This window comes from Mycobacterium sp. 4858, assembly GCF_900240975.1.
Lineage (GTDB): Bacteria > Actinomycetota > Actinomycetes > Mycobacteriales > Mycobacteriaceae > Mycobacterium.
Genome location: NZ_LT968775.1, coordinates 1783192 through 1834602, shown reverse-complemented (window position 1 = coordinate 1834602; position 51411 = coordinate 1783192). Strand labels below are relative to the sequence as shown.

The window sequence follows — 51411 nt, the reverse complement described above, 5'->3', positions numbered from 1 at the left end:
CTTTCACGCGTTCCTGGACGATCCGGACTTCCAGCGCGCCTACCGGCGCGGCGCCCGATCGCTGGGCAAAGAGGATTGGTACCAGTGGCAGTGGCGCGTGCACGTCGGGCTGTGGGCGGCGGCCAGCGCCAGCAAGCTCGACGGCGACTTCGTCGAATGCGGCGTGAGCTACGGGTTCTTGAGCAGCGCCATCATGGAATACCTGGACTGGGACCGGCTGGGCAAGACGTTCTACCTGCTCGACACGTTCGCCGGACTCGACCCGCGCTTCGTCACCGAGAACGAACGCCGGTCCGGGGCACTGGAGATCAGCGAAGATCACCTGCGCAACGGGATGTATGCCAGCGGGGTCCAAAGTGTCCGCGCCAATTTTGCCGAATGGCAGAACCACCGCATCATCGTCGGCGCGGTGCCGGAGACGCTCGACGAGGTCGACGCGACCGCCATCGCGTATCTGCACATCGACATGAACTGCGCCCCACCGGAAGTCGCCGCGCTGCGCCATTTCTGGCCGCGGCTCACACCGGGAGCGTTCGTGCTTCTCGATGACTACGCCAACCGGGGGCGTGACGAGCAGCGCGCCGCCATGGATGCGGTGGCGAACGAACTGGGCGTGAAGATCTGCGCGTTGCCGACGGGTCAGGGCCTGCTGATCAAGCCGGCCCGTTAAGCATCGCTTCAGCTAGAGGCTTTCTCCCGGGCGGCCTTCTCCAAGAGATCGGCGGCCTTGGCGATGCTCTCGGCGGGGGTGGTCATCCGGGCGGCGAGTTCGCGGGCCCGGGCAGCATACTCCGGGGCGAGGATCTCGCGGAGGTCCGCGACAAGCGAGCCTTCGGTGGTCTCCGAGAAGCGTCGGGCGGTTCCCACCTTGAGGCGCTTGACCTGATTCCCCCAGTAGGGCTGGTCGGCCGAGCTCCACAGGATCAGCGTGGGGACGCCGGCACGCAGGCTCGCGGCGGTGGTGCCCGAACCTCCGTGATGAACGACCGCCCGGCACGCCGGGAACACCGATGCGTAATTCACCACGCCCACGAGCTTGACGTGGCCGGAATGCGGCACTCCGCTGAAGTCGGTTCCGCCGAAACACAGCAGCGCCCGCTCGCCCAGGGTCGCGGATGCCGAGCTGATCATCTCGACTGTGGCGGAAGGAGACTCGAGGGGAATGCTGCCCGAACCGAAGCAGATCGGCGGTGAGCCACCGGCGATCCACGACGCCACGTCCTCGTCGGCGTCCGTGGTCAACTCCATGGTCAGCGCGCCGACAAAGGGCCGTCGGTCGCCCCATTTCTTCGCCCATTCGGCGGCCAGGCCGGGAAAGCAGACGTCGTCATAGGCCTGGATCTCGAGCGAGCCGCGTTCGGCGATCCTCCGCGGGGAGGGTTTCGTGGCGGCGGGCAACCCGAGTTCGCGGCGCTGTTCGTTCTCGACCCGCTTGGTCGAGCGCCAAAACAACCACTCGACCGTCTTCATGCTGGAGCGGAACAGCGGCGCCGGCACGCGCGGAACGAGCTGGCCGTTGGCCCGCATCGGGAAGTGATGCAGTGTCGCCAGCGGAATGCCGTAGAACTCGGCGACGTTGGCGGCGGCCTGCTCGAAATTCAGGCCGGTGCAGAGCAGGTCGGCGCCGGCCGCAAGCGACGTGAGCGTGGTGCTCACCTCGCCCCAATGCCGGATGAGGGGCTCCCACACCTTGCGCATCAGTCGGATCGGGCTGCGGACCGTCCAGATGTTCCGGAAGAACTCCGCCCACATGTTGCGGAGGAACTCCTCGTCCAGGAAATCATGCAGTTCCGGGCCGTACGGGACCGCCGCGAGCCCGGCGGACTCGGCGAAGCCCACCAATTCCGGCGGGACGGCCATGGCGACGTCGTGCCCTCGGCGCACCAGCTCGCGGCCGACAGCCGCCAAAGGCTCGATGTCGCCGCGCGTTCCATACCCGGCGAGAACGAATTTCGTCACGGGTCCTAGCCTTGCAGTTGCCGTGCACCGGCGACGTCGGGGGTATGGCTCCTCACCCAATCCGTCCCACGCGCGCGAAGTTTTCCAGAAGGTCGGCGGTCTTGGTGATGCTGTCCGCGGGCTTGGTCATCCGGGCGGCCAGCTCGCGGGCGCGGGAGACGTAGTCGGGGGAGAGGATCTGGCGCAGGTCGGCCACCAGCGACGCGCGCGTGGTTTGGGAAAACGGCCGGGCGACACCGACTTTCAACCGATCCACCTGGCCTGCCCAGATCTTCTGATCGCTCATGCTCCAAAGGCTCAAGGTAGGCACGCCGGCGCGCAGGCCAGCGGCTGTGGTCCCCGCGCCGCTGTGGTGCACCACCGCCCGGCAAGCGGGAAAGACCGTTGCGTAGTTGACCACGCCCACGACCTTGACGTGGTCGGGATGGGCGACGCCACTGAAATCGGTTTTGCCCGAGCACACCAACGCCCGCTCGCCCAACTCCGCGCAGGCCTCGGCGATCATGGTGATGGTGTCGGCCGGCGAATCGACCGTTGTGCTGCCGAAGCCGAAGCAGATCGGCGGCGTTCCCGCCGCGATCCACGATGCGACCTCGTCGTCGACGTCCGTCGTCAGCTCCATGGTCAGCGTCCCGACAAAGGGGCGCTGGCCGGCCCACTTCGCCCATTCGTCGGCCAGGCCGGGAAAGCACACTTCGTCATAGGCCTGAATCTCCAACGCACCGCGCGCGGCCATCCGTTGCGGCGCGGGACCCTTCACCTTCGGCAGGCCGAATGCCCGGCGCTGCGCGTCCTCGGCCTTCTTGGTCACCCGCCACTGGACCCAGTCCAGCGCGGCCATCCCCGAGCGGACCAGCGGCGCCGGCAGGTTCGGGGCGAGCCGGCCGTTGGGCCGCATCGGGAAGTAATGCATGGTGGCCAACGGAAGGCCGAGGTGCTCGGCCACGTCCGCCGCGATCCCCGGGAAGCCCGGGCCGGTGAACACCAGATCGGCACCCTCGGACAGCGATGTCAGCGTCGCGCTCATCTCCGCCCAGGACCGGACAAGCATGTCCTGGGCTTCCCGCCATCGCCGTCTAACTTCGGGAAAGTTCCAGAACTTGGCCAGGAAGTCCGTGTCCCAGAAGCCTTCCTGCTGGTCCGGTCCATAGGCGGCGGCCGTCAATCCGGCCGACTCGACGAGGGCGACCAGGTTGGGCGGGACGGCCATGCCGACTTCGTGCCCGCGGCGACGCAGTTCCCGGGCGACCGCGGTGCAGGGCTCGACGTCGCCGCGGGTGCCGTAGCTGGCCAGGGCGAACTTCACGACTAGGTCTGCCTTTCGTTTGTCGTGCTGTAGGCGATGCCAAATGCCATTATCTATCTTCTGCTGCACGATGGGCATCGCCATTGGTTCAGCCTGGCGCTGGCCAACGAGCCGACGCGCATGCTTTCGCTGCACTGCCCGTTGGGTGGGTTGCGGCTCCTAGTTACGGAAGTTCAAACAGAAACCGCTGTCAGATGATTTCGCGGTAGATTCGCGCCGTCTCCGCAGCACACTTGTCCCAGGAGAATGCGGCGAGGCGCGCGTATCCGTGTGCCCGTAGATCATCCCGCATTCCTTGCGTCGTCACGACGCGTTCCAGAGCCGTGCGTAGCTCCTCGGGGCTGTTGGGATCGAAATAAGAGCCCGCGTCCCCGACAACTTCTGGAATCGATCCAGCATTGCTACAAACGACCGGGCAGCCGTGGTTCATGGCTTCGAGGGGTGGAAGCCCGAAGCCCTCGTACTTCGACGGGAAGACGAACGCGGTGGCTGCGCGGTAGCGTGCGGCTAGCTCCTGGTCAGAGCCGGACTCGTGGCGCACCCGGTCGGTGATGCCCAACCGACTGATCTCTTTGTGCTCGTCGGGCAGCAGTGGGGGGCCGCCGAAGGCTATCAGCTCGAATTCCTGCAGAACCGGAGAGCTGCCGTAGGCCTGCAGCAGGGTACTGAAGTTCTTGTAGCCCCGGCGATTTCCTACGTAGAGGAGTGATAATCCGCGCTCGCCATTATCCTGTTCTAGGGTGTCGGTCTCTGTGGTCATCGAATAGCCGAGATGCACAACACTAGTTCGTGCTGGGTCGATGTCGAAAAGACGCACAAGGTCCCGCCGCGTATTTTCGGAAATACAGATCACATGGTCGGCGCGATTGACCGCGGCGCGTTTGGCGCCTGTCACCCGCGTTGCGTCGGGGAACTCGTTAGGGAACAGCTCATAGATCATGTCGTACATCGTCACCACGCGTCGCCGACCCTTCCCGAAAGCCTTTTCTGCGAAGTAGGTTTCGTGAATGATGTCCGCATTCACTCCCCGCCATGCCAGCGGTGCGGCAAACCGGTTCACAATAGGGACAACGGGAATGCCTCCGAATGTGTAGGGTACATACTTGCCACGCGTTAGACGGCGCGCAGCATCTCCTTTCAGGTAGTTGTTAACGTGCAACGGAGCAACGACCGGTGCCTCGATGCCATAAGTAGGCAAGCGGCTTGCCAGCTCGAAGAAATAGCGCGAAACGCCGCCGTACCGCTGGAAAGAGAAGATCTGGTGGTCGAATGCGACTTTCACCGGCGCTCGACCTCAGCCATCTCGGCCTCAACCATTGCCTTGACGACATCGCGCATGCGGTAAGTCGCCGACCAACCGAGAACTTCCCGCGCTCTGGAAGCGTCGCCACGGCCTTCGGCGAGATCAGAAGGCCGCATTAGTGCCTCCGAAAGATCAGTGTGCTCGCGCCAGTCAAGCCCAACCTGCCCGAACGCAGTCTCGGCAAACTCCTCGAGAGTGTGGCTTTTCCCCGTGGCGATCACGAAGTCCGAGCCGGCGGGCTGCTGCAGCATGCGCCACATTGCGTCGACATATTCGGGGGCCCAGCCCCAGTCTCGTTTGATATTAATGTTCCCCAGCATAAGACGTGTCCGGTCGCCTGCGGCGATGCGGACCGCCGCCGTCACGATCTTCTTTGTCACGAAACGCTCAGGGCGCAAGGGTGATTCATGGTTGAACAATATTCCGGTGCTGGCGTGCAGCCTGTATGCGGTCCGGTAGTTCGCGACGAGCCAGTGCGCCGTACTCTTGGCGACGGCGTATGGGCTGCGGGGGCGAAAGGGCGTCTGCTCGTTTGCCGCGTGGCCTTCGGTATCCCCAAAGCACTCGCCGGAGCCGGCGCTGTAGAAACGAATCGGCTTGTCGAGAAAACGTATCGCCTCAAGCAAATTGATCGTGCCGACTGCGATGCTCTCAAGGGTTTCCACCGGTTGCTCAAACGACAGACCGACCGAGCTTTGTCCGGAGAGGTTATAGATTTCCTGGGGGTCGGTCCTGCGTAGCACATTCAGGACGCTGCGAAAGTCGTTGGCCGCCATGGACTCCAGATGCACGCGGTCGCGGATTCCGAGTCGCACCAGATTGGCGAAGCCACCGACCTGCGCATCGCGTGACGTACCGACCACCTCGTAACCCTTGTCGAGTAACAAGTGCGCCAGATAAGCCCCATCCTGGCCTGAAATGCCGCAGACGAGCGCTCTCAATCAAACCCTCCTGGGGTCTCCCGCGATATCAGCGTGTAGGAAGGAGGACCATCAGAACCTACGGCAGGTTCAGCTCGATGAGCAAGCACCCTACCGAAGTGCGGCGTTGCCCCACGCTTGCAGCCGCCCAAGCGATCGGGCCATGGGCCAGCTAGCGGACTTTACGGCCCCTGCTCCTGACACCCAGAGAAGGACTTAGCGCATTCGCGCAACTTTGCCGCCCCATTAAGCCCCATAACCGTCAGCTTGCGTTGTGGGCCACAATCACAATGCGGTCGGACACGCCACTCGACGTCGCATAGTGACGAACGGCCCCTTGACCAAAGACTTCGCAGGCCATCTCAAGGTAGCGCTCCGAAGGGCGGATGAAATCTCCTTCATCGAGCCGGACGACGAGGCGCCCGATCCAGTTCCATCGGTGCCGCGTCGGAACGGGCTCGGACATCAGCAAGACGCCCCTTCCGGGCACGAGAACGCGGCGGGCCTCTTGTAGAAAGCCATGCACGGTAGCGTCGTCGAGGTGGTGGATCACGCCGCTGATCAGCACTGCATCAAAAGAGCCGTCCGCGAACGGCAAGGATCGTCCGTCTGCAACCTCGAAACGGTAGCGGCTCTTGGTGGCGCGGGCGCGCGAGATGTAACGGGGATTCAGATCCACCCCGACGTAGCTCTCGGGGCGGAAAGAGCTCGCCATCACGCCTGTACCGCAGCCCAGGTCTAAGACCGACGCCGCCTCGGTGATTCCCTCCCTGCGCAGGACTCGTTTCTCGCCCCGGTACCCCGCTTCGAGTATCCAGCGGAGGAGATCGAACGTGCGCGGCTCAACTGCAAGAGCGTGGACCCCGCGGCGAGCCACGCGAAGGATGGTCACGCCATGAGACTTTAGCATCAGGGGCAATTGGAGGAATGGTTTCGACTCGGCCTGGGTGTGGGACGAGGCTCGGCTGACTGGGCGTAATCGAGCCGCATTTTTGTCGATCGGCCCAAGTACCTCGGCGTCCGCGCACTCCCGCCGGGAGTCGAGCGTCCTCTCGTGGCAGCCCTAGCAGCTCGACGACGGGGTGCCGATGATCCGCAGTGCGACAGCGGTCGAGAAGTTGTTCGCATCAACAGGATTCATGGTGTTATCCGGAGCCGATTGCCGCGCAAGCGGGAGGTACTCCTAGGCAAGATGCGCGACCGGCGCCACCAACACCTCGCTAGCTCGGCGCAGTTTCTCAATTCTGCGCACGCAGTCGGTGATTCTGCTTGATTACCTGCGTCGCCGCCCGCTCGTCACGCTCGCCTTGTGCGGCATGATCCGGACGCTCCCGTTCCGCGGGGCTTCACGTGCGCGTTCAGCTCCCGCGCCAGCCGCCCAACCACGATTCGGACCGGACTTCCGTTGCGGTCGCATCGCGTTCACTGAGCTCAACCATCTTTGAAAGAGCATGGCAAACACAAGGGTCGCCGAGAAGTAGCTGCAGGCGACTGGGGAACTGCACGGCCCATTCGCCGTATTAGCCCGCGCATCCTGTCATACTCCACCCGTGAGCCTCACGAACCGATTGCTGGTCACCCCGTCCTGGAAATTCCTTGCGAAGTACTTCTATCCCCTCGCCACCCGCTATTTCAGCGGTGACGATTTGGTGTTCCTCAACTGGGGCTACGAGGAGGATCCGCCGATGGCCCTGCCGCTGGAGACGTCCGACGAGCCCAACCGGTACTTCATCCAGCTTTACCACCGTACAGCGGCCCAAGTCGACCTCAACGGCAAACGCGTGCTGGAAGCTAGTTGCGGGCACGGCGGTGGCGCGTCCTATCTCATGCGCACCCTCGGTCCGGCCGCATACACAGGGCTGGACCTGGACCCCGCTGGCGTCGATTTCTGCCGAAAAAGGCACAATCTGCCCGGCCTGGATTTTGTGCAGGGCAATGCCGAAAGCCTTCCCTTCCCTGATCAGTCGTTTGATGCAGTGATCAGTGTCGAAGCCTCGCATTGCTACCCTTCGTTTCCCGGGTTCCTCGCCGAAGTGGCGCGCGTGCTGCGCCCGGGAGGCCACTTCCTGTACGCCGATTGGCGCCGACGCGACCGGATCACCGAATGGGAGGAGGAGCTAAGCGCCACTCCTATGCGGCTGATATCGGAAAGGGACATCAGTGAGGAGGTTGCGCGCGCATTGGAGAAGAATCTGCCGCGGTGGCAGGAGGTGTCTCGGTATTTCTCGGGCACGATTCGGCGGTATGTACACCCGAAGTTCAGCCGTGGACTGCGAAGCGGAGAGACGTCTTACCGCATGTACTGCTTCTCCAACGAGTGAGGCGGTGACCAACGACGCCTCATCGCGGTCTTGATCAGCATCACGTCTCGGACCACATGAGCAGACTCAAATGCGACGCCTTTGCGGGTCCGCCCTCCGCCAACCGATGTCTCCTCGGAACTCAATGCGAATCAGCAACGGAGGTGCCGACACTTGGAAAGCGCACGCGCCACAGTACGTCGTCGTAGACACGCTTGACTGTCACGGGGAAGGGTGTGATCGCCACGCCCTTAAATTCGTGCGAGAAATGTGTGCAAAGTCGCAGGTCCCGGACATGATATCTCGAGGACGGGCTGGTTCCGAGTGCAATCCGGACCGTGCGGTGTGCGACCTGCTGCACCGTTCGTAGGACGGTGCAGACGGACACGGGCCGTTGAGACGAGATATTGCGCAGTACCGGCGTCGACGGTTGATCCTGCACCGCATTCCTGACCAGCGTGCGCACCATCGCGGCGGCGTCGTCGACGTACAAGTAGTCGCGAAGGGTCTCCATCGGCACGAAAACGTTCAAAGACTGCCGCGTAACTGCGGCTCGGCAGAGCTGACTCACGAGACCCTGCTGTTTCACGAGGTTCTGACCAGGTCCGGCAAGGTTCGAGAATCGTCCGATGACGAGTGGGACGCGCCCTCCAAGCGCTGTCCACAGCATTTCCTCCTGAGCGAGTTTCATCTCGCCGTACGGGCTGAGCGGTCGTGGCGTCGTCAACTCGCTGAACGGTGGGTGAATCGACCCCGCGTATACGCCCCCCGCGGAGGACGAGAAGAAGATGGCACCTTGACCGACCGGCCGGGAGTCTTGCAGCTTCGTGAGGAAGTGAGACAAGATGCGCGTCTCCGCCCTGAGTTGCTCGGCCGTGGTCCCGACGACGCCACTTCCGGCGGCCCAAACAATCGACCAATCTTGGTTTTGGGCTGCTTGGATAAATCGACTGAGGTCGGAGTCAAGCACCTCAATCGCCGCATCGTGATTCTCCCATGGCACAGGGCGTTCTACGAACTTCGCGCCCATCGCGCGCGACACGGCGCTGCCGAGGAGTCCGCCGCGGCCCACGATCCACGTAAGCACCCGTCAATCCGCCGGGCTGTCGAATACGTCGCCGGGATCGCGCACGATGACATACACAGGCTTGCCCATCGCCATATTGGCTGAAGCGGCGATGTACTCGGCAATAATCCCCAGCGCGAGCAAGACGGCTCCGCCGACGACAAGCGTCGCGACGAACACCGATGTCCACCCTTGCACGCCAACGTCTCCGACCATTTTCTGGATCACGCTGTAGATCGCGACGCCGAAGCCGAGAAGAGCGAACAAAATGCCCATCATGGAGACGAAACGCAGCGGCCGGGTACCCGAAGAGATGACTAGCCGCCAGAAATGCGAGACCAGGCGGCGGAGGGTGTAGGCGCTCGCTGGCCGTCCTTCTTGGCGCATTAACACCGGACAAGTTGAAGCGTTGGTCACAACCCAAGAAAGAGCGACGTCGAGAAAGACCCCAGCGCCGGCGTAGGCCGCGACGCTTCGTCCAGCCTCGCCAAGGATCAGTCGATAGCTATTGAAGGCTCTGAGCCCGTCGGACGACACGAGGATGTGTAGGAATAACCACTTCGTTAGCCACGACGCCGTGTTGCGCAAGAGACCGTGTGGTGGTCGGTTCATCGGCGAGGCGTACACCAGTTGTGTGCGATCCTGGTACGCCCTGTCGAGTAGGTCACCGATATACGCGGGATCGTGCTGCCCGTCCTCGTCCATCGTGATGATCCAGTCCCCACCCGAGGAAGTCATGCCCGCAAGTGTCGCAGGATGTTGTCCAAAGTTGCGCGACAGCCAAATCGGTCGGACCCATTCGTTGTGCGCAGCCAGCTCACGCACGACTTCTTCGCTACCACGAATGCCCCGGTCCCACACCAAGAGCACCTCGTCGACGCGGAACTCACGACCGTTAGGCGTTTTCTGGGTTGAACGGAGTTGGTTAAGCTCCTTCACCACGCCGGGCAGGGTCACGGCCCCGCTATAAACCGGGATCACAACGCTGACTGAGTCCACGCGTGTCGGGTGACGGTCGCCAGTCACGCGTTCCCCTCCTGAACATTCGGGTCCAGCCAAGTAACTGTACCGATGCATGACCGAGTAAGTGACATCAATTCTAATTTCGTTAACGACAGCTGAGTGCCACCATTACCGGGCACTTAGCTGCCTTGCGTTAAAGGGGGTAAGCGGACCCGCGGCGTCGGCGTGCTTCGAGTAGCGCCTCCAGTTCGGCTCGGCCCTCTGGGGAGCCGATCTCATAGAATCGATTGGGAACCTCGAACCCGGCCAACTGCCCCTCGGACGCGAGTGCGGACAGTACCGGCGCAAGGTCGAACACCGCCGCGGGCGGCACGCGTTCGGCCAGTACACTTCGGCGCAGCGCGGTCAGGCCGTAGTCGATCCAGCTCATTTCCGGCGGCCTCTCGTGGATCCCCTTGGCGTAGCGCACGACTCGGCGACCATCGAAGATCACATTGCTGGTGTCCCACCGGCCCTCATTGCGGTGAACGGTCATGAGCGCGGGCTCGGAACGCGTGCGCAAGCTCTCAAGTATGGTCGCTGGATCGACCTGCAGCCAGGAATCGCCATACAGCACAAGGAAGTCATCCTCGAGCACGCCGGAGTCTAGGGCGAGACGCAGCGCGCCGGCCGTTCCACGCAGGTGTTCGCCCTCGTCGACGTAAACAACGGACACCCCCCATCTGGACCCGTCGCCCACGTATCCTCGGACGGCGTCGCCTAGGAAACCGATGCTATAGACGACCGAATGGATGCCCGACTGCGCCAGCCACGACAGCTGCCAGTCGGCAAAAGGTGTGTCCAGCACCGGCAGCAGTGTTTTGGGCACCGTCCTCGTCTCCGGCCACATGCGGCTGCCGATTCCGCCAGCGAGGATGACGCACTGCACGCCCGACGCTCAGGATCGGACCAGGACGACGCTGCCGTCGTTGTCGAAGTTGAACCGCACTTCGGGCAGCCCTTCGGCTGCCATCGCGTTGCGCAGGCGGCGCGGTTCTCGGGTGTAGAAGAGCAGGAACCCACCGGCTCCCGCGCCCACGAGCTTGCCGCCAACCGCGCCGTTCTCGCGGCCGAGCGCATACCACCGGTCGATTTTCGGGTTGGACATCATGCCCGAGCGCTTCTTCTTGTGTTCCCAGTGTTCGTGCATCAGTTCGGCGTAGCCCTCACAGTCGCCGCTCTCTAACGCAGCCTGACTGCGCAAACCGAGCTCCTTGACGTAGTGGAGGTTGTCGATCATCGCCGAGTCGCCGGCGGTCGATTTGGCCCGCTGCTCCGCGAGCACCTTGTCGGCAGCCCGCGAGTAACCGGTGAAGAACATCAGCAAGTGATCCTGTAGGTCGTGGAATGTGGCCTCGGAAATTTGTAGAGGCACAACCTTCACGCCACCATCCGGCTTGAAGTGGTAGGTCTTGAGGCCGCCGAACGCGGCCACGTACTGGTCCTGCTTCCCGACTGGCCGGCCAAGACGCTCGATCTCGATTCGGCAGGCCTCCTCGGCGACCTCCGCTGCGCCGACGTGGTCGCGTTTCATCGCGTAAATCGCTTGCAGCAGGCCGACAGTGAACGCTCCCGAGGAACCCAGACCGGTCCCGGACGGAATGTCGGCCATGCTGACGATCTCGACCGACGGCTCGATACCGTGCGCGAGAAGCGCTTCGCGCACGATCGGATGCTCGATGTCGGCCGCTTGCTCGACGCGCTCCAGCGCTGAGTACTTCAGGAAGTAGTCGGGCGTGAAAGTGGCGTTGCTCGAGATGTAGATGTGCTTGTCGATTGCTGCCGAGATGACCACACCGCCGAAACGTTCGTAATACGACGGCAAATCGGTGCCTCCACCGCCGAGCGTGATTCGCATCGGCGTCCGAGTGATGATCATGAACGATCCTTCGTCGGGACGGTCGCCACCGCTGCCATCTGCCAGCCGAACGGTGTGTTGTCCAGGCTGTGCCGCAGCCCAAAACGAAAGAACCCATACACCGCCGACTGTGCCGGCATGGCTTTACCGTCCGGGTGCTGCTCCACGTCGCTGATGAGCTTCTTCCCGCCGGCGAGCACGGCAAGCTTGTACAGGTTGAAGAACGGAAAACCGGCCCGGACCACCCTCCGCACCTCATAGCCGGCATCCGTGAGTACCTGGTTGAGCTTGTGTGCAGTGAAGTGCTGAACATGACCCCAGTGGTGGTCGAAGGCCGTACGCGGGCCGCCCGGCACGGTCACCACCAGGTGGCAGCCCGGAGCCAACAGGGCACGGGCATTGCGGATCAGCGTCACGGGGTCGTCGACGTGTTCGAGCACCTCCGTGCACACCGCGTAAGTGGCGGGCGGTTGCCCATCGGCGAGCGTGGCCGGCATCAACAGGTTCGACTGACGGAACTCGGCAGGGATGCCTCGCCTGGCAGCGAACTCGCGGCCGCGCGCCACCCCCTCCGCGCTGTTGTCGACACCCCACACCGAGAGGTTGGGAAACATCTCCTGCAGTGCAAGCGCGAACTGCCCCTGACCGCAACCAATGTCGAGCACCGTCGACCCGGCCGGGGGCCGACCCAGCAACCTGAGAATCAGCGCCTGACGATAGCCGTTGGCGGGGTTGCCCATGACGGCCTCGCCGTAGGCGTCCCAGTGCTGGTCCCAGTCGTTTGGATCTGCAGCTTTTCCGACGCGAGCATCGGGGTTCACAGCGTGAAACCCGCAGCGCGCGCGTCGTTGTCGAACATCTTCACCGTGTCTAGCGAGAAGTCGTCGAGATCCTTGCCGAATAGCGACAGCTTGGCCAGCATGTCGTGCGTCACCGTGATGATGTCCACGCCGATGTCGTCGGCCTGCTTAACGTTGAGGATCTCCCGAGGGCTGGCCCACAGGAGGCTGATGTTGCGCTGAGCCGACGTGATGGCTAGAGCGGAGGTCATGATCGGAATCGGGTCGCGGCCTGTGTCGGCGATCCGACCGGCGAAGACCGATACGACCGCCCCCCGGGTGCCTGCGAGCGCGGCGGTGACCGTCTCGACCTGGGGCACCGTCATCAATGCGGTCACATTGAGTTGCACACCGTCAGCGGTCAATTCGGCCACCACGTCGGCCATCGAATTGCGGTTAGTGTCGGTCACGGGAATTTTGACGTAGACATTCGGGCCCCAGGAGGAGATCAGCCGGGCCTGACGCAGCATGCCGGCGGCATCGTCGGCGAACACCTCAAACGAAATCGGTCGGTCCGTAATAGTCTCGAGCACCTTGTGGGCGAAGTCCTGATAATCGCTGATCCCGGCTTTGCGCATGAGGGTTGGGTTCGTGGTAAATCCAGCAATGTCAGTCCGGCTGGCGAGCGCGACCATTGACTCCAGGTCGGCACCGTCGGCATAGATCTTGACGTGGTGCAGAACAACTTTCTCACTCATACGGTGGTTCCCCTGTAATACGTTGGGACTCAATGAATTCGACGGCATCGAGGAGGCTCGCCACGACAGCGTCAGCATCCGTGGGACGGCGCTCGCCGTACCCCCGGTCGACAAAGATGGCTGTCACGCCGGCGCGATTCGCCGCCTCCACGTCGCGCCACCGATCGCCGACACAGACGCTGGCTGCGAGGTCTATGTCCAGCCGCGCGGCAGCGTCCAGAATCATTCCCGGCCGCGGTTTGCGGCACCGGCAATCATCGGCATCGTCGTGTGGGCAGATGACGATTTCATCTAGTGGTAACCGACCGCGCAGTATGTCATGCATCCGGTCAACCTCGTCGCGGGTCTGCTTGCCCCGAGCGATGTCTGGTTGGTTCGTTACAACGACCAGCACGAAGCCCTGGTCTCGCAGGCGATGGCAGGCCTCGACGACCCCGGGCAGTAGGCGAAGTTGCTCGACTCTGGCCGGAGGGTGGGGAGTCCCGTCACGGAGTTCGACGTCGTTGAGCACCCCATCGCGGTCGAGGAAAACCGCGGCGCGGGTGCTGATCCCGGTGGGCGCATCGATCATGCGTCGAACCTCCCGGCCCTCGCGTCGACAAGCATCGCCATCATCGAATCACTTAAGGCCTCTTGGCAGGATCGCTCGTTCTTCCAGCCGAGCGACCGGATCCGCTGGGAGTTGAGGCGCACGATCGGAACATCGCCCTTCCAGCCACGCGCTCCGCCGGTATACTCAAGAATCGTGCGCCCGGGCGGCAGGCCGACCACCTCGACTGCCAACTCGGCAATCTCGGTGACTGTTATGTAGTCCTCGGTGGCGACATTGAAAACGGCGTAGGGCGCCTCTACCGCTCTCGCACCAGTCATGACTGCAGCGATGACGTCGTCGACGTGTACATACGACTTGCTCTGCCGCCCGTCGCCGAGGATCTGCAGGTGGCTCGGGTCGGCAAGCAGGCGGCGGATGAAGTCATAGCCAACGCCGTGGGTTTGGCGCGGTCCGACGACATTGCCGAAGCGGTAGCACCGGGCCGAGACATCGAACATAGCCGCGTACGAGCAGAGCAGTGCTTCTCCCGCCAGCTTGCTCGCACCGTAGGTGGAGGTGGGAAGCATTGGACCGTGGTCCTCGGGTGCCTCGACCTCGCCGAGGTCACCGTAGACCCCGCTTCCCGAGGCGTAGAGGACAAGCTCGACGCCACACCGTCGAGCTGCCTCGGCCACGTGGTGCGTGAGCAGTGTGCCTTGCTCAAAGTCGATGGCGGGGTTGGTCGCGGCGGCAGCGATATCCGGGTTGGAGGCCAGGTGGATCACGGTGTCGTGTCCTGCCACGGTCTGAACAAGGTGCTCCAAGTCGCCAACTTCGCCGACCTCGATCCGTAGTCGCGGGTCGTCGATGACATCGGCGAGGTGCCATCGGCGTCCCGAGGAGAAGTTGTCGTAGACCGTCACTTGGTCGGCCCCCATGCGTAGCAGGTGCTCCACGAAGTGACCGCCGATAAAGCCGGCGCCGCCGACGACGGCGAAGCGGCGCAGCGCCGCGGTCACTTCAGCGACTCCCAGCGGGTCGCCACCTTGGCCAGTGCCGGGTGGGTAACCAGGAGATGCCAGACGACCGCGCACAGTCCCTCGGTGTGCGGGGTGACGTGGTCGGCGAAGAGCGGGGGAATGATGACGGCGGCGGTGGCGAGCTTCGCGGTGGTGCCGCCGTCACGGCCGACGATGCCGAAAATCGGCGTGTCCCGCTCGGTGGCCAACCGCAGCGCAGCCACGATGTTCGCGGAAACGCCTTTGGTCTCGTCGCCGCCACCGACCGAGAAGACCAGCAGCGCGTCCTTTGCGGAAAGACGCGATCCGCGCAGCCATTCAGCGAAGGTGGTATCCCAGCCCTCGTCGTTGACGCGCGCGGTCAACTCGGAGACGTTGTCGGTAGGCGTATAGGCCTCGAGGTTGCAGATCTTGCGGAAATCGTTGACCGCGTGGGACGCATGCCCAGCGGATCCGCCCACGCCGATGATGAACAGTCTGCCTCCGCGTTCCCGCAGGGCGGCGAGCCCGTGCGCTACATGCTCGATGCGATCGGTATCAATGGCGTCGATCACTGATACCGATTCACTGAGAAATTCTTTGCTGAAAGTCACGGTTTAGGACTCCTCCTCAGCACGACAGACCGCGAATGTGGCGAAGCGGAACTTGTGCTTGAACACGCGGATGTGGCTGGGCCGGAAGCCGGCACGGACCAATAGCGGCCAGAGGTCCCGCGGGTTGTAGTACATCTTGTGGTCGTCCATCTCGTCGGCAGGGGACCAGCCGAGCTTGAAGGCCAATACCTCCAGAACTGGTTTGCCGGCCCAGGACGGAACGTTGATGGCGCAAACGCCGCCGGGACGCAGCAGTCGGCGGAACTCCAACAGCGTCAAGTCCGGTTCCCAGAGATGCTCGAGCACCGCCATACACAGGATCACATCAAGCGAGCGGGTGGGCAGCCCGGTCAGCACACCGGGGAGCTCACCTTCGATCGCGGTGACCTGCGGGTGGACCTTCAGATCGTCGGCGAGGCTGAGGTCGACCAGCAACGCGCTGTCCACAGTGTCGAGGTAACGACGCATGGTTGTGGCCTGGTACCCGCAGCCAATATCAGCAACGTCCTTGTCGGTAAGACTGCCCACCGTGCGATGGATCTGGTGCTGCGACAGCCACACCCCAGCGCGGTCCATCAGCGTCGGTTTTCTGGCCTCCCCGAACGACGTGGCGCGGGTATCACGATTTGTCATCGCGCGCTCCATAGCGCACCCGAGTGGCATGCAGCAGGAGTGTGAAACAGAAGGTCGAGAATCCCAACGCCATGAACAGTAGACCGGTGATCGCAAGGTGGTTGATTGTCGCCTGTGGATTGGGAAGGCGGAAAGAGTTATTTACATAGTGCACGACGAGCCCAACATCCAGCGCAAACCCGACCATGAATAGCACGGCGCTCACGAGAACCACTTTCGTGTAGTCGAATAGGCGTCGCAATCGTTCCCGGTTCCGATCGGTGTAGTCGAGGAAGACGTGGGCAAGGCAACCGAAATAGATACTTTGCAGCCCGATCACTGACAGCGCCGTTCCGACGAACATGGCGTATAGACTGAGCGTGACTGGGCCAATCGTGATCGGTCCGAAGCTCAACGGCAGGGTCAATAACAAGCCCAGCACGAGCATTACGAAGCCGGGCTTGAAGAGAAAGAACTCGGCGCCGTGGACAAACATGGCGCGCAGATTGATCCAGGCGGCGTGGAACGGGGAAAACCATCCGGAGCGCTTGTGGTGGGACAGTCGCCCGTCACGGTCCTTGAGGAAGTTGACCGGCACCTCGACGGTCTTCAACCCCATCCGAACCGACTTCAGCACCATTTCCGAGGCGTACTCCCACGACTGTGACTCCAACCCCATGCGCAGCAGCGCGTCACGGGTGATGCCGCGCATGCCGCAGTGGATATCACTGAATCGGCTGCCGAAAAGGACGTTCAGAGCCCAGGTTGTGATCGGGGTACCGAAGTACTGGTGGAGCCTCGGCATTGCCCCAGGCTCGATTGATCCCCGCCATCGGGAGCCCATCGCGAACTCGTTACCGTCCCGCATCGCCTCGACAAACAGGCCGACCTTGCGGAAGTCATACGTGCAGTCGGCGTCGCCCATGACGACGTAGCGACCGCGTATATACGGTAGGGCGTCGATGTACGCCCTACCGAGTCCGCGCTTCGGGGTGCGCAGGACGCGGGCACCGCCGGCGAGCGCCATCTCCGCCGTGCGGTCGGTGGAGCTATCAACGATGAGGATCTCGCCCACGACCCCGGCTTCCCGAATGCCCTCGTGACACCAGGCAACAAAGTCACCGACCGTCAGCTCTTCGTTCATCGCGGGAATGAGAATCGTCAGCTCCGGGCCCTCGACGTCGTCTTTGGGGAGTAGCAGCTGCACGTCCGGCCCCGTCGGCGCCTCACTCTGGACGGCAGACGCATCGGCGACTCGTGTCATGTTCATCACGCCCCCTGAGATGATTTGACTTTTCGGGCGCTGGCCGGCACGACAGTTATGGGGTAGTAGGTGCGATCCTCCCGCCGAACGAGCGGCGCAAGGTGTCGCAGCGATGCGTTCCGGCTCATGCATCAACCCATGTCTGTGGCAGGTTCGCGGCCGCAAACAACTGTATAAGGGTCTTCCGCAGCAGGAGGAGAAATCACCGAATCCGTCGTCTCCTCGCGGAAGGAACTGATTGGTGAGCACGACCTTGCTGTTACGTTGCAAGACCACCCTGGGCACTTGCCCATCCGGCGGTCGTTCTGCCCTAGGTCGCGTTTCTATTTGTGGTTACGGCTCACTCGATAACCGGACCGCGACAGCGCCAACTGCGCCCAAACCAGATATGGGCGGGGCCTGCGGAGAGGTCCTCACAGCACCCGAGGAACGGCTGCTGCGACGAAGCGCTTTCGAGCATCACTGCCGCAGCCAGGAGGTACTCATCGTTGCACGGCTTCGAGATTGGGCTAGTTCAGGCCCAGAGCAACGGATTACCGGGTATCTTGACTGGTAATGGCCGTCTCGTCGTCGGGCTTCATCGCATACGCGCGCACAGAGGAGGCGCGCAAAAAGCTGCGCTACGCTGGCGTGTCGGTGGCCTTTGTTCCACTCGGCCAGGGCCTCATCCAGGTCTTGGGGCTTTGGCTCGACGACTACACCACCGCCTCGCTGCTGGCAGCCGCCATCCTCGTAATCCCGGCTTTCTTTGCCAACAAGCGCTTTGTCTGGCGGCTCACGTCTCGCGAGAACCTGCGCAACAAGGTGATCGCGTTCTCGGTTGTCATGATCTTAGGAGTCTCGCTGGCCACGTTGTTCACCTACTTCGTCGAGAGCGCGGTGGCCGATCAGACAAGGCTGTTTCGTGGTGCTGCAGTGTTTTTCGCCCAGCTGCTGGGCTTCGGCGTCGTCTGGGTCGGCCGCTTCCTGATCCTGGATCGGTGGCTCTTCAAGCTCGCGTACGACACCGAACATTCCCACGAGGTCATCGGGCAAATCCGATCTGATTTGGTCGAGCCACCTGAGAACGAGGGCTAGGTCAGGAGCGATGCCGCCGCAAGTGCGCTTGATATAGCCGTCGGAGGGCGGTTCCCGGGTGGCCGTAATCTGCCAAGTGATCAGCAGTAGGAGTTGTTGCTGCCGCGTTCTTTACGGTGGTTGAGTCATCGGGTGCTGCGCTGACCGGGCCCCGGTCCAATGGGTGGTTATGGTCAGCGACCCAACCGGACGCGGCCTGACGTGTAGTCGATGGCGTCGTCGGCGAGATCCTGCGGTTGTCTTGCATTGGTCCGTACGCAGGGCTAGCCCGAACTCCGCATCGCAGACAGCGTTACCGAGGTTACCGGCGGACCACCACCCTGGATTACGTAGAGCGGCTTTGACGAATCGTAGCCGTACCACTGCGGGCAACTGCCAACCCGCAACGTCAGCCGCGGTCCGGTCTGATCAAGCCAGCTCGCCAAGATCTCGTGGTTGGGAGTATCGGGCTGATCGGTCAACCCCACGTTGCTCCCCCCGAGCCCGCCGGTCGATGAGAACATCGCGAGATCGTAGTCACGTAGGCTCATGCCATTGGGGAGTCGGATCTCGCCTGCCAAGGTGTCCGCGCTGTGGACCTCGAGGTTGCCGCCGATGGTCGGCACGACTCTGACCTGCCTACCGTCAGGTAGGCGTAGTTCGGCAACAGAGTTGGGCGGTGACCCGCCGACCGGGTGGGCCAGCCCGTCGGCGCCGATCAGATAGGCCGACGGGTGGACCGCGGTATCGAACAAGGCGTTGTACTGGAAGCCGCTCTCAGACGTGGGCAGGTGCAGGTACTGGGCCACGTCCGGGCGGTTTATCGAAGGCGTCACTGTGCCCAGGACCCGGTCGCCGTCGGCAATCAAAACCCTGGTGGCCGGACGGTTGGTGGCCGGGTCGACTGCCCATCCGGAGTAGTTCACGACCGTCCGCGGGATCGTCGAGCGTATCGGGAGCGTCGTGGCCCGCGTGCTGCCGGGGACCGGCAGGTAGTTCGGGGTCGCCCCCCACCGGCAAGACGGGCCGATGAAGTAGAGGTCGGTGGTTTGCGGCGGCGTGGTCAGCCTGGGAACCGGACTAGAGACGGCGAGGTCGTTGCGGGCCATGACCAGAATCCCGTGGGTACGCAGTACCGGGGTCCAGCCGCGTAGGACGTAGGCGCTCACGTCGTAGTGGCGCACATTGTTTGTAATGCCGTCCCAGGCCGACAAACCAATCGAAGTGGCGTCGTAGATGACAACGGGCGGTCGCACGGCCTTCAACTCGTTGATGAGCAGCCGTTGCGCGTACTCAGGGATGGCCGTGACTATATGAATGAACCGGGTGCCCGGCTCGCGGCCCAGCAGGAAGTAAAGGTAGCCAAGGCTGTTGGTCATGTCGAATACCGGCCCGTCCTCGCCGGCGTATGCGCGGATCGAGGTGTCGAGATCCCGCAGCAGGTCGGTGTCGATCGCTCCTGGGGCCGCGTAGCCCAGCCGGCCGAAGCTCGGGTCGGTGGCGCCTGTCAGGTAATGCTGCCCGGCCGCCTTACGGAGCGGTCCGGCGAAGACGAGGCCGAGCGCAACCGCGGGGACGAGAACGGCGGTGACCGGCTGGGCGAGCCGCATCAGTCTGGTGTCGCCCCTGCGCCACCAGGCGGCGAGAAGTCCGCCCAGCCCGTCGAAAAGACGCCAGGACCACAACACCACAAGCGGCAGACTGGCTATGAACGCCTGCCAAACGTGGGCGGCGTCGAAGCGCGCGATCGCCTTCTCCAGGTATAGCGCCACGAACGCAGCCGCCGCCACAGCCACCCAGTCGCGCGCCTGCCAGTCGGCCCGCCTCGCGATCTTGATCGCGACTGCCCAAACTGTGAGCAGCACGCACACCAAGTTGATCGCGACCATTGCGAACTCGGTTAAATTCATAAGCACCGGGACAGCGCCCGCCAAGCTGTGCCCGGGCCCCATCACAACGTAGTAGTCGATGAACGCGCGCAGCGCCCCAAAAGCCGCCAGGAACGCGGCCCATACGGCCGTCGCGACGAGTCCGGTGCCGACGCACCAGCGGGTGAGGCGCAAATTGGTCCACAGATTCCACTCCGGCCGGCGGTGGAGGAGATCGGCCGCGACCACACAGGCCAGGATCGGACCGGCGACGAAGATCGTCTCCGGGACGAGGATCTCCTCTACAAACACCAGCAGCGTTAACCCCACCGTCCACGTGGCGCTGCGCCGGCGCAGCGTCTCACCGAGCACGATTAGTGCGACCGGCACGCCGATGAAACGCTCGAACCCCAAAGAGTCCAGCAGCGGCCGCACGAGGCTGGTGAGAAATAGAAACGTCATGGCGAGGAACCACGGGTCACGGCGACTGACCCAAACGGCGAAGAAATAGAGGCTAACCCAGAACAGCGGAACCAAGATCACCGTGTGGACGGCGGAGATGCCCCAAATGCTGTCTCCGAAAATCGCTCGGCCGAGGTTTCCGGTAAGCACGTCGGGGAACAGGCCGTGCACGAAGAGGAGGTCGCGCCAGGGGAAGTAACCGCGGGCGAGTAGGCTCGCGCCGCCCATATCCAGGGCACCGTCGAATCCTTGGAAATGTGTGGTCGGTTCGGGGAGAACCGATATCGCCAGGAACAGGGCGATCGCCCCCACGACGACCGTCAGCAGCGTCAGCTCGACGTCGTTCGCCGCGCGCCCGGCGCGGAGCTGGCGCGCCGTCCACCACCCAATCGCGATTATGCCGAGGATGGGCAGCCACCAGACCAGCCACGGCCACGACCGCGTACCGGTGGCGGTCTGCACAACGGTGTGGGCCGAAACGAACCACAGGCTCAGTACGGCGGCGACGGCGCCCCCCACGCCGTTGACCGCCGACAGGGCCCGCCAGCGTTGCCCATCGGTGCGGCGCGCCGACACGTCGGCGACGACGGCGACCAGCGCCATGTACGCTACGCCCACGCCAACGGCGAGCAGATCGATGTGTCCGGTGCGGGCACTGCAGGCGACGACGACCACTGCGGCCGGCAGCAGGATTCGTGTCAGGGTGCCCCACGACGCCCCGTCCCGCATGGATGACGCCGCGGGCGCAGGGTCGACTAACTCGATGGTTTGCTTAGCGGGTCGCGGGTTGTGCGTCCGCAGCGGGCCGAACCGCGCCATTAGCACGTATCCGACGATCGCGAACAATGGGAACCCGTACACAAGCAGCCTGTAGTCCCAGAACTGAGGCTCTAGGTTGAAGTTCGCAAACGTCGGATAACCGACGATATCCGTCGGCCCAGTAAGGCTTGGCGCCGCAAACAGGCCGAGCATCACACAGAGAACCGCTGAAACGGCGACCGCGATCAAGAAGCGTGCCGCTGACCGCCATCCACCTCTCAGCGCGAACCGCCGGCTCGGCGGCGGCTCCAGGTCTCGCCCGCTGTCTTGGGGCGCATCGGGTCGGGGTAGTGTCGAGAGCTCCGACTCCGACTCCGAGTCGGTATCGACCTGGCGCACCTCATCCATCGGTCCCCATCCGTCCGAGTCGACCAGAAGGGCGCGCGGCCATCCGTGCGGATGCCGGGCCCAGCCGCCCGGCAGTCTAACCCAATGCCGTCTACGCGACCCGAATTTCGCAAGTTTTCCGCAACTGGGGCCGAGACGCCGCCCTAATCCGAAGCATGTCGCTCGTGTTTGACGTTCTTCCTGCTCCTGCTCCTGCTACCGTTTGGCGCAGAGCCGGGGAGGATGAAGATGAATCGACGCCTCGAAGTGCTAAGCGGTCCGGTGACCGCAATCCAACGGCGGCTCTTGCCGGTCACCCGGCAGTCCGAGCGCACCCTCATGCTCAGCACCATCCTGCTCGCGTCGGCGCTTTCGTTGGCGACAGGCTACTTCCTCACCCAGTGCCTCTCGGTCGACGTCCTTTCCTCTCTCCTCTGGGTGCCCCAGGACTGCTGGCTCAATTGGGGTATGAATATCGGTCGGCACTGCTTCAGCGACTACCCAACCGTGGTGGAAGACGGGTTGCGGCCCAACCCATGGGCGCCTTCCCCGCTTTTGCTACCGTGGAATAACTATCAGCCGATGGGCTCTACCTACCCGGCAGCTGCGATGCTCCCGCATCTATTGTTCGGGCTTCCCGCGAAGTGGTTGGGCGCCCCCCTACTGGGGTTGATCGGTTATCTCCTCGCACTGACGGTTGCCGTCTGTTCTCCGGCGGTGTGGGCGGCCCGGGGGACACGTGGTCTAGAGCGAGTGGTGGTTTTCGTGGCGCTTGGCGCCGCGGCCATCCCGGCGTGGGCGGTAGTCGATCGCGGCAACTCGGTGGGATTCGCGGTACCGATCGCGCTGGTCTTCTTGGTCGCGCTGCGCCAACGGCGGTGGAGTCTCGTTGCAGTCATGGTGGTCTTGGCCGCGCTGGTGAAACCACAGTTCGCCATCTTCGCTGTGGCGCTCTTCGCGGCCCGGCAGTGGCGGCTGGGTGGATTCGCTATCGGCGGGGTCGCAATCTCTAACTTCGGCGCGTATTTGCTGTGGCCGCGGGACTTTCCGGAGACAATCACGCAGTCGATCCACAACATGTCCTACATCAGCAATTATTTCCCGGGGCTCATTGACTTGCGGAATGTGTCCTTCGGCAGAGCCCTCCTCCTGTTCCCAGATATGGCCAAGGCCGCCCAATCGGGTCGCATACCGGACGGCTTCCTCGCGGGCCCGCGATCGCTGATCGGATATGCCATCCTAGCCGTTATTGTCGTCGCCGTGCTGGCTCTAGGGCGGCGCATCCCGCCTGTCATGGTGGGCATCGTGCTGTTGGCCGGCGCCGCGCTTTCCCCCGGGCTAACCATGTTCTACTACGTCGTATTCGTCTTACCCGTTGCCGCGTTAGTCGTCCGAGACCCTGAGGGGCCCCCTGGTGCCGGGATATTCGATCGCCTCGCGTCCCGCGACGGCCGCCGTCGCGCCGTCGGCGTCTGCGTAAGTCTGGCCGCGGCGCTCAGCATCGCTCAGGTCGGCGTGCCCGGCCAGATGAACCCGATACCGATCTTCGGGCAACTGGGAGCCAGGGGAGTTATCGGCACCACGCCAACGGTATTAACTACGGAAGGTCTGGCGCCGCTCCTTTGGTTGCTCGCCTGCGCGGTGATCGTCGTTTCCTACGCGCGGAGACCGGCTCACTCAGATAGCAGTGACCAAGATCCCGCCGAGGAGGGCCCGCCGAATGCTGGTGTCAGCACCTCCTCGCCTGCATCCGAGCTGATGACGGAGTCCTCACCACAAGCGCCGCGGTAATCTGCGAAACCTTCATGCCATACATAGACTTTGGGCTCGGAGTCCCGGCTGGCGCACGGATCGATGATGTCGCCGCCGATCCAATGACGTGAGGATATCGGGGTCTCGCGGGGAGAACCGGTCCGCTCCGCGGCCAAATCAAGCCACCGCAACGCCACGTTGACCCGCGCCTGCCAACGCTGTGGCCGCCCTGGGTTGGGGCCAGGCAGCCAAACCGGTCGTCGTGCAGGACTGTGGAGCACTATGCCCTACGTAGCACCTGCTCGGGCTGAGCATTCACTCGGTCAATCGGGAAGCCGGCGAGCTATTGGTCCGCACCGGGATCGCGTCAAACGAACCTCGCTGTCCCGCGGGGTCTGGGCAGGCCGGTGGCTTCGTGCCTTCCGGCGGAGTTGGCGGTGCTACGAGTCCAACCGGGCTGGTGCGCTGATCGGCCGACGGATCCGCAAATGGCGGGGTCACGAGTCACCGGCGGCCGTCCTGAACCGGTGGTCGACAAGGTGCGCCTCGGTCTGCGCGAAATATCGCCGGTGCGAAGCGGCGCTTGCCAGCGGTCAACTGAGCTACCATCTGCGCGGGGGAGTCTGGCCAACGCGCGTCGCATCCGAACGGCAAGGAGTGGCAGCCAATGAACGAAGGACGTCGAGCACCGCGGGTGAGCGATTATGTGCAGCATGAATGTTCGAGGGTCGAATCCGTAAACGAGCACGGGCAGCCGGCCAAGCTAGTCGTTGCACCGGCCACCGAGGTGTCATGAAGGCCATCGCATTTTATTTGCCGCAGTTTCATCCGATCCCGGAGAACGACCAATGGTGGGGCCGCGGCTTTACCGAATGGGTCAACGTGGCCAAGGCGCGTCCACTTTTCCGTGGCCATCACCAGCCTCACATTCCTGCCGATATGGGCTTCTACGATCTCCGCTTGCGCGAGACGCGAATCGCGCAAGCGGATCTAGCCCGCCAGTATGGCATCGGCGGTTTCTGTTACTACCATTACTGGTTCAATGGCAAACTATTGCTCGAAAAGCCGCTTGAAGCTGTTCTTGCCGACAAAGAACCGGACTTCCCATTCTGCGTCTGTTGGGCCAACGAGAACTGGAACCGGCGTTGGGACGGTAGAGAACACGAAGTCCTGATCGAGGAGGACCATGAGAGGTACGACCCGGATGCACACTTCGAGTACCTGGGCAAGGCTTTTTTTGATCCCCGCTATATTCGCGTTGACGGCAAGCCGGTCTTCCTCATTTACCGTATCGACCAGTTCCCCGACATTCGGTCAACCATCGCACGATGGCGAGCCAAAGCCCAATCGATGGGGCTGCCGGGCGTATACCTCTGCTCGGTTCGTAGCCATATGCACAGCATGGACGATGCGGAGACTATAGCGCTCGGTTTCGACGCCGTCGTCGGATTCGAGCCGCATTTTCGAACGCTGCAACCTCAACTTGTCGCTTCTTCACGGCGGTATTTAATTCCTCGTTTGCTCAATCGCCTCCGGGGAAATGAGTTCGTAGTTTACGACTACGCGGCAATGGTCAGTGCCGCCATGGAACGACAAGAGACAATAGCAAGGCGTTTTCCATGCGTGACGCCGAGTTGGGACAATTCCGCACGATCCGGAAGAGTGATTATTCAGAACGATAACGCCGACTTGTTCGAAACGTGGCTACGCGATGCAGCGAATCGCGTAGCTTCCTATCCGGAAGATGAGCAAATCGTTTTCATCAATGCCTGGAATGAGTGGGCCGAAGGCTGCCATCTTGAGCCGGACCTGCGCAACGGACACCGCTTTCTGGAGGCAGTGCGGAAGGTGCTCGGCGGCGCTGCCGGAGTGTCGCGCCCCGGCTAAGATCGCCAAAAAGCCCGTACGCGGCCCGCGTGCGGATGATGAGTTGTTCCCATCCGGGTGGGGATACAACAACCCAAGGCGGCCAATTTGCTCGACTTGGCTTACGTCGGCCACCCCGCGGTCCGCCTACGCCAATTCAGCCGGCACGCCTCGCGCGGGCGAACGTCTCCAAGAGATCGGCGGCGCGGCGGGTACTTTCGGCGGGTTTGGTCATCTGGGCAGCGATCTCGCGCGCATGGATGCCATACTGCGGCGAAAGGATCTGGCGCAGGCCGGCGACGAGCGATTCGCGAGTGGTGTTCGAAAAACGCTGGGCCATACCGACTTTGAGTCGATCGAGCTGAGCGCCCCAGATCGCCTGATCAGGCCACGTCCATAGGATCATCGTCGGGACTCCGGCGCGCAGGCTTGCGCCTGTAGTGCCTGAGCCGCCATGGTGAACGATAGCGCGGCAGGCGCGAAAGGTAACCGCGTAATTGACCGTGTCCACCAGCTTGACGTGGTCGAAATGGGGTACGCCCCGGACGTCAGTCCCGCCGGCGCAAATCAAGGCCCGTTCGCCTAACTGCGCACAAGCTGCGCTGATCATTTCGACTGTGTCGGCAGGAGATTCGACCGGTGTGCTGCCGAGACTGAAGCAGATGGGCGGCGTTCCTGCGGCTATCCACGACGCCACGCCCGCATCCGCGTCAGTGGTCAAATCCAGAGCGACTGCGCCGACAAAAGGTCGCTGGCCATCCCATTTTGCCCATTCGGCTGCCAGCCCCGGGAAGCAAATCTCGTCGTAGGCTTGGATTTCCAGCGAGCCGCGTTTGGCGATCCGTCGCGGCGAAGGGACTTTTGCCTTCGGTAGCCTGAGTTCGCGACGCTGCGTGTCCTCGACCCGCTTCAAAACTTGCCAATACAGCAGCCACTCGTTCAATGTCATGGCCGGGCGGACCAACGGCGACGGCAGAAATGAAGGAAGCTGGCCGTTAGGCCGTATCGGATAGTGATGCAGCGTGGCCAATGGAATGTCGTGATACTCCGCGACGTTGGCGGCGACCTCCTCATAAGTCAGGCCAGTGACTAGCAAGTCGGCCCCAGCAGCCAGCGGCGTCAGTGTCGCGCTCGTCTGTCTCCAGCACTGAGTGTGGAACTCTCGGGCCTCGCGCTTCAATCTAATCTGATCCTGGATCTTCCAGAAGTTGCGCAGAGCATCCGTTCCGTTCTGGAAGCCGCGTTGAGCGTCCACGAACGACTGCAAATCCGGTCCGCAAGCGACCGCTGCAAGTCCGGCCGCCTCGACAAAGCCAACCAGTTCGGGCGCGACGGCCATGCGAACCTCGTGTCCTCTGTGCAGCAGCTCGCGGCCGATAGCGGCGGCGGGCTCCACGTCGCCGCGACTTCCGTAGCACGCCAGCACAACCTTCATGACGGGTATAGCCTTTCAGTTGTCGTGCAACGGGCGACGCGAGGGGGTATCCGTCATTATCGCCCGGCTCGTCGGCTCTTGTGAGGTGAGCCCACCGTAGTGGTCCAGTCGTTGTGGGACTCTGTTGCCCGGAGTGCTCGGGCAGGAAGAATGACCAACTACATGGCAACGAATAAGCGTCGGCGGCACACCCCGGACCAGATCATCCGCAAGCTGGCCGAGGGCAACAAGCTCCTCGGGACCGGCCAGGAACTGGGCGAGGTGTGCCGGCACCTGGAGATCGCCGAGTCGACCTGGCGTCGCTGGATTGCCCAGTACGGCGGCATGAAGGCCAACGAGGCCAAACGGCTCAAAGAGCTCGAGGCCGAGAACGCTCGGCTCAAGAAGCTGGTCGCCAACCAGGCCCTCGACATCGACATGCTCAAGGAGATTTCGGCGGGAAACTTCTGACCCCGAACCGCAAGCGCAGCGCCGTGACGGCGCTGCGTCAGCGGTTCGGGGTGTCTGAGCGCCGCGCCTGCACGGTCGTTGGGCTGCACCGGTCCACGATGCGCCTCACGCCGCCGCCGATCACTACCGAGGAAGCACAGTTGCGTGTCTGGCTGCGCCGGTTCTCTACCGACCGGCCTCGCTGGGGGTGGCGACGGGCGGCGAAGATGGCGCGCCGAGCGGGCTGGCGAGTCAACAACAAACGGATCCGCCGGTTGTGGCGTGAGGAGGGCCTACGCGTCCCGCAACGCCGCAGGAAGAAGCGGCTGACGGGCATCGGAGTTGCCGTCGGTGCGATGTCACCGATTCGTCCAAACGTTATCTGGGCGATGGACTTCCAATTCGACACCACCGCCGACGGCCGCACGCTGAAGTTGTTGAACGTGATCGATGAGTTTACCCGTGAGGCGCTGGCGATCGAGGTGGATCGCAGCATCGATGCCGACGCCGTCGTCGATGTGTTGGATCGCCTGGCGCTCATGCACGGGGCGCCACATTACGTACGTTTCGACAACGGTCCTGAGTTCGTGGCACACGCCGTGAGCGATTGGTGTCGATTCCATAGTGCTGGTTCACTTTTCGTTGATCCTGGGTCGCCGTGGCAGAACGCGTGGATCGAGTCGTTCAACGGCAGATTGCGTGACGAGCTGCTCAACTTGTGGCGCTTTGATTCGCTGCTGGAAGCCCGGGTGATCATCGACGGCTGGCGCTGTGATTACAACGCCAACCGGCCCCACTCTGCCCACGGCGAACTCACCCCTGCTGAGTTCGCTCTTCAGTGGATGAGGACCTATCAACCCCACGCCGCATAGCGACCGGATCACCCAAAGGGTCGCCCCCGCATTTTTGAATCCAGTTCCGACGGGGATCCCGCCGTAGGGTTACTGGCATGTCACCAGTTGAGAACCGTTTTGCGCCCCCGCCTGAGCTGGACGGGGTGCAGCATCGGTTCATTAATGTCGGACGTGATGTCACCCTCCATGTCGCAGATGCCGGTCCGGCCAGTGGGCCGCCGGTCATGCTGGTACACGGATTCCCGCAGAACTGGTGGATGTGGCACGAGCTGATCCAACCGCTGGCGTCCGATGGCTACCGTGTGCTGTGCCCAGATCTGCGCGGAGCCGGCTGGAGTACCGCACCTCGCGGCCGCTACCTCAAGTGCGACATGGCGGAAGATCTCGCGGTTGTCCTGAGGCAGCTCAATATCGGGCGGACCCGACTGGTGGCTCACGACTGGGGCGGGCCCGTTTCAGTCATTATGTTGCTGCGCCACCCCGAGGTCGTGTCGGGGTTTTTTGGTGTGAATACACTCGGCCCTTGGCTGGGCACTCTGCCAGGGTTCGCGCGGGATTCTTGGCGATACGCATATCAGATTCCGCTCGTTATGCCACTGCTCGGCCCGTGGCTTATCGGCGAGCCCAAGGCACGTTACCCTCGGCTGCTGGCCCGCTGGGTCAATGCAGGTCACATACCCAAGGAATTTGATACCTACGTGAGCCGACTGCGAGAGCCGGGACACGCAGTTGCAGCGTCACGCTGGTATCGCGCAGGACTGGCCACAGAGGCATTTGGTTGGCTGCGCGGCGAATACGCCGATGCACTCATCGACGTTCCCGTTCGGTTCTTGCATGGGACACTCGATCCGGCTCTCACTCCGAAACTGTTGAATTCCTTCGCCCAGCATGCGACCGACTTCGAAGCCGAGATCGTCGAAGGGGTTGGTCACTCCATCGTTGAGCAGCGCCCCGAATTAGTACTCGACCGCCTCCGGCCCTTTCGCGCGATGCCCTGATCCCCCAGCGAATACAACCCCCACCGGCCCCAACCTACCCGCCAAGCACTCACCCCCGCCGAGTTCGCTCTACAGTGGACCACGACCTAACAGCCCCAAGCCGCATAGCGACTGGACCACCAAACGGGTCCCCCTCACTTGTTGCGCGTTCGGCGCTAGCTGTTGGCCGTTTGGGCCGTCGAAGCCGTGGGCAGGCTTCCGCAGGTTCGCAGACCGCAATTTTTGCGCTACATGTATTGGATGTGATTGTCGTCGGGCCGTCCAGGAGGTTCGACGTCTGTGTAAATCATGAACTGCTCGTCCAACTGATATTGATCTATGATCTCGCGAGTACGGGCACCGGTAACCAAAATTCGTTGGTCAAATCGGTGCAGATTCATTTGATGCAGAGGATCGTGCGTTTGATTATTACTGGATGGATTCCATTGCGTTCCATGGGTTTTGCGGATAGCGTCCTTGTCGGGAAGGCACCGTCGCGCCTTGGGCATGTTTGGTGCCCGACGAGTCAGGTCGTCGATCAACGTTGCTTGCCCTCGAGATCTATCATTAGGCTCACGGCGATGCCCAGCGGTTGTTGCGTTGGCAAGGAGTGATGCGGCCACGATGAGATGCCGGACATATGGTGAGTATGCACCGACAGAGGCGGGAACCCAGTGAAGCGAGCACTCATAACCGGGATCACCGGACAAGACGGCTCGTATCTCGCTGAACTGCTGCTGAGCAAGGGGTACGAGGTCCACGGCCTCATCCGTCGAGCTTCGACATTCAACACGGCGCGGATCGATCACCTTTACGTTGACCCGCACGAAGCGGGCGCACGACTGTTCTTGCACTATGGCGATCTCACTGACGGAACCAGGTTGGTTACCTTGCTCAGCACCATCGACCCTGACGAGGTGTATAACCTTGCGGCGCAGTCGCATGTGCGTGTCAGCTTTGACGAGCCTGTGCATACCGGCGACACGACCGGTATGGGATCCATCCGACTGCTTGAAGCTGTGCGGCTTTCCCGGGTCGACTGCCGCTTTTATCAGGCGTCTTCCTCGGAGATGTTTGGTGCGTCTCCGCCCCCTCAGAACGAGCAGACGCCGTTCTATCCGCGCTCGCCCTACGGCGCCGCCAAGGTCTACTCGTACTGGGCGACGCGTAACTATCGAGAGGCCTACGGCTTGTTCGCGGTGAATGGCATCTTGTTCAACCACGAATCACCCCGGCGCGGAGAGACATTCGTGACCCGAAAGATCACCCGAGCCGTGGCGCGCATCAAGGCCGGAATTCAGTCAGACATCTACATGGGCAACCTGGATGCTGTCCGCGACTGGGGTTACGCGCCAGAGTATGTCGAAGGGATGTGGCGAATGCTGCAGGCTCGCGAGCCCGACGACTTCGTTCTTGCAACGGGGCGCGGTTATACCGTGCGTGAGTTCGCCCAAGCCGCCTTCGACCACGCTGGACTCGACTGGCAGAAGCATGTGAAATTCGACGAGCGTTATTTGCGGCCAACGGAAGTGGATTCGCTCGTAGGCGACGCGACGAAGGCCGCCCAGTCACTGGGGTGGAAGGCATCTGTACACACCGGCGAACTGGCGCGGATCATGGTGGAAGGGGACATCGCTGCTTTGGAGTGCGACGGCAAGCCCTGGATTGACAGGCCGATTTTGCCCGGCTGGAGCTGAGGCAGAGGATGGACACCTCCGTCGGCGTTCTCGACCGCGCATTGCCGGTATTCATCGCGGGGCACCGCGGGTTGGTTGGGTCCGCACTTTTACGCAGGTTTCAGGCCGCAAAATTTACCAATCTTTTAGTACGGTCGCACAGCGAACTCGACCTAACAGATCGGGCTGCGACGTTCGACTTTGTCTTGGAGTCGAGGCCTCAAGTCATCATCGACGCTGCGGCGCGGGTCGGGGGCATCATGGCGAACAACACTTATCCGGTCGACTTCCTGTCACAAAATCTCCAGATCCAGGTCAACCTATTAGATGCTGCGGTGGCAGCGCGGGTGCCGCGACTGCTGTTTCTCGGATCTTCGTGCATCTACCCGAAGCACGCCGAGCAGCCCATCAAGGAGAGCGCGCTGTTGACCGGGCCGTTGGAGCCGACCAACGACGCGTATGCGATCGCCAAAATCGCAGGCATCCTTCAGGTCCAGGCGGTCAGGCGTCAATATGGTCTAGCGTGGATTTCTGCGATGCCGACCAACCTCTACGGACCGCACGACAACTTTTCTCCGGTTGGCTCGCACCTATTGCCGGCGCTCATCCGCAGGTATGAAGAGGCTAAAGCAAGCGGAGCTCCAGAGGTGACGAACTGGGGCACCGGAACTCCGCGGCGTGAACTGCTGCATGTCGATGATCTGGCGAGCGCGTGTCTATACCTTTTAGAACACTTCGATGGTCCGAATCACGTCAACGTGGGGACAGGCATCGACCACACCATCAGGGATATTGCTGATATGGTCGCCGCGGCGGTGGGCTACACGGGCGAAACCCGCTGGGATTCAACTAAACCCGACGGAACACCACGCAAACTGCTTGATGTCACCGTCCTTCGGGAGGCGGGATGGCTGCCCCAGATCCGGCTGCGGGAGGGGATCGACGCCACGGTGGCGTGGTATCGCGCCAACGCCGGTGCAGCGAGGAAGTGAATGGCACGCGTTGAGACGATCTTCTGGTGATTTATTGATTGGCCGCTCAACCCGGGCAGCGGAATGGTGGCGGCCTACGTACGGGGATGGGCTCGAGGTTCGATGCGCCGAGGGGCGCCCCGAGGCCGCGCCGGGCAAGGTGAAGCGGCCGGTGATCGGGGGAGTTATCGGCCTCGTCAGAGTTCTTGCGTGCCATGCCGACTGTGTTCTCTGTCGCGAGCGGCACCGATGCCGCGGGGGGCGTCAGCGTAAGTCGCATTTATATTCAGCGCGTCGTTTCCCGGAGACTATTACCTTTCGGTATTCCCATGTTACTGTTACCCGGTGCAATTATTGAGGCAGGTTGGTTTGGTCGCACGTGGCATCCCTTTAGGGGTCTTGCGATATTACTCTGATCGAATCTGGAATACCGACTTTGCGAACCAACTCGAAGCCCTTCGGGTAAGTACAGTATTGGATATAGGTGCTAATTCGGGACAGTACGCTCATGGCCTTCGCAAGGCGGGATATAAAGGCCGTATAGTTTCGTTCGAACCCCTCTCGCAACCCTTTTCGATCCTGGAAGGCAGAGCGGCGAGGGATTCACTCTGGGAATGCCGGAGGTATGCCCTAGGTGATGTGGATGGAACGATATCGATAAATGTTGCAGGCAACGCGGCTGAAAGTAGTTCCGTCTTGCCGATGCTTAAAAGCCATCAAGATGCTTACCCACCAGCGAATTATATCGGCACCGAAGACGTGCCGATATATAGGCTTGATTCTATCGCGTCAGAGATTTTAGGCGCAACCGACATAGTATTTCTCAAGATCGACGTTCAGGGGTTTGAGAAGCAGGTGCTCGCAGGTGCCAACTCGACGTTGAACGACCGTTGTATCGGCATGCAACTGGAACTCTCGTTCCTGCCTCTATACGAAGGCGGGATGCTTATTCCGGAAGCGCTCGAACTGGCATATTCTCTTGGGTTCACGCTAACGGGATTGCGACCGTGTTTCACGGATCCGCGCAATGGCCGAATGCTGCAGGCCGATGGCACCTTCTTCCGCGAGAATAATTGAGTTGAAATGCGTAGTTCAGCAGATCATTTGGCAGACGGACTACCCACGTTCCGGGCCCAGCGCGTAAGCCGCGTCTTATGAGTAGCGACATGAGCGCGCCAATGTTTTCGATCATCGTTCCGACTTTTAACACGGCGGCGACCGTGCACGCTTGTCTTGAAAGCATCGTCCGGCAGAGCTGCAGCGACTTCGAGCTGGTCCTCGTCGACGGCGGCTCGACGGATGAAACCATCGACATCGCGAACAGTTTCCTTGCCGAGTTCGGTAGTCGACTAGTTATCCATTCCGGCCCCGACCAGGGGCCCTACGACGCCATGAACCGTGGCGTTGGCATGGCCAAAGGAGCGTGGTTGCTCTTCCTGGGCGCCGACGACCTCCTATACGACGCGGACACGCTAGGCCGTGTCGCCGCCTTCATTGGCGACCATGAGCCGAGCGATCTGGTGTATGGCGATGTGGTCATGCGCTCGACCGGGGCGCGCCATGCCGGCATGTTCGATCTTGACCGTCTGCTATTTGAGACGAACATGTGCCACCAGTCGATCTTCTACCGTCGGGAGCTTTTCGCAGGTATCGGCCCCTACAACCTGCGTTATCGGATTTGGGCAGACTGGGATTTCAACATCCGCTGCTTCTCCAATCCGTCCCTCAAAACCCGGTACATGGACATTGTCGTTGCCCGGTACAACGATTTGTCGGGAATTAGCAGCACAGTTGACAAAGAATTTCGCAAACGACTGCCGGTATTTTTCTGGGCATCGGCCTTTGAAATACTCAGCCGAACGTCAGCGGCCATACGACGAAATGAAGACTGGCGGCCCGCAATCCGTCAGTGGATGGTTAGGACCAAGTTGCTCTTCGCGAACAAGATTGCACGCATTGTCGCGCTGACCCGTGGCGGGGCTTCGAATCGTTGATCCTTAACTCTCACGCGCAGGCCTCGGCGGCGAGCCGATAGCCACGCATGGCGATCGGAGTGAACATCGCAAGCATTCCGATCGTCCAGAGAAGAGTCATCGCCAGAGGCCACACGATAGAGCCGCCGTGAGCCAGTGCCCACATCGCCTCGATGGGGGGCGACATCGGCTGCACTCTGACAAATGGTTGAAGCCAGCCCGGGTAGAGGCCGATCGGAGTGGTACCAGGATTGAGAAACGCCAGCGAAACTGTCACGCCCACCAACCAAATCATGACATTACGGCCGTTGATTCGGATGGCCAGTGCCATCACTAACGCCGTGAACCCGGCCACCGCGATCGATGGGATCAAAACGTACGGGAGTGCTGTGAGCCAGCCGTGCGTGAAGCGTAGCCCCATTGCCACACCGAGGCCAGTGACCATGACTGTCCCAAAGAACGAGCGAACGGCGTCGGCGATTACCCGTCCGGCGAGCGCGCTCGTTCGATGGACCGGCAGCACCCACATCTTGCTGAGCAGTCCTGAGTCTCGCTCTGACGAGATACTGACGGCGCCGCCTAGCGCTCCGAACACTGCGGAAAGAACCGCGCATAGTGGAGCCAGGCCGTAAACGCCGTCGACGCCGGTGACCTTACGGACCTGCTCACCGAGCACAACTTCGTAGACAAGCATGAGGCTGATCGGAAAAAGCAACGATCCAACCATCACCCCGTGGTCACGCCGCCACCGAGTGAGAAGTCGACCGGCTTGCACCCAGCTCTCAGTCAGCAGTGAACTATGCGTCTGCGACTGGAGTGTCACTATCTCCGCCTCTGCATGCGCACCGTGATCGCACCGAAGACCAGTATCATGCCCACACACCAAGCCAGGGCGGCCATCAAGGTGCCAACCGCGACGTGCCCCGCGGCGAGGCCGCGCAGTGTCTCGGTGACCTGCGACCCGGGCTGGTTGCGCACATACGGACGCAACCACCCGGGAAAGGTTTTCTCCGGGGCGATTCCGGTGGAGAGCAAGAACAGCAACAGCTGGGGAACGAATAGTATGTGGCTGACACCCTCCAAGCTGCTCGCGCCCGACCCCAGGGCATCGGCACCCAACGCCACAGCTAGACACAGGAGTAGCGCGAGGAGCGTGAAGGCCAACGCGTAGCCCACCCCTCCGGTTATCCGGAATCCGATCGCATAGCTCGCCACCATCGCCACTGAGATCGCGAGCGCGCCCCTCATAAGGGTGGCCACCATGCGGGCTGTCACGGGGACCGCCGCGGCGATCGGGAGCGTTCCGAACCGCTCGCCCAGTCCATGCAGGTGATCACGCGCCGCGCGGTCGCCGGTGAACACCGCGACAAAGATCACCGATTGCACGACCACCGCCGGCACCAGGTACTGCGAATAACTCACACGATCGGTGTCTATAAGCCCATGCAGCGCCACGGCAAAACCTGCCAAATACCCGACAGGTGAAAGCATCTCGTAGACCATCCCGCCGTCGCGAACCGCGGACTTAAGCGAACGTTCGGTGAGTGCGGCCAGGGCGCTCATGATTGGGTGACAGTAGGTTCGGTGAGGTGCAAGAACGCCTCGTCGAGCGATGGTTTGCGTAGCGAGATGTCAGCAAGTTCGATGCCGATTGCATCGACGCGGCGAAAAACCTCACCCAGCGTGGCCAGCCCATCGGGGGCGAATACCGACACGGAGTTCATGTCGGTATCGATATCGGTTCCAGCGAGCCCGGCCAATGCCGCCGCCACCCGAGGCAGGTCAGCCGGATCGGCCGGGCTCACCTGACAGTAGTTGGCGCCGACGCGGCGCTTCAGGTCTTCGGCTGTTCCACTGGCAATAACCTGCCCGTGGTCGACGACGACAATTGAGTCGCTCAGCACGTCGGCTTCTTCCAGATACTGCGTTGTTAGCAGCACGGTAATGCCCTGATGGGCCAACGAGGTCACCAGAGTCCACACATCGCGCCGGCTGCGGGGGTCCAGTCCAATGGTGGGCTCGTCCAAAAACAACACCTTTGGCAGCACCACTAGGGCGCTTGCGAGGTCAACGCGCCGCCGCATGCCTCCGGAATATGTGGATATTCGCCGGTCTGCCGCCCCGCTCAGATCGAACTGTTCAATAAGCTCGTCGGCGCGAGCCTTTGCCTGCTGTCGACGTAGCCCCCGCAGCCTCCCATACAACACCAGGTTCTCCCGGCCTGTTAGCAGGGGGTCTATCGCGGTGTACTGCCCGGTCATTCCGATGCTGGCGCGCACCTGCGCGGCGTCGCGGATGATGTCATAGCCGGCGACAGTTGCGCGGCCGGAACTCGGTCGGATCAGCGTGGACAAGATGTTGATGGTGGTCGTCTTGCCGGCGCCGTTGTGGCCGAGCAGGCCGCACACCGTCCCCCCTGGAACTGAAAAGCTCACACCACAGAGCGCGGGCGGGTTTCGTCCGAATGTCTTTGTGAGGCCTTCAACCTCGATCGCAAGTGGTCTCACAGTAACGAGTATTTCATGGTGGCTGCCTCTCTGTTGGCCGTATCGCTAGTACGTCGAACTGTGGCAGACAGACCTTGGCGACGGCCGCGGTGGAGAAGGCCTTCTCCGTCGGGTCTCTGGAAGGTAGCGATGCTGCTTTGCTGCATTGCAGTGGACGAATGTGGAATTCCCTACAACGACGCCTTGGGAATCTCGGATGTCGGAGTATCGTCGCTGAACTCGCGGTGTAGTAGCAGCGAACGCACCAGTGGACGCGGCCCGTCGGGCCGAAGCATTTGACTTGCTGGGCGCGGACGAACTATCTGTGGCCACCAGAACCATCGACCCAGCAGCGCGGCGATGGTCGGCGTCATGAAGGAGCGCACGATCAAGGTGTCGAACAACAGACCCAGACCAATGGTTGTTCCGACCTGACCGATGATTCGCAAGTCGCTGGCGACCATCGAGGCCATCGTGAATGCGAACACCAGACCCGCGTTGGTCACGACCTTGCCGGTGCCACCCATCGCGCGAATGATGCCGGTGTTGATGCCCCCGGCTATTTCTTCTTTCATCCGGGATACCAGCAGCAGGTTGTAGTCGGACCCCACCGCCAGTAGCACGATCACCGACATCGGCAGCACCATCCAGTACAAGTTGATGCCGAGGATGTATTGCCAGATCAGTACCGAAAGCCCGAAGGAGGACCCGAGCGAAAGCGCAACTGTGCCGACAATGACCAGCGAGGCGACAAAACCGCGGGTGATGATCAGCATGATGATGAAAATGAGGCAGAGTGCACCGACTCCCGCAATAAATAGATCGTAGGTAGAGCCGTCGCGGAAGTCCTTGAATGTAGACGCTGTGCCGGCGATATAGATCTTGGACGGCTCCAGCGGCGTCGTCTTGAGTGCCTCCTCGGCCGCCGTCCTGATCTTGTCGATACGCGCGAGTCCCTCGGGCGACGCGGGATCGCCCTTGTGCGAGATGATGAAACGGGCCGCTTTCCCGTCCGGGGACAGGAATTGATTCATCGCGCGCTTGAAGTCTTCATTTTGGAAGATGTCAGGCGGCAAGTAGAAGGAATCGTCGTCCCTCGCGGCGTCGAAGGTCGCCCCCATGGCGGTGGCGTTCTCTTTCTGGTTGTCCATCTGACCGAGCGTTCCGTTCATGGTGCTGTAGGCCGTAAGCAGCATGGTCCGCATGTCCTCCGCAATTGCGATTGACGGCGGGAAAACCTCGAGCAGTTTTGGTAAAAGCACGTCCATCTTGTTCAGGTCGGCGACAAGCTCATCGAGCTTATCGCTCAGTTCGTCGATACCGTCGATCGAGTCGAATATATTCCTTAATGCCCAGCATATGGGAATATCGTAGCAATGTCTCTCCCAGTAAAAATAACTTCTAATCGGCCTATAGAAATCCTCAAAATCGGATATATGATCTCGGAGCTCCGCAATAACGGTCTGCATTTCTTTGGTCTTGAGGATCGAATCATGAGTAATAGCTGTGAGCTTCTTCTGTAGTTCGTACATCCGCTTCATTGTGGTGATTTGAAACGATATTATATCCACTTGCTTAAGCAAGTCGTTCGCGCGGTCTCGCATATATTTTTGATCTTGCTGCATAACCGCATATTGCATTTGCAGCAAGAAGGGTATCGACGTGTGCTGAATCGGCGTACCCTCGGGGCGGGTTATGCCCTGAACCCGAGAGATACCGTAAACCTTGAAGATTGCCTTGGCCAGTCTGTGCAGGACGAGGAAATCCGCGGGGTTGCGCATGTCGTGATCCGATTCGATCATCACGATTTCCGGCATCATTCGCGCTTGAGAGAAATGACGATCGGCGGCCGCGTATCCGACGTTCGCGGGAATGTCATTGGGCATGTAAAACCGGTTGTTGTAGCTGGTCTGGTAGCCGGGCAACGTCACGAGACCGACCACGGCCACCGCTATGGTCGCCGCGAGGATGGGCACGGGCCAGCGGACGATGGCCGTGCCGATCCGGCGCCATCGACCGAACGCGAGAATCCGCCTGGGATCGAACAGCCCGAAGCCACTCCCGATGGTGAGAACTGCGGGAACCAGCGTGAGCGCGATCACGACGGCAACGAGCATGCCCACGGCGCACGGCACGCCCATGGTCTGGAAGATGGGCATCCGCGTAAAGCCCAGACACAACATCGCGCCGGCAATCGTCAACCCGGAACCCAAGACCACGGGGGCGACCCCGCGGTAGGTGGTGTAGAAGGCCGTTTCCCGGTCCTCGCCGGCCTGACGCGCCTCCTGATACCGGCCGAAGAAGAAGATCGCGTAGTCGGTTCCGGCCGCCATCGCGAGTGCCACCAGGAGGTTGACGGCGAAAGTAGAGAGCGCGACGAGACTATGGTCGCCGAGGAACGCAACGATTCCCCTGGCGGCAAGAACCTCGATCCCCACGGTGACCAACAACAGAATTACGGTGAGGACCGACCGGTAGACGAAGAGCAGCACCACGAAAATGATCAGCGCGCCCACCGCGGTCATCTTCAGAATGGACCTGTCACCAGCTTGCTGCATATCCGACAACAAGGCCGACGGACCGGTCACGTAGACCTTGAGTCCCGGGGGCGGCGTGCTATGCGCGATGATGTTGCGGACCGCGGCAATGGAGTCCTGCCCCAGCGTTGTGCCTTGGTTGCCTGCGAGATTTATCTGCACATAGACGGCCTTGCCATCGTCGCTCTGGGCGCCCGCTGCCGTCAGCCGGTCTCCCCACAGGTCCTGCACGTGCTCGACGTGCTTCGGGTCGGCCTTTAATGCGTGAACCAATTGGTCGTAGTAATTGTGAACGTCGTCCCCGAGGCGCTGCTGCCCCTCCAGCACGACCATCGCAATACTGTCCGAATCGGATTCTTTGAAATCCTTGCCCATGCGCTGCATGGCCTGGACCGCCGGTGCGTCCTGAGGGGCCAACGGCACGGAATGTTCGCGACCGACCGTCTCCAGCCATGGAACGCAGAAGGTCACCAGCAGCGTCAGCGCCACCCATGCCAGCACGATGAACACCGAAAGTCGGCGGATGCTCCGGGCGAAGAAAGGGGCGCGAGTGTCTTCGGTGGTCATGCGGCCCTCAACGGCCAGGTAGTGGCGGCGCGCAGTCGGTGCGGGACGCGCACAGCCTCGACTGTTCCGTCCGCCGCGGCGCAGCGGCGAGTGCCGTCCCTGTTGTCCTCTGTCACGATGTTCCCCACGGTCGCGGTCCCTGTCCTGAAAGTGGAAGTCCGCCAGTTACAACGGCTGTTTGAGCAGCAGCGAGCGCACTAACGGACGGGACCCTAAGGGCCGAAGCAATGAGCTGGCAGGGCGCGGACGCACGCGTTGCGGCCACCAGAACCAGCGTCCCAGCAAAGCGGCGACCGACGGTGTCATGAACGCGCGCACCACCAACGTGTCGAAGAGCAGACCCAACCCGATCGTCGTGCCCGTCTGGGCGACGCTGCGCAAGTCGCTGACCCCCATCGAAGCCATGGTGAACGCGAACACGAGACCGGCGTTCGTCACGACCTTGCCCGTACCGGCCATCGCCCGAATGATGCCGGTGTTGATACCGGCGGCCAATTCCTCTTTCATCCGGGAGACCAGCAGCAGGTTGTAGTCCGATCCCACCGCCAAGAGGACGATCACCGAGGTCGACAGCACCGTCCAGTGCAGTTGCAGGCCAAGAAGGTACTGCCAGACGAGCACCGATAGCCCGTAGGACGCGCCCATCGACAGCAACACCGTACCGACGATCACCAGCGCGGCAATGAAACTTCGCGTCATGATCAGCATGATGATGAAGATCAGGCAGATTGCCGCGACCCCCGCGATTAAGAGATCCCATTTGGAGCCGTCCACGATGTCTTTGGTTATGGCCGCGGTGCCGGTGAGGTAGACCTTGGCATCCTCCAACGGAGTGCCCTTGAGCGCCTCCTCGGCGGCCGTTTTGATGGGCTCCACGCGCGAGAGGCCTTCGGGAGTGGCCGGATCGCCCTTTTGTGAAATGAGCATGCGGACGTCTTTCCCGTCCGGCGACATAAAGATTTTCTCGACCCGTTTGAAGGCCTCCGAGTCGTTAATGATGCCCGGTGGGAGGTAGAAGGAATCTTCGTTTCGGGACTGGTCGAAAGCCTGCCCCATTGCGGCGGAATTGTTGCCCTGCGATTCCATCTGACCCATGACGCCCTCCATGGTGCTGTGCATGGTCAGCATCATGGTCCGCATGCTTTGCATGCTTTCGATCATGGGAGGCAGCAGGATCACTATTTGCGGCAGCAGCACGTCGAGTTGATCCAGATCCGCCACCAACTCTTTGAGCTTATCGGTTATCTCGTCAACACCGTCGAGTGTGTCGAATATGTTTCTTAGCGACCAACAGACGGGAATATCGTAGCAATGCCTTTCCCAATAGAAATAACTGCGAAGCGGCCGGAAGAAATCCTCGAAATCGGAAATCTTGTCGCGCAACTCATTCGTGATCTCCTGCATCTCATGCGTTTTGCCGACCATGTGATGCGTCGTTGCGACGAGTTCCTTCATCAGGCCGTACATGTGCTGCATGATCGCGATCATTCTCGACAGCTCTTCGGCCTGCTTGAGCATGTCGTTCATGCGGTCCTTCTGGAACGCCATGTTCACTTGCTGGCTCGCCTGCGACATGCTCACGATCCAGGGGATCGTCGTGTGCTCGAGTGGGATGCCCTCGGGCCGGGTGACCGACTGCACGGTGGAAACGCCCGGGACAGCGAGAACGCCCTTGGCCACCTTGTTCAGGACGATCATGTCGGCCGGATTGCGCAGATCATGATCGCTCTCGAGTAGCAGAATTTCGGGCATCATGGTTCGCGATTGGGGGAAATGCCGCTGCGCGGCAGCGTTTCCCACGCTCGCGGGGATATCGGTGGGAATGAATTTCTGGTCGTCATAGCTGGGGTTGTAATTGGGCAGGGTTATCAGGCCGATCAGTGCGATCGCTAATGTCGTGACCAGAATGGGCGCGGGCCACCGTACGATCGCCGTGCCAATCCGCCGCCAGCGATGAGTCGTAATCACCCGTTTAGGATCGAAGATGCCAAAACGGCCGGCCACGACGAGGAGTGCCGGCGCGAGCGTGAGGGCAACGAGAACCGCGACGGTGATCCCGATGGCGCAAGGGATGCCCAGCGGCTGGAAATAGGGCAACCGGGTGAAGTTGAGGCAGAAAACCGCCCCGGCGATGGTCAACCCGGAAGCCAACACGACCTTGGCCACACTGCCGAACGTGGTGTAAAAAGCCGTTTCCCGATCTTCGCCGGCCTGCCGCGCCTCCTGATATCGCCCGACGAAGAATATGCCGTAGTCGGTTCCCGTCGCGATGACCGCGGCGACCAGCAGGTTGACGGCGAACGTGGTGAGGCCCAATAGCTGGAGATGACCGAGGAAAGCGACTATTCCACGTGACACCTGCAATTGGAGCCCGACCATCAGCAGCAACAGAATTACTGTCAGGATGGACCGGTAGACGAGGAGCAGGGTAATGAAGATCACCGCCATGCTCGTGACGGTGACCAGCATGACGGTCTTTTGGCCGGCGATGTTCATATCCGCAACGGTTGGCGCGGGGCCGGTTACGTAGGCCTTCAAGCCATTCGGCGTGGGTGTCTGCGCCACTATTTGCCGAATTGCCGCTACCGATTCATCGCCCGCGGCGCCACCCTGGGTGCCGGCGAGTTGGACCTGCACATAGACGGCCTTTGAGTCGGAACTCTCCGCGGCTTTAGACGTGACCGGATCGCCCCAGAAGTCCTGGACGTTCTGCACGTGCTTGTCCGCCCGCAACTCACGAATCAATTGGTTGTAGTACTTGTGCGCGTCGTCGCCGAGGGGTTGCTGGCTCTCCAGGACGATCATCGCCAAAGCGCCGGAATTGGTTTCTTTGAAGTCCACGCCCAGGTGCTCCATCGCCTTGAACGACGGCGCCGCAACGGGACTCAGCGGGACCGCGTTCTCCGCCTCGACCTGCTCCAATGGGGGAACGCCGATCGCAACGATGACGGCGATGCCCAACCACCCCAAGATGATGGGTATCGAAAGGGCATGAATCATCCGCGCTATGAACGGCCTTGTCTGGCCGCCATTTTCCATATGCACGTCGCTCTGCACGTCGCTCATGTGGCCGTCAACATGCAGTAGGTGAACGCGTTCAATTCGTGCGAAACCCTCTCGGCTTTGACCACCCCGTCAACCACGATGCGGCAGCCGAGCATATCGCCATTGCCTTGTGCCACAACGTTTCCCAGGATTGACGGCAGTGTCGTCGAAATATCGAATGACCACGGTACGGGCTGTCCGTTGACATGCACCGGGTTGCCGTCGACGTCGAAATAGCTGATGTCGGCGGTCGTCCCCGGCGGACCGAAGATCTCGTACCTGATGTGCTTGGGGTTGAAAGGCTTGGTGTCCTTGATCCGGGTGTCGGCATACGACTCGCGCTTCTCGGAGCCGAAGATGCCGTGCAGTCGTGCGACGGTCATTCCTCCGGCAACGACCACGGCCACGATGAGCAACGGGATCCAGAGCCGCTTCAGCGCGGCAATGACTCCCGCACCGCGGGGATGAGTTTGTTGCCGCCCAATTGGCCGCTGAGGTCCCGTCGGAGATTGGCGACGACCAATGCCCAAGAAGCCACGTCGGCCACCGGTCGGCTGGCCACCGTTGCGGTCTTCCGTCGCGTTACCCGGTCGGGCCCGCACGTCGGGTTCGGTCACCGCACCCCCTTCTGCACGTTTTCACGTCGTCTTGTTATTCCGCCGGCCCTAACAAGCTGTTACACGTTGGAAGCGATACGCCAGGTGGGGGCACTCCGAATGCGGTGTTCGTCGCAGACTAGTCGTGCTTCGGCACCTCATACGAGCCCCGCCCCCGGGGAGCGCGACCGAGTCTTCATGAGTAAACCACGCCAATCGTCTCCGTATCAGCCCTTCGGCGGCGAGATACGGGATCGTAATGCATACCGCATGCGTAACGGCACTTTTTCGATCTTTCCGGCCGGATGATTCACCCGGTTGTCACCGAGCACTTCACGCGGTCCGGAACGGCACCCGCCCACCCACAGTGCGTCTGGCGACCGGAGCCTGCTGAGTGATCAGCAGCCCTAGTCAGCTAACGACGATCGCCGCCCGGAGTCAATGGGTTCGGCGGGCGCCGTCTAGGGCGAGCCGGAAGCGGACGCCGCGCCCGTTTCCGCGATGTTCGCGCCGCCGCCGCCGGTTCGCCGCATGGTGATTTTCGCGGTTGCTCCAGGGCCGGTATCCTGGCCGGTGACAACCACCCAAAATTGCATCGCCCTTGAAGGTCGACCACGCCCAATCGCTAACCTCGCCGGTGAGCCTTTGTTGCAGGTCACAGTTGCCAACGGCGGCAGCTGCGCAGCCCGCATCAGCCCGATTCTTAGGCTGCGTTAAGAGCCTGACAGGTCACACCGGGAACTTTGTCCAAATCACGGCGGCACGCTGGTGCCTCCAGTAGGGTTTGGACCGTTCCACTCGTGTCAACTAGGCATCTTGGAGAACTGTGAGCATCAATCCGTTCGACGACGACAACGGCAGCTTTTTCGTCTTGGTAAACGACGAGGAGCAGCACAGTCTGTGGCCGGCCTTCGCCGATGTTCCAGCCGGCTGGCGAGTGGTGTACGGGGAGACGGATCGCGCTGCGTGCTTGGAGTACATCGAACAGAACTGGCCCGACATCCGGCCAAAGAGTCTGCGCGACAAGCTCGCATCGGGTCGGGGTTTTGAGCAGTAACGAGTCGGGGTATGGGGCGGATGGAGCTTTGGGGGAGTCGATGGGAGTTGGTGATCGCGCACTTCCGCTGACGCGCGGGCAGCTTGACATCTGGCTCTCGCAGGAAACGGGCTTCGTCGGCACGGAGTGGCAGCTCGGCCTCTTGATAAAGATCGAGGGTCCGGTTGACCGGGACGCCCTTGAGCGCGCCCTGACGCAGGCCGTCGCGGAGGCCGAGGCCGGCCGGGTGTCGTTCTTCGAGGTCGACGGCCACGTCGTGCAGAAGCCGATCGACTACCCGAACGTCGAACTCACTTTCCACGACCTGACTTCCTTGCCGGACCCCGTGCAGGAAGCCCGCGCCATGGCGTCGTCGATCCAGCGCACGCCGATGGCATTGAACGGCCAGCTGTTCCAATTCGTGTTGTTCCAGACACAGGCTGACGAGTTTTATTTGTTCGGTTGCTGCCACCACATCGCAATCGACGGATTGGGAATGGCGCTGGTATGCCGTCGGGTCGCCACGATTTACACGGCCATGGTTGCCGGAAAGCCCATTCCTGACGCCTACTTCGGCTCGGCCCAGGATTTGGTGGATCTGGAGTCGGAGTACGAAGCGTCCTCCGACTATCAGGAGGACAAGGAGTACTGGAGCCACAACCTGCCGCCGGAGGCCTCGTGGGTCGACCGGCCGAGCGACACCCCGAGTGGCCGGGACCACTATTCGCCATCCGCCTCCGTGCAGTTGGACCCGTCCGTGACCACCCGGATCAAGGAGCTGTCCAAGAAGCTGGGCATCCGCCGGTTCTCCGTCACCACCGCGGCCTGCGCGCTGCTGGTGCGGGCGTGGTCGGGGAGCGGTTCGCAGGTGGCGCTGGACTTCCCGGTGAGCCGGCGGGTCCGCCCGGAATCGAAAACCCTTCCCGGGATGTTCGCCGGGGTGGTGCCGCTGGTGCTGGACACCCCACCCACCGGCACGGTCGCCGACTTCTGCAAGCACGTCGACATTCGAATCCGGGAGCTGCTGCACCACCAGCGGTTCCCCGTGCACACCCTCGAGAGCGACGGTCTGCGGCAGGCGGCGAGCCGGGTCGGCATCAACTTCCTCCCGATGCGGCTCACCCTCGACCTCGCCGGATCGCCGGCGACCGCCACCTACACCAACCACGGCCCGGTGGGGCACTTCAGCCTGTTCTTCCTCGGTTCCGGTGATCAGATGTTCCTGAGCACCGCCGGACCGGGCCAACCGTTCGCCGACTTCGGTGTCGCCGACCTGGCGGCCCGGATGCAGCAGGTACTGGAGGAGATGACCGCCGACCCGGAGCGGTGGCTGTCCTCGATCGACCTGTTGGCAGCCGACGAACCGGCGAAGCTCGACGAGTGGAGCAATCGGGCGGCGCTGACCGAACCGGTACCCGCCCCGGTGTCGATCCCGGTCGCGTTCGCCGAACACGTGCAGCGGACGCCCGACGCCCCGGCCGTGACCTGCTCGGCCAAGTCGTTGACGTACGCCGAACTCGACGAGGCCTCCAACCGGCTGGCGCACCTGCTGGCCGGCCACGGGGTGGGCCCGGGTGGCTGCGTCGCGGTGATGTTCCCCCGGTGCACCGACGCGATCGTGGCGATGCTCGCGGTGCTCAAGACGGGTGCGGCCTACGTGCCGATTGACCCCGCGCACTCCGCGGCGCGCATGGAGTTCGTGCTCTCCGACGCCGCGCCGAGCGCGGTCATCACCACCGCCGACCTGCGCCCGCGGCTGGACGGCCACGACGTGTTGGTCGTCGACGTCCACGACCCGGCCGTCGATGCCCAGCCCGCCACGCCGCTCCCGGCACCGGCCCCGCAGAACATCGCCTACATCATCTACACCTCCGGAACCACCGGAACCCCCAAAGGCGTTGCGATTCCTCATCTCAACGTCACCTGGCTGATCGAGTCGCTCGACGCCGGCCTGCCCAAGGGGCAGGTGTGGACGCAATGCCACTCGTCGGCCTTCGACTTCTCGGTCTGGGAGATCTTCGGCGCCCTGCTGCGCGGCCGGCGGCTGCTGGTGGTGCCCGAGTCGGTGGCGAGCTCCCCGGAAGAGCTGCACGACCTGCTGGTCGCCGAGCAGGTCAGCGTGCTCACCCAGACCCCGTCGTCGGTCGCGATGCTGCCCGCGGAGGGCCTGGAGTCCACCGCCTTGGTGGTGGCCGGCGAAGCCTGCCCGACGGATGTGGTGGAGCGGTGGGCGGCGCCAGGGCGGGTCATGCTCGACGCCTACGGGCCCACGGAGACCACGGTGTGCGCGTCGATCAGCAAGCCGCTGACCCCCGGGTCGGCCGTGGTGCCGATCGGTTCGCCGATCGCCGGGGCGGCGATGTTCGTCCTCGACAAGTGGTTGCAGCCGGTGCCGGCCGGTGTGGTCGGCGAGCTGTACCTGGCCGGCCGCGGCGTCGGCATCGGGTACGTCCGCCGCGCGGGCCTGACCGCCTCCCGGTTCGTGGCCAACCCCTTCGGCGGGCCCGGCGCGCGCATGTACCGCACCGGCGACCTGGTCTGTTGGGGCGAAGACGGGCAGCTGCAATACTTCGGCCGCTCCGACGAGCAGGTCAAGATCCGCGGCTACCGCATCGAGCTCGGCGAGATCCAATCGGTGCTCAAGGGCCTCGACGGGGTGGACCAGGCCGCGGTGATCGCCCGCGAGGACCGGCCCGGCGACAAGCGCCTGGTCGGCTACATCACCGGCACGGCCGATCCGGCCGCGATCCGCGCCGCGCTGGCCGACCGCCTGCCGCCGTACATGGTGCCGGCCGCGGTGGTGGTGCTGGAGGCCCTGCCGCTGACCGGCAACGGCAAGCTCGACAAGCGCGCCCTGCCCGCCCCCGAATACGCCGTCGCCGAATACCGCGCGCCGGAGGACCCGGTCGAGGAGATCCTCGCAGACATCTACGCCCAGGTGCTCGGCCTGGAACGGGTCGGGGTCGACGCCTCGTTCTTCGACCTCGGCGGCGACAGCATTCTGTCCATGCAGGTGGTGGCCCGGGCGCGCGCGGCCGGGATCCTGTTCCGGCCCCGCGACGTGTTCGTCGAGCAGTCGGTGTCCCGCCTGGCCCGGGTGGCCGAGGTGGCGGTCGACGGCGCGGGCGGCGCGGCCGACGACGGCGTCGGGCCGGTGGTGGCCACCCCGATCATGCGGTGGCTGCACGGCATCGCGGGCCCGATCGAGCAGTTCAACCAGACCATGGTGGTGCAGGCCCCGGCCGGGGCGACCGAGGCCGACGTGGTGGCGGTGCTGCAGGCGCTGCTGGATCGCCATGCCGCGCTGCGGCTGCGCGCCGACGACGACGGCGCGGGCGGCTGGTCGCTGCAGGTGCCCGAGGTCGGTGCGGTGGACGCGCGCGGCTGCGTCCATGCCGTCGAGACGCTGTCCGACGAATCGTTGGCCGACGCGCGGTCGCGGTTGAACCCGGCCGCCGGCGTGATGGTCAGCGCGGCCTGGGCGGAGTCCACCGGTCAGCTGGCGCTGATCATCCACCACCTGGCCGTCGACGGGGTGTCGTGGCGAATCCTGGTGGAAGACTTCAACATTGCCTGGGCCCAGCATCACAACGGGCAGCCCATCTCCCTGCTGGCGCCCGGGACGTCGTTCGCCCGCTGGTCGTCGCTGCTTGCCGAGCACGCGCAGCGGGCCGACGTGGTGGCGAGGGCGGACGAGTGGCGGCAGGTGTCGGCCACCCCGGCCGCGCTGCCGGCGGTGCAACCCGACGTCGACACCTATGTCACCGCGGGTCAGCTGTCGGTATCGCTGGACGTCGAGACGACCCGGTTGCTGCTCGGTGAGGTGCCCGCAGCGTTCCACGCCGGCGTGGGCGACATCTTGCTGATCGCCTTCGGGCTGGCGTTCGCCGAATTCCTGGGCACCGGCGCGGCGCCGATCGGCGTCGACGTGGAGGGCCACGGGCGCCAGGAGGAGCTTTTCCCGCGGGTCGACCTGTCGCGCACCGTGGGCTGGTTCACCACCAAGTACCCGGTGGCGTTGAACGGCGGCCGGCTGAACTGGTCGCAGGTGGCGGCCGGCGAGGCCGCGTTGGGCCCGGTGATCAAGGCCGCCAAGGAACAGCTGCGGGCCCTGCCCGACGGCCTGACCTACGGGCTGCTGCGCTACCTCAACGCCGACGTGGACCTCGACGGGCCGGACCCCGTGATCGGGTTCAACTACCTCGGGCGGCTCGGCGCGGGCGCCGACCTCTCCGACGAGCTGTGGCGGGTCAGCCACCACAGCCTGGCGGTCGCGGCCGTGGCCACCGCGGTGCCGATGCCGCTGGCGCACACCGTCGAGCTGAACGCCGGGACCATGGACACCGACGCCGGCCCGCACCTGCAGGCCAACTGGACGTGGGCACCGTCGGCGCTGGATGAGGAGCGCGTCAGCCGGTTGAGCCAGTTGTGGTTCGAGGCGCTGACCGGGATCTGCGCGCACGTCCGGGCCGGCGGCGGCGGGTTGACCCCGTCGGACATCGCGCCCGCCCACCTCACCCAACAACAACTCGACGCCCTCTGCCGCCAGGGTGGCGTCGCCGACGTGCTGCCGCTGACCCCGGTGCAGCAGGGACTGCTGTTCCACACCGCGTTCGGACAGGTCACCGACGACCTGTACGCGGTTCAGCTGGGCATCACCGTCAGCGGCGCCCTCGACGCGGCGCGGCTGCGCGAGGCCGTCCACACCGCCGTCAAGCGCCACCCCAACCTGGTCGCCCGGTTCACCGAGGACTTCGGCGAGCCGGTGCAGGTCATCCCGGCCGATCCGCAGATGGCGTGGCGGTACGTCGAGCTGGACGCCGGCAACGTCGACGACCAGGTCGAGCGGTTGTGCGCGGACGAACGCGCCGCGGTGTGCGACCTGGCCGACCAGCCCACGTTCCGGGGCTTGCTGATCCGCACGGCGCCCGACCGGCACCGGTTCGTGCTGACCATCCACCACATCGTCGTCGACGGCTGGTCGCTGCCCGTCCTGCTGCAGGAGGTCTTCGCCAGCTACTACGGCGAGCGGCTGCCCGCCGCCCCGTCGTACCGCAGCTTCGTGACCTGGCTGACCAACCAGGACCGCGCCGCCGCGCAGGCGGCGTGGGCGCAGGCGCTGGCCGGTTTCGAGACCCCCACCCTGGTCGGCCCGCCCGGGCAGATCGGGCGTCGGGGCGTCGCCGCCTTCCACGTGCCCGCCGAGACCACGAAGGCGCTCGGCGAGCTGGCCCGCTCGTGCCGGACCACCATCAGCACCGTGCTGCAGGGTGCGTGGACGCAGCTGCTGACCTGGATGACCGGCCACCATGACGTGGCCTTCGGCACCGCGGTCTCCGGACGGCCGACCGAACTGCACGGCTCCGACTCGATGGTCGGCCTGCTGATCAACACGGTGCCGGTGCGGGCGACGACCACCGCGACCACCACCGTCGCCGACCTGCTCGACCAGCTACAACACCTGCACAACGACACCGTCGACTACGAGCACCTGGCGCTGCCCGAGATCCACCGCGTCACCGGTCACGACCAGCTGTTCGACACCCTCTTCCTCTACGAGAACTACCCGATCGACGCGGGCGCGCTGCTGGGCGTCCACGAGCTGGCCGTCACCGACTTCAGCAGCCGGGAGTTCAACCACTACCCGCTGTCGGTGGTGGCCTCGCCCGGTCACGAACTGAGCTTGCGCGTCGAGTTCGACACCGAGGTGTTCAACCGCGCCGCCATCGACACGTTGATCGAGCGGCTGCAGCAGGTGATGGTGGCCATGACCGCCGACTCCTCACGGCGGCTGTCCTCGATCGACCTGCTCGACGCCGCCGAGCACCACCGGCTCGACGACTGGGGCAACCGCCCGGTGCTGGCCGAGGCGGCGCCCAAGCTGGCGTCGATTCCGGAGCTGTTCGCCGCCCAGGCGGCCCGCGCGCCGGAGGCGGTGGCCATCACCTACGGCGACCGGTCGTGGACCTACGGCGAGGTCGAGGAGTCCGCGAACCGGCTGGCGCACCTGCTGGCCGGCCGGGGCGCCGGCCCGGGGGAGCGCGTCGCGGTGCTGTTCCCGCGCACGGCCGAGGCCGTCGTGGCGATCCTGGCGGTGCTCAAGACAGGGGCGGCCTACGTGCCGGTCGACCCGACGGTGCCGGACACGCGCATGCAGTTCGTGCTCGGCGACGCCGCGCCGATCGCCGCGGTCACCACCGCGGAGGTGCGGTCGCGGCTCGACGGCTCGAACCTGGACATCATCGACTTCGACGACCCCGCCGTCGCGAGCCAGCCCACCGACGGGCTGCCCGCGCCGTCGCCCGAGGACATCGCCTACATCATCTATACGTCCGGCACCACCGGCACCCCCAAGGGCGTCGCGGTGCCGCACCGCAACGTCACCCAGCTGCTGGAGTCCCTGGACGCGCAGCTGGCGTTGGGGCAGGTGTGGACGCAGTGCCACTCGCTGGCCTTCGACTTCTCGGTGTGGGAGATCTTCGGGTCGCTGCTGTACGGCGGCCGGCTGGTGATCGTGCCCGACGCGGTGGTGCGTTCACCCGAAGAGCTGCACGCGATGCTGGTCCGCGAACAGGTCAGCGTGCTGAGCCAGACGCCGTCGGCGTTCTACGCGCTGCAGACCGCCGACTCTCTCGCGCCCGAACTCGGCCAGCAGCTCAAGCTGCAGACCGTGGTGTTCGGCGGCGAGGCGCTCGAGCCGCAGAAGCTGGGCAAGTGGCTGCACCACCACCCGGGGCTGCCGCGACTGATCAACATGTACGGCATCACCGAGACCACGGTCCACGCGTCGTTCCGGGAGATCGTCGACGGTGACGTGGACAGCAACGCCAGCCCCATCGGCGTCCCGCTGGCCCACCTGGGCTTCTTCGTGCTGGACGGCTGGCTACGGCCGGTGCCCGAGGGCGTCGTCGGCGAGTTGTATGTGGCCGGCCGGGGCCTCGCCTACGGGTACGTGGGCCGGTCGGGGCTGTGCGCGACGCGGTTCGTGGCCTGCCCGTTCGGCGGGGCCGGCGCCCGGATGTATCGCACCGGGGACCTGGTGCGCTGGGGCGCCGACGGCCAGCTGCAGTACATGGGGCGCGCCGACGAGCAGGTCAAGATCCGCGGCTACCGCATCGAACTCGGTGAGGTGCATGCGGCCCTGGCCGCCCTGGACGGCGTCAACGAAGCGGCGGTGATCGCCCGCGAGGACCGCCCCGGCGACAAGCGGCTGGTGGGCTACGTGACCGGCACCGCCGACCCGGCCGAGATCCGCAACCAACTCGGGGAGCGGCTGCCCGCCTACATGGTGCCCACGGCCGTGGTGGTGCTCGAGGCGCTGCCGCTGACCGTCAACGGCAAACTCGACACCCGCGCGCTGCCGGCGCCGGAATACTCCGACGCCGACCACTACCGGGCGCCGGGCACG

Annotated in this window: 36 protein-coding genes and 1 pseudogene (1 of these 37 only partly in view); 13 read left to right on the top strand and 24 right to left on the bottom strand. The window is 63.2% G+C overall.

The features are described 5' to 3' along the window. On the top strand, positions 1 to 670 hold a 670-nt coding region (locus C1737_RS08135), incomplete at its 5' end, for a class I SAM-dependent methyltransferase (protein WP_102417702.1). 8 nt (positions 671 to 678) lie between these two features. Here the strand turns inward: C1737_RS08135 and C1737_RS08130 are convergent. The 5 genes from C1737_RS08130 to C1737_RS08110 all read right to left on the bottom strand — a co-directional run bounded on the left by C1737_RS08130 (position 679) and on the right by C1737_RS08110 (position 6380). Then, positions 679 to 1959, bottom strand: coding sequence for a glycosyltransferase (locus C1737_RS08130; protein WP_102417701.1), 1281 nt, complete (start codon positions 1957 to 1959; stop codon positions 679 to 681). Positions 1960 to 2011: 52 nt separating this feature from the next. Then, complete coding sequence (locus C1737_RS08125; protein WP_102417700.1) at positions 2012 to 3265, bottom strand: glycosyltransferase; 1254 nt, start codon at positions 3263 to 3265, stop codon at positions 2012 to 2014. Positions 3266 to 3455: 190 nt separating this feature from the next. After that, complete coding sequence (locus tag C1737_RS08120) at positions 3456 to 4547, bottom strand: glycosyltransferase family 1 protein (protein WP_102417699.1); 1092 nt, start codon at positions 4545 to 4547, stop codon at positions 3456 to 3458. Next, positions 4544 to 5509, bottom strand: a complete 966-nt coding sequence (locus C1737_RS08115; protein ID WP_102417698.1) for a GDP-mannose 4,6-dehydratase — start codon at positions 5507 to 5509, stop codon at positions 4544 to 4546. Before C1737_RS08115 ends, C1737_RS08120 begins: the two co-directional genes overlap by 4 nt. 241 nt (positions 5510 to 5750) lie before the next feature. Then, complete coding sequence (locus tag C1737_RS08110) at positions 5751 to 6380, bottom strand: class I SAM-dependent methyltransferase (protein ID WP_158243959.1); 630 nt, start codon at positions 6378 to 6380, stop codon at positions 5751 to 5753. A 658-nt stretch (positions 6381 to 7038) separates the two neighbouring features. Between C1737_RS08110 and C1737_RS08105 the strand changes: the two genes are divergently transcribed. Next, positions 7039 to 7809, top strand: coding sequence for a phthiotriol/phenolphthiotriol dimycocerosates methyltransferase (locus tag C1737_RS08105; RefSeq protein WP_199182794.1), 771 nt, complete (start codon positions 7039 to 7041; stop codon positions 7807 to 7809). A gap of 121 nt (positions 7810 to 7930) precedes the next feature. Here the strand turns inward: C1737_RS08105 and C1737_RS08100 are convergent, their stop codons facing one another. From C1737_RS08100 to C1737_RS08050, 11 genes are all read right to left on the bottom strand, one after another. Continuing rightward, a complete protein-coding gene (locus tag C1737_RS08100) occupies positions 7931 to 8875 on the bottom strand; it encodes an NAD(P)-dependent oxidoreductase (protein ID WP_102417696.1) in 945 nt (314 codons plus the stop codon). A gap of 3 nt (positions 8876 to 8878) precedes the next feature. Beyond that, positions 8879 to 9835 carry a glycosyltransferase gene (locus tag C1737_RS08095; RefSeq protein WP_255413381.1) on the bottom strand — a complete coding sequence of 319 codons (957 nt, stop codon included), beginning with the start codon at positions 9833 to 9835 and terminating at the stop codon, positions 8879 to 8881. Positions 9836 to 10010: 175 nt separating this feature from the next. Further along, positions 10011 to 10745, bottom strand: coding sequence for a sugar phosphate nucleotidyltransferase (locus tag C1737_RS08090; protein WP_199182793.1), 735 nt, complete (start codon positions 10743 to 10745; stop codon positions 10011 to 10013). A 9-nt stretch (positions 10746 to 10754) separates the two neighbouring features. After that, a complete protein-coding gene (locus C1737_RS08085; RefSeq protein ID WP_102417693.1) occupies positions 10755 to 11735 on the bottom strand; it encodes a galactokinase in 981 nt (326 codons plus the stop codon). After that, positions 11732 to 12535 carry a bifunctional 2-polyprenyl-6-hydroxyphenol methylase/3-demethylubiquinol 3-O-methyltransferase UbiG gene (locus C1737_RS08080; RefSeq protein ID WP_102417692.1) on the bottom strand — a complete coding sequence of 268 codons (804 nt, stop codon included), beginning with the start codon at positions 12533 to 12535 and terminating at the stop codon, positions 11732 to 11734. Before C1737_RS08080 ends, C1737_RS08085 begins: the two co-directional genes overlap by 4 nt. Further along, positions 12532 to 13251, bottom strand: a complete 720-nt coding sequence (locus C1737_RS08075) for a transaldolase (RefSeq protein ID WP_199182792.1) — start codon at positions 13249 to 13251, stop codon at positions 12532 to 12534. Before C1737_RS08075 ends, C1737_RS08080 begins: the two co-directional genes overlap by 4 nt. Beyond that, positions 13244 to 13822 carry an HAD-IIIA family hydrolase gene (locus C1737_RS08070; protein WP_102417690.1) on the bottom strand — a complete coding sequence of 193 codons (579 nt, stop codon included), beginning with the start codon at positions 13820 to 13822 and terminating at the stop codon, positions 13244 to 13246. The genes C1737_RS08075 and C1737_RS08070 overlap by 8 nt, the downstream gene beginning before the upstream one ends. Further along, positions 13819 to 14802, bottom strand: coding sequence for an NAD-dependent epimerase/dehydratase family protein (locus C1737_RS08065; protein ID WP_102417689.1), 984 nt, complete (start codon positions 14800 to 14802; stop codon positions 13819 to 13821). Before C1737_RS08065 ends, C1737_RS08070 begins: the two co-directional genes overlap by 4 nt. Then, positions 14799 to 15356, bottom strand: coding sequence for an SIS domain-containing protein (locus C1737_RS08060; RefSeq protein WP_199182791.1), 558 nt, complete (start codon positions 15354 to 15356; stop codon positions 14799 to 14801). Before C1737_RS08060 ends, C1737_RS08065 begins: the two co-directional genes overlap by 4 nt. A gap of 42 nt (positions 15357 to 15398) precedes the next feature. After that, positions 15399 to 16028 carry a class I SAM-dependent methyltransferase gene (locus C1737_RS08055; RefSeq protein ID WP_158243958.1) on the bottom strand — a complete coding sequence of 210 codons (630 nt, stop codon included), beginning with the start codon at positions 16026 to 16028 and terminating at the stop codon, positions 15399 to 15401. After that, positions 16015 to 17277: a glycosyltransferase family 2 protein gene (locus tag C1737_RS08050; RefSeq protein WP_199182790.1), complete on the bottom strand. Its 1263-nt coding sequence runs from the start codon at positions 17275 to 17277 to the stop codon at positions 16015 to 16017. Before C1737_RS08050 ends, C1737_RS08055 begins: the two co-directional genes overlap by 14 nt. A 549-nt stretch (positions 17278 to 17826) precedes the next feature. Between C1737_RS08050 and C1737_RS08045 the strand changes: the two genes are divergently transcribed. Then, complete coding sequence (locus tag C1737_RS08045; protein ID WP_102417686.1) at positions 17827 to 18348, top strand: hypothetical protein; 522 nt, start codon at positions 17827 to 17829, stop codon at positions 18346 to 18348. 263 nt (positions 18349 to 18611) lie between these two features. Here the strand turns inward: C1737_RS08045 and C1737_RS08040 are convergent, their stop codons facing one another. Beyond that, complete coding sequence (locus C1737_RS08040) at positions 18612 to 21824, bottom strand: hypothetical protein (protein WP_102417685.1); 3213 nt, start codon at positions 21822 to 21824, stop codon at positions 18612 to 18614. A gap of 228 nt (positions 21825 to 22052) precedes the next feature. Here C1737_RS08040 and C1737_RS08035 point away from each other — a divergent pair. Continuing rightward, positions 22053 to 23614 (top strand): annotated as a pseudogene (locus tag C1737_RS08035) (hypothetical protein); the annotation flags it as partial. Between the two features lie 733 nt (positions 23615 to 24347). Then, entirely contained in the window at positions 24348 to 25442 is a 1095-nt protein-coding gene (locus tag C1737_RS08030; RefSeq protein WP_102417683.1) for a glycoside hydrolase family 99-like domain-containing protein, read from the top strand. A 136-nt stretch (positions 25443 to 25578) separates the two neighbouring features. Here the strand turns inward: C1737_RS08030 and C1737_RS08025 are convergent, their stop codons facing one another. After that, a complete protein-coding gene (locus C1737_RS08025) occupies positions 25579 to 26856 on the bottom strand; it encodes a glycosyltransferase (RefSeq protein WP_102417682.1) in 1278 nt (425 codons plus the stop codon). A 162-nt stretch (positions 26857 to 27018) separates the two neighbouring features. Between C1737_RS08025 and C1737_RS08020 the strand changes: the two genes are divergently transcribed. From C1737_RS08020 to C1737_RS07995, 6 genes are all read left to right on the top strand, one after another. Further along, positions 27019 to 28157, top strand: a protein-coding gene (locus tag C1737_RS08020) for an IS3 family transposase (RefSeq protein ID WP_102417836.1) whose coding sequence is annotated in 2 segments (ribosomal slippage) — positions 27019 to 27289 and positions 27289 to 28157 — 1140 coding nt in all. Because the reading frame shifts where the segments join, the coding sequence is not laid out codon by codon here. Between the two features lie 77 nt (positions 28158 to 28234). Then, on the top strand, positions 28235 to 29137 hold the full coding sequence (locus C1737_RS08015; protein WP_102417681.1) for an alpha/beta fold hydrolase: 903 nt from the start codon (positions 28235 to 28237) through the stop codon (positions 29135 to 29137). 653 nt (positions 29138 to 29790) lie between these two features. Then, positions 29791 to 30813, top strand: a complete 1023-nt coding sequence (gmd, locus tag C1737_RS08010; RefSeq protein ID WP_102417680.1) for a GDP-mannose 4,6-dehydratase — start codon at positions 29791 to 29793, stop codon at positions 30811 to 30813. A gap of 8 nt (positions 30814 to 30821) precedes the next feature. Continuing rightward, a complete protein-coding gene (locus C1737_RS08005; protein WP_102417679.1) occupies positions 30822 to 31784 on the top strand; it encodes a GDP-L-fucose synthase in 963 nt (320 codons plus the stop codon). A 363-nt stretch (positions 31785 to 32147) separates the two neighbouring features. Beyond that, on the top strand, positions 32148 to 32840 hold the full coding sequence (locus C1737_RS08000; RefSeq protein ID WP_233214716.1) for an FkbM family methyltransferase: 693 nt from the start codon (positions 32148 to 32150) through the stop codon (positions 32838 to 32840). 89 nt (positions 32841 to 32929) lie between these two features. After that, a complete protein-coding gene (locus C1737_RS07995) occupies positions 32930 to 33757 on the top strand; it encodes a glycosyltransferase family 2 protein (RefSeq protein WP_102417677.1) in 828 nt (275 codons plus the stop codon). A 10-nt stretch (positions 33758 to 33767) separates the two neighbouring features. On the opposite strand, the gene C1737_RS07990 is transcribed toward C1737_RS07995, so the two are convergent. From C1737_RS07990 to C1737_RS07965, 6 genes are all read right to left on the bottom strand, one after another. Then, positions 33768 to 34559, bottom strand: coding sequence for an ABC transporter permease (locus C1737_RS07990; RefSeq protein WP_369807508.1), 792 nt, complete (start codon positions 34557 to 34559; stop codon positions 33768 to 33770). Then, positions 34559 to 35299 carry an ABC transporter permease gene (locus C1737_RS07985; RefSeq protein ID WP_102417676.1) on the bottom strand — a complete coding sequence of 247 codons (741 nt, stop codon included), beginning with the start codon at positions 35297 to 35299 and terminating at the stop codon, positions 34559 to 34561. The genes C1737_RS07990 and C1737_RS07985 overlap by 1 nt, the downstream gene beginning before the upstream one ends. Then, positions 35296 to 36243 carry an ATP-binding cassette domain-containing protein gene (locus C1737_RS07980; RefSeq protein WP_102417675.1) on the bottom strand — a complete coding sequence of 316 codons (948 nt, stop codon included), beginning with the start codon at positions 36241 to 36243 and terminating at the stop codon, positions 35296 to 35298. The genes C1737_RS07985 and C1737_RS07980 overlap by 4 nt, the downstream gene beginning before the upstream one ends. A gap of 170 nt (positions 36244 to 36413) precedes the next feature. Further along, the gene (locus C1737_RS07975; RefSeq protein ID WP_102417674.1) at positions 36414 to 39326 is read right to left on the bottom strand and encodes an RND family transporter; all 2913 of its coding nucleotides are present in this window, start codon (positions 39324 to 39326) and stop codon (positions 36414 to 36416) included. Positions 39327 to 39491: 165 nt separating this feature from the next. Further along, entirely contained in the window at positions 39492 to 42365 is a 2874-nt protein-coding gene (locus C1737_RS07970; protein WP_102417834.1) for an RND family transporter, read from the bottom strand. 23 nt (positions 42366 to 42388) lie between these two features. After that, complete coding sequence (locus C1737_RS07965) at positions 42389 to 42808, bottom strand: MmpS family protein (protein WP_102417833.1); 420 nt, start codon at positions 42806 to 42808, stop codon at positions 42389 to 42391. A 985-nt stretch (positions 42809 to 43793) separates the two neighbouring features. Between C1737_RS07965 and C1737_RS07960 the strand changes: the two genes are divergently transcribed. Further along, positions 43794 to 44024, top strand: coding sequence for an MbtH family protein (locus C1737_RS07960; protein ID WP_067919218.1), 231 nt, complete (start codon positions 43794 to 43796; stop codon positions 44022 to 44024). A 40-nt stretch (positions 44025 to 44064) separates the two neighbouring features. Next, positions 44065 to 51411 carry the 5' portion of an amino acid adenylation domain-containing protein gene (locus tag C1737_RS07955; protein ID WP_102417673.1) on the top strand. Its footprint extends 2898 nt past the window's final position, so 7347 of the gene's 10245 nt are visible here — the first part of the coding sequence; it begins with the start codon at positions 44065 to 44067; its stop codon lies beyond the right edge, outside the window.

Bases quoted from the DNA above. Each gene is read 5' to 3' on its own strand.
- C1737_RS08085 (WP_102417693.1), bottom strand. From the start codon at position 11,735: ATGATCATCACTCGGACGCCGATGCGAATCACGCTCGGCGGTGGAGGC.
- C1737_RS08075 (WP_199182792.1), bottom strand. From the start codon at position 13,251: ATGAGTGAGAAAGTTGTTCTGCACCACGTCAAGATCTATGCCGACGGT.
- C1737_RS08070 (WP_102417690.1), bottom strand. From the start codon at position 13,822: ATGATCGATGCGCCCACCGGGATCAGCACCCGCGCCGCGGTTTTCCTC.
- C1737_RS08055 (WP_158243958.1), bottom strand. From the start codon at position 16,028: ATGACAAATCGTGATACCCGCGCCACGTCGTTCGGGGAGGCCAGAAAA.
- C1737_RS08050 (WP_199182790.1), bottom strand. From the start codon at position 17,277: ATGAACATGACACGAGTCGCCGATGCGTCTGCCGTCCAGAGTGAGGCG.
- C1737_RS08045 (WP_102417686.1), top strand. From the start codon at position 17,827: ATGGCCGTCTCGTCGTCGGGCTTCATCGCATACGCGCGCACAGAGGAG.
- C1737_RS08040 (WP_102417685.1), bottom strand. From the start codon at position 21,824: ATGGATGAGGTGCGCCAGGTCGATACCGACTCGGAGTCGGAGTCGGAG.
- C1737_RS08030 (WP_102417683.1), top strand. From the start codon at position 24,348: ATGAAGGCCATCGCATTTTATTTGCCGCAGTTTCATCCGATCCCGGAG.
- C1737_RS08025 (WP_102417682.1), bottom strand. From the start codon at position 26,856: ATGAAGGTTGTGCTGGCGTGCTACGGAAGTCGCGGCGACGTGGAGCCC.
- C1737_RS08015 (WP_102417681.1), top strand. From the start codon at position 28,235: ATGTCACCAGTTGAGAACCGTTTTGCGCCCCCGCCTGAGCTGGACGGG.
- C1737_RS08005 (WP_102417679.1), top strand. From the start codon at position 30,822: ATGGACACCTCCGTCGGCGTTCTCGACCGCGCATTGCCGGTATTCATC.
- C1737_RS07995 (WP_102417677.1), top strand. From the start codon at position 32,930: ATGAGCGCGCCAATGTTTTCGATCATCGTTCCGACTTTTAACACGGCG.
- C1737_RS07985 (WP_102417676.1), bottom strand. From the start codon at position 35,299: ATGAGCGCCCTGGCCGCACTCACCGAACGTTCGCTTAAGTCCGCGGTT.
- C1737_RS07975 (WP_102417674.1), bottom strand. From the start codon at position 39,326: ATGACCACCGAAGACACTCGCGCCCCTTTCTTCGCCCGGAGCATCCGC.
- C1737_RS07970 (WP_102417834.1), bottom strand. From the start codon at position 42,365: ATGGAAAATGGCGGCCAGACAAGGCCGTTCATAGCGCGGATGATTCAT.